The sequence below is a fragment of the Rossellomorea sp. YZS02 genome (assembly GCF_033963925.1).
Taxonomy (GTDB): domain Bacteria; phylum Bacillota; class Bacilli; order Bacillales; family Bacillaceae_B; genus Rossellomorea.
The window spans coordinates 115343-160351 of sequence record NZ_JAXBLY010000010.1 but is presented as its reverse complement, the minus strand read 5'-3'; the positions used below and the strand labels follow the sequence as shown (position 1 = coordinate 160351).

38 protein-coding genes and 1 pseudogene are annotated in these 45009 nt (G+C 36.8%); 11 read left to right on the top strand and 28 right to left on the bottom strand.

Annotated features, from left to right (window positions below; genetic code table 11):
* Positions 1-264 precede the first annotated feature (264 nt).
* Together SLH55_RS11905 and SLH55_RS11900 are read left to right on the top strand one after the other, a co-directional pair.
* Positions 265-1230, top strand: a complete 966-nt coding sequence (locus SLH55_RS11905; protein WP_320323510.1) for an MraY family glycosyltransferase — start codon at positions 265-267, stop codon at positions 1228-1230.
* A gap of 143 nt (positions 1231-1373) precedes the next feature.
* The gene (locus SLH55_RS11900) at positions 1374-2261 is read left to right on the top strand and encodes a helix-turn-helix transcriptional regulator (RefSeq protein WP_320323509.1); all 888 of its coding nucleotides are present in this window, start codon (positions 1374-1376) and stop codon (positions 2259-2261) included.
* Positions 2262-2409: 148 nt separating this feature from the next.
* On the opposite strand, the gene SLH55_RS23245 is transcribed toward SLH55_RS11900, so the two are convergent.
* The 3 genes and pseudogenes from SLH55_RS23245 to SLH55_RS11885 form a co-directional block, all read right to left on the bottom strand.
* Complete coding sequence (locus tag SLH55_RS23245) at positions 2410-2559, bottom strand: IS1096 element passenger TnpR family protein (RefSeq protein ID WP_413787091.1); 150 nt, start codon at positions 2557-2559, stop codon at positions 2410-2412.
* Between the two features lie 96 nt (positions 2560-2655).
* A pseudogene (locus SLH55_RS23240) lies at positions 2656-2954 on the bottom strand (DUF6933 domain-containing protein).
* 91 nt (positions 2955-3045) lie between these two features.
* Entirely contained in the window at positions 3046-3939 is an 894-nt protein-coding gene (locus tag SLH55_RS11885; RefSeq protein ID WP_320323506.1) for a LysR family transcriptional regulator, read from the bottom strand.
* Between the two features lie 111 nt (positions 3940-4050).
* Here SLH55_RS11885 and SLH55_RS11880 point away from each other — a divergent pair, with 111 nt between their 5' ends.
* Positions 4051-4797: an SDR family oxidoreductase gene (locus tag SLH55_RS11880; protein ID WP_320323505.1), complete on the top strand. Its 747-nt coding sequence runs from the start codon at positions 4051-4053 to the stop codon at positions 4795-4797.
* Positions 4798-4899: 102 nt separating this feature from the next.
* Here the strand turns inward: SLH55_RS11880 and SLH55_RS11875 are convergent, their stop codons facing one another.
* Positions 4900-5250, bottom strand: a complete 351-nt coding sequence (locus tag SLH55_RS11875; RefSeq protein WP_320323504.1) for a DUF3221 domain-containing protein — start codon at positions 5248-5250, stop codon at positions 4900-4902.
* A 1018-nt stretch (positions 5251-6268) separates the two neighbouring features.
* Here SLH55_RS11875 and SLH55_RS11870 point away from each other — a divergent pair.
* The 3 genes from SLH55_RS11870 (at position 6269) to SLH55_RS11860 (ending at position 11642) form a co-directional block, all read left to right on the top strand.
* Positions 6269-7030, top strand: coding sequence for an SDR family oxidoreductase (locus SLH55_RS11870; protein WP_320323503.1), 762 nt, complete (start codon positions 6269-6271; stop codon positions 7028-7030).
* 217 nt (positions 7031-7247) lie between these two features.
* A complete protein-coding gene (locus tag SLH55_RS11865; RefSeq protein ID WP_320323502.1) occupies positions 7248-10550 on the top strand; it encodes an EAL domain-containing protein in 3303 nt (1100 codons plus the stop codon).
* Between the two features lie 198 nt (positions 10551-10748).
* The gene (locus SLH55_RS11860; protein WP_320323501.1) at positions 10749-11642 is read left to right on the top strand and encodes a helix-turn-helix domain-containing protein; all 894 of its coding nucleotides are present in this window, start codon (positions 10749-10751) and stop codon (positions 11640-11642) included.
* Positions 11643-11656: 14 nt separating this feature from the next.
* On the opposite strand, the gene SLH55_RS11855 is transcribed toward SLH55_RS11860, so the two are convergent.
* Positions 11657-11815, bottom strand: coding sequence for a hypothetical protein (locus SLH55_RS11855; RefSeq protein ID WP_320323500.1), 159 nt, complete (start codon positions 11813-11815; stop codon positions 11657-11659).
* A 172-nt stretch (positions 11816-11987) separates the two neighbouring features.
* Between SLH55_RS11855 and SLH55_RS11850 the strand changes: the two genes are divergently transcribed.
* Entirely contained in the window at positions 11988-14090 is a 2103-nt protein-coding gene (locus tag SLH55_RS11850; protein ID WP_320323499.1) for a GDYXXLXY domain-containing protein, read from the top strand.
* Positions 14091-14191: 101 nt separating this feature from the next.
* On the opposite strand, the gene SLH55_RS11845 is transcribed toward SLH55_RS11850, so the two are convergent.
* The 6 genes from SLH55_RS11845 to SLH55_RS11825 all read right to left on the bottom strand — a co-directional run bounded on the left by SLH55_RS11845 (position 14192) and on the right by SLH55_RS11825 (position 20395).
* Entirely contained in the window at positions 14192-14317 is a 126-nt protein-coding gene (locus tag SLH55_RS11845) for a hypothetical protein (RefSeq protein WP_320323498.1), read from the bottom strand.
* A 151-nt stretch (positions 14318-14468) separates the two neighbouring features.
* Positions 14469-14858, bottom strand: a complete 390-nt coding sequence (locus SLH55_RS23235) for a DUF3021 family protein (RefSeq protein ID WP_413787090.1) — start codon at positions 14856-14858, stop codon at positions 14469-14471.
* An 81-nt stretch (positions 14859-14939) separates the two neighbouring features.
* Positions 14940-17600: a class III lanthionine synthetase LanKC gene (lanKC, locus tag SLH55_RS11840; RefSeq protein ID WP_320323497.1), complete on the bottom strand. Its 2661-nt coding sequence runs from the start codon at positions 17598-17600 to the stop codon at positions 14940-14942.
* A gap of 19 nt (positions 17601-17619) precedes the next feature.
* The gene (locus SLH55_RS11835; protein ID WP_320323496.1) at positions 17620-19368 is read right to left on the bottom strand and encodes an ABC transporter ATP-binding protein; all 1749 of its coding nucleotides are present in this window, start codon (positions 19366-19368) and stop codon (positions 17620-17622) included.
* Between the two features lie 342 nt (positions 19369-19710).
* Complete coding sequence (locus SLH55_RS11830) at positions 19711-19848, bottom strand: hypothetical protein (protein ID WP_320323495.1); 138 nt, start codon at positions 19846-19848, stop codon at positions 19711-19713.
* Between the two features lie 412 nt (positions 19849-20260).
* A complete protein-coding gene (locus SLH55_RS11825) occupies positions 20261-20395 on the bottom strand; it encodes a hypothetical protein (RefSeq protein ID WP_320323494.1) in 135 nt (44 codons plus the stop codon).
* A gap of 784 nt (positions 20396-21179) precedes the next feature.
* Between SLH55_RS11825 and SLH55_RS11820 the strand changes: the two genes are divergently transcribed.
* Positions 21180-21395 carry a hypothetical protein gene (locus SLH55_RS11820; RefSeq protein WP_320323493.1) on the top strand — a complete coding sequence of 72 codons (216 nt, stop codon included), beginning with the start codon at positions 21180-21182 and terminating at the stop codon, positions 21393-21395.
* 290 nt (positions 21396-21685) lie between these two features.
* Here the strand turns inward: SLH55_RS11820 and SLH55_RS11815 are convergent, their stop codons facing one another.
* Complete coding sequence (locus tag SLH55_RS11815) at positions 21686-21997, bottom strand: hypothetical protein (protein WP_320323492.1); 312 nt, start codon at positions 21995-21997, stop codon at positions 21686-21688.
* A 79-nt stretch (positions 21998-22076) separates the two neighbouring features.
* The gene (locus tag SLH55_RS11810) at positions 22077-23054 is read right to left on the bottom strand and encodes a DnaD domain protein (RefSeq protein ID WP_320323491.1); all 978 of its coding nucleotides are present in this window, start codon (positions 23052-23054) and stop codon (positions 22077-22079) included.
* Positions 23055-23393: 339 nt separating this feature from the next.
* Here SLH55_RS11810 and SLH55_RS11805 point away from each other — a divergent pair, with 339 nt between their 5' ends.
* The 3 genes from SLH55_RS11805 to SLH55_RS11795 all read left to right on the top strand — a co-directional run bounded on the left by SLH55_RS11805 (position 23394) and on the right by SLH55_RS11795 (position 26888).
* A complete protein-coding gene (locus SLH55_RS11805; RefSeq protein WP_320323490.1) occupies positions 23394-23603 on the top strand; it encodes a hypothetical protein in 210 nt (69 codons plus the stop codon).
* Positions 23604-24198: 595 nt separating this feature from the next.
* The gene (locus SLH55_RS11800; protein WP_320323489.1) at positions 24199-25995 is read left to right on the top strand and encodes an AAA family ATPase; all 1797 of its coding nucleotides are present in this window, start codon (positions 24199-24201) and stop codon (positions 25993-25995) included.
* Positions 25992-26888 (top strand): HNH endonuclease, encoded by an 897-nt coding sequence (locus SLH55_RS11795; protein ID WP_320323488.1) that lies wholly within the window; start codon positions 25992-25994, stop codon positions 26886-26888. Before SLH55_RS11800 ends, SLH55_RS11795 begins: the two co-directional genes overlap by 4 nt.
* A gap of 90 nt (positions 26889-26978) precedes the next feature.
* Here SLH55_RS11795 and glyA read toward each other — a convergent pair whose 3' ends face one another.
* The 15 genes from glyA to SLH55_RS11720 form a co-directional block, all read right to left on the bottom strand.
* Entirely contained in the window at positions 26979-28220 is a 1242-nt protein-coding gene (gene glyA, locus SLH55_RS11790) for a serine hydroxymethyltransferase (protein ID WP_320323487.1), read from the bottom strand.
* 28 nt (positions 28221-28248) lie between these two features.
* Positions 28249-29106: a bifunctional 5,10-methylenetetrahydrofolate dehydrogenase/5,10-methenyltetrahydrofolate cyclohydrolase gene (locus SLH55_RS11785; protein ID WP_320323486.1), complete on the bottom strand. Its 858-nt coding sequence runs from the start codon at positions 29104-29106 to the stop codon at positions 28249-28251.
* A 322-nt stretch (positions 29107-29428) separates the two neighbouring features.
* Entirely contained in the window at positions 29429-30595 is a 1167-nt protein-coding gene (locus SLH55_RS11780; RefSeq protein ID WP_320323485.1) for a nucleotide sugar dehydrogenase, read from the bottom strand.
* 216 nt (positions 30596-30811) lie between these two features.
* Positions 30812-32038, bottom strand: coding sequence for a nucleotide sugar dehydrogenase (locus SLH55_RS11775; RefSeq protein WP_320323484.1), 1227 nt, complete (start codon positions 32036-32038; stop codon positions 30812-30814).
* Between the two features lie 13 nt (positions 32039-32051).
* The gene (locus SLH55_RS11770) at positions 32052-33896 is read right to left on the bottom strand and encodes an alginate lyase family protein (RefSeq protein ID WP_320323483.1); all 1845 of its coding nucleotides are present in this window, start codon (positions 33894-33896) and stop codon (positions 32052-32054) included.
* 26 nt (positions 33897-33922) lie between these two features.
* The gene (locus tag SLH55_RS11765; RefSeq protein ID WP_320323482.1) at positions 33923-35095 is read right to left on the bottom strand and encodes a polysaccharide biosynthesis C-terminal domain-containing protein; all 1173 of its coding nucleotides are present in this window, start codon (positions 35093-35095) and stop codon (positions 33923-33925) included.
* A 65-nt stretch (positions 35096-35160) separates the two neighbouring features.
* Positions 35161-36453 carry a hypothetical protein gene (locus SLH55_RS11760; protein ID WP_320323481.1) on the bottom strand — a complete coding sequence of 431 codons (1293 nt, stop codon included), beginning with the start codon at positions 36451-36453 and terminating at the stop codon, positions 35161-35163.
* A gap of 24 nt (positions 36454-36477) precedes the next feature.
* On the bottom strand, positions 36478-37635 hold the full coding sequence (locus tag SLH55_RS11755; RefSeq protein ID WP_320323480.1) for a glycosyltransferase family 4 protein: 1158 nt from the start codon (positions 37633-37635) through the stop codon (positions 36478-36480).
* 38 nt (positions 37636-37673) lie between these two features.
* A complete protein-coding gene (locus SLH55_RS11750) occupies positions 37674-38588 on the bottom strand; it encodes a glycosyltransferase family 2 protein (RefSeq protein ID WP_320323479.1) in 915 nt (304 codons plus the stop codon).
* Between the two features lie 55 nt (positions 38589-38643).
* Positions 38644-39510: an NAD-dependent epimerase/dehydratase family protein gene (locus SLH55_RS11745; RefSeq protein ID WP_320323478.1), complete on the bottom strand. Its 867-nt coding sequence runs from the start codon at positions 39508-39510 to the stop codon at positions 38644-38646.
* Positions 39507-40166 (bottom strand): sugar transferase, encoded by a 660-nt coding sequence (locus SLH55_RS11740; protein ID WP_320323477.1) that lies wholly within the window; start codon positions 40164-40166, stop codon positions 39507-39509. The genes SLH55_RS11745 and SLH55_RS11740 overlap by 4 nt, the downstream gene beginning before the upstream one ends.
* Positions 40163-40990: a formyltransferase family protein gene (locus SLH55_RS11735; protein ID WP_320323476.1), complete on the bottom strand. Its 828-nt coding sequence runs from the start codon at positions 40988-40990 to the stop codon at positions 40163-40165. Before SLH55_RS11735 ends, SLH55_RS11740 begins: the two co-directional genes overlap by 4 nt.
* An 18-nt stretch (positions 40991-41008) precedes the next feature.
* A complete protein-coding gene (locus SLH55_RS11730; protein WP_320323475.1) occupies positions 41009-41689 on the bottom strand; it encodes a PIG-L deacetylase family protein in 681 nt (226 codons plus the stop codon).
* Positions 41690-41885: 196 nt separating this feature from the next.
* Positions 41886-42779 (bottom strand): UTP--glucose-1-phosphate uridylyltransferase GalU, encoded by an 894-nt coding sequence (galU, locus tag SLH55_RS11725; RefSeq protein WP_320323474.1) that lies wholly within the window; start codon positions 42777-42779, stop codon positions 41886-41888.
* Positions 42780-42791: 12 nt separating this feature from the next.
* The gene (locus SLH55_RS11720) at positions 42792-44612 is read right to left on the bottom strand and encodes a nucleoside-diphosphate sugar epimerase/dehydratase (RefSeq protein WP_320323473.1); all 1821 of its coding nucleotides are present in this window, start codon (positions 44610-44612) and stop codon (positions 42792-42794) included.
* Positions 44613-45009 lie beyond the last annotated feature (397 nt).

Sequence of the window (45009 nt, the reverse complement as noted above, 5' to 3'; positions counted from 1 at the left end):
AATTTGAGCACGCTCAAATTCACCTTTTTTTCTATTAGAGACTAGTTTTGTCCCAGCCTCTTTGTTTTGGGACGGAGGGACAGGTTCCTCGTCCCACAATTGAACGAAAGACCAGCAACCTGGGACAACGTACCTGTCCCCCTGTCCCATAAAATATATTTTGACAAAATGTAGAAAATCCTCACTCTATGTAATATACTGAATGAAAATGACCAATTGAAAGTTTACTAGAGATCCTACTTTAACAAAGGAGCACCTATCGAAATGATTACATTATCCCTGATAATCGTTCTCTTAACGTCCATCGTGACGTACATAGGGGTCAAGTTCATTATCCCCTTCGCGATCAAGATCAATTTTGTCGATAATCCCAACAACCGAAAAGTGCACAAGAAACCTCTGCCTATGCTTGCAGGGGCCGTGTTTACCGTCGTTACCCTCATCGGCATTCTGGTACTACGCTGGTTTGATTATTTACCAACGAATCTAACCATAGCCTTACTACTGGCAGTCGTGATGCTAAGTACCATCGGATTCATCGACGATTACTATAAAACAAAATCAAAAGAATTCTCTCCATTCCCAAGGCTGCTGGTCCAGATCATTGCTGCGTTCCTGATCGTTCAATTCGGGGATTACGTATCGCAGATTGATATTCCTGTAGTAGGCTATATGGAGCTTTCACCGATTCTTGGTAAGCTGTTCACCATGGTCTGGATCATCTTCATCATCAATGTCATCAACTTCATGGATGGACTGGACGGATTGGCAGGCGGAATGGCCGGAATCTTCGCCTTCACGTTCCTGATCACGTCTTTCTTAATGAACCAACCGGTTTCCGCACTTCTCTCTGCACTCATGTTAGGAGTGGCGATCGGCTACTTACCTCATAACTTTTTCCCAGCGAAAATCATTATGGGGGATACGGGATCTACACTATTTGGATTCATGATTGGAGCCATTTCCATTATCGGGGCCATGAAGACCATCACGGTCATCACCATCAACATTCCTTTGTTGATATTGGCGATACCAATATTTGATACACTGTTTGTTTTCTTAAAACGAATCCAGCAGGGCCGGTCGATCTTTCATGCGGACAAGCTCCACTTGCACCATCGACTGCTGAGCTACGGTTTGTCGCAAGTCCAGGCAGTCATGATTATCTATCTACTATGTATCACAACCAGTGCTTCTGCTATCTTCATATTGATGTCAATTCATTTTTAAGAGCAGAGGGACAGGTCAACTTATATCAAAACGAGGGTATTCTTCCCCTCGTTTTTTTCACTTTGGTGCCAAGGAACACCTGCCCCCTTGGCCCACTTGACTCATGGTAAACTATTCAATAAAGAGCATTAGGAGGTGCATCCATGGACTACTCCGTAATCGGAACCAAAATAAAGGAAATGAGAAAAGTGGTAGGGATCACACAAGGAGAACTGGCAGAAGGGATCTGTACCCAGGCTCTCATCAGCCGAATTGAAAAGGGAGACATTTATCCAAGTGCCACCGCTCTTTATCAAATTGCCGTTAAGCTTGGGGTCGACATCAATTATTTCTTTGAAATCGGGACAACGCCCAGGCTGGACTATATTCGGGAAGTCGAGAGGCAATTGAAATACTTCAGAAACACATGGGATTATAAAGGAATGATGGAAGTAGTGAAAATGGAGGAAAAAAATCCTCTTTTCTATAAAGATAATGAGAAGCTTCAGTTACTCTACTGGCATAAAGCGATCTACCTACATGAAGAGAAAAAGGAATTCGAATCGGCCATTACCCTTTTACACAAAGCGTATCATCTGACCGCCAACACTAAGAAGGCCATGTCCGAAATAGAAATGCAAATCCTTTCATCTACTGGTACCATTCATGCTGTGCACGAGCAATATGACGAAGCACTCGATTATTATCACCAGGTAGAGAACGCCATGAAAACAACAGTACAATTACATGACAAGGTGATCAAAACAAAATTATTTTATATGATATCCAGGGTCTTGACTCGCTGTGGAAGGTTTGAAGAATCTATTGATTATTGCCTGAAAGCGATCAAGTGGTGTTTTGCAGAAGAACTTTTATGGGGAATCGGTGAGCTTCATTATCAAATCGGCTATAACTATGAACTGATGAATGACGTGGAAAATGCCCTTTTCTATATGCAACGGGCCTTTCATATGTTTGAACTTCGGAATCATACAGTGCATAGAGACATTGTTGGGAAGAAGATAGATGAGATGAGACGTCAGAAAGCATAGTTCGTTTTTTGTTGCCATATGAAAAGGAAATATTCCTAAAGTGGGACAGAGGGACAGGTTCCTTGTCCCACAAACATAAAAGAGACGAGGAGGAAATCCCCCCTCGTCTTTTTCATTTTTGGGACAGTGTACCTGTCCCCCCGTCCCTCTACAGCATCTTCAGCCGCCAATTGATCTCTTTGATATCTAATTCCTCGTACCCTTGCATTTCTCCCCATTCTTTCATTTCCGAATGTTCAGGATGTGAGGGGGCTTGGATGATGGAGAGGAATTGATCGAATCCCGGTTCTGCCCCCACATCTTCAGGTCCGGCATTCCCTTCCCTTCTATACAGATGGAGTAATTGGCAGTGGAGTCGTAGAGGAATTGATCGAGTTCGATGGGATGCACCCAATTATCGCCCAGAAGACGACTCCAGATAGTCTTCAATGATTTCTTCTTTGATAGATTCCGATCGAAACACTTCGCGAATGGCTTTCACAAACAGATCATCAATCTTCTTCCTATCCTTGGCTTTCACCCGTAAAGGACAGGGGAGTAACGGTTCTGATCGTTTACCAGCACCGTGAACGTATTCCTGTCGACTTTTAAAACATTGCCATGCCATGCTGCTTCCGGATTCCGTTCTCCAACCTCATTGACCGGAGCACCCTTCCATTCGTCAAGAAGCTTATTGGCACACCTGATCAGCATTGGAACTATCTTTTAATATTGTTGTTTTCTATAATCTTCTCATGAAATCGATAGACAGGGCCTTTGATCGCTGATGGCAAGTATCCTCCCACTATAACTCCCTCCGAACCCTCTTCATAAACTCCTTCACCCTTCGCGAAGGAACACTATCCTTCCTCCGGATCAATGCAAGATGAAGAGAATCTTTCCCTCCCCCTTCAATCTCAATTGGAATAATCGGTTGCGTTGCATACGGCGCACTGGCCCTGAACGAATAATCCATCCCCAGCGTCACCGCCACCCCACTTTGGACTGCCCTTTTAATGGCTTCTATATTATTGGTAGTAAAAAGGATATCAAGAGGCCCATAAGGTGATAACGTATCAAACGCAAATTGTTTAATATAGTCATCATTGTACAAGACCAGCGTTTCATTGATGATCTGCTGGGGTGTAAGCTGGTCGTATGAAGCTAGAGGAGAATGTTCGTGAACACCCACCACCATCTTTCCTTCCATGAGCTCCTCCGCAACCAGTTCATGATGCTGAACATCGAATGTCTCTGAGGTTAAAATCAAGCCAATGTCCAGCTCGTTGTTCTCTACTCCTTCAATAATCTTCACCGGCCCTATCTCATGAATCTCTACTTTCACGTTCGGATTATCCTTCTTATACGCAGACACCACATCAATCAGAAGGTTGATGGGACCGGGGATGATGCCAATCTTCAACTCCCCGCCAAGGGTATCCGTGCACCGGTTCGCTTCTTCCTTCAGTTCCCCAATGGCAGCCAAGACATTGTCCACTTTCTTCATAATATTCTTTCCATCAGCAGTCAACGCAGTCCCCTGACGATTACGGGTAAAGATCTGGACGCCCAGCTCCTGCTCAAGCTTACTGATGGACTGGCTCACGGCCGACGCACTCACATGCAAATGCTCCGCGGCCTTCGTGAGCGCCCCTGCCCTTGTCACCTCTGCCACATGCTCCAACTGTTCGATATTCAAGGTCCGTCCCTCCTTAAGCTACACTTAACTAAATGTTAGTTTTATTAAATTATAATAAATTTATGTGAATGATAAAATGAATTTAGATGTAAAAATAAGGAGGAAATACACATGACGAAAAGAGTAGCGGTCATTACAGGTGGAGCAAGCGGAATCGGGAGAGAAACTTCTCTGAAGTTTGCTAAAAAAGGAGACCGGGTTGTCGTTGCGGACTTCAATGAGGAGTTAGGAAATGAGGCGGTGGAGATGATCCATTCCAACGGCGGCGAAGCCATCTTCATTAAAACGGATGTTTCCAACCACGAAGACGTTACCAGCTTAGTCGAAAAAACAGTCGAAGAATTCGGAAGAATCGATATCATGTTCAACAATGCCGGAATCGGGTCACCTACACCTGTTCTAGACATGAACATGGACGCTTATCATAAAATCATCGATATCAACCAGCACGGCGTCGCGTACGGGATCTTCGCTGCAGCTAAAAAGATGAAGGAACTGAATATCAAAGGAGTCATAATCAATACGACTTCTGTATTCGGCGTCCTCGCATCACCGAACACGTTTGCCTACCATGCCACTAAAGGAGCCGTGAACATGATGACGAAATCAGCGGCATTGGAACTGGCACCTTACGGAATCCGAGTAGTCGGCATCGCACCTGGGGTCGTGGACACACCGATTATCCAGGGCTATAAAGACCACGGGATCATTGATTCGATGAAGGCGAAAGTGATGGGGAATAAACTGACTCAGCCTGAGCAACTGGCTAATGCCGTATACCTTCTTTCCTTGGAAGAAGCGGATGCGATCAATGGTAGTGTGGTGATGGCGGACGAAGGGTATGCTTCGTTTAAATAGAGAAACCACGGGTACAGGTCCCTTGGCCAAAATACCAAGTGGGACAAAAACAGGCACGGTCATACCGGAAAAGGAGCCAAGAGACCTGTCCCTCTGGCTCTTTTATTTCAATACCTTAATATCCTTTGCACCCATTATAGGAGGATCAGAAGCTGCAGTATCACTATTTTCCGAATACTCAACTTTAACTTCATCACCTATATTCAGGTTTTCGTATGTTTCCTTTTGAACTCCAAACCATATACCATCATGTTCTTGAGCTATTTTAATGATTTCTCCAATTTCTTTATCTTCTATCAAGCCATTAGAGACATTTTGTATGACTAATACCCTATGAAATTCATCATTCTTAGCCCCAATCACTCCATCATAGTGTGAATTGAAACAGCCTGACAATAAAAGTGTTACGATAGAAAGCAACAATACAAATAATGACTTTGATTTGTAGCTCATTGAACTCCTCCTATGTCCCTTGAGAAAATTAATCCATCTGCTAGTAGCTTCGAATATCCAAAGCCCATTGAATCTCTTAATCAGAGCTTCTAAATTTCATTATACCCGATTAACTAATTGAGATAGGTCGATCTAATTAGAATTGAGCCATTTAATTATTGGCAATGCAACAACCACGTAGATAAAGCTTGGGCACGAAACGTATGCAAAAATGCCCCAACTTATATCCAGATTAGGAATAAAACAAGTGATCGATATACTATAGAAAAATACTAAGATTATTAACTTACTGAACACATATTCAAAGTTCTTTTGCCTTACCATTATTATTGTTAGATAAACTGCAACCATAAATGTTATTAGTCCAAATATTTGAGTCGGAACGTAATTAATTAATGTGTACAAATACTTACTCCAATCAATTTTAAGGTCGGGGGCTGACCCAATGTAAAAAATCTTTCTACAGTAACAGGTGAAACTAGTGAATACTGATTAAGCTAATGATTATGGTAATCCTTACTTAAAACCCACAATTAGAATCTATCATTCTTATGGAAGGAAATGTACTCAAATTAACAAAATGAAGCTTTAGGTAGCGTGGGAGATTTATGATATAACTTTAATAATATCACTTATGAGTATCCTAATGATAAATAGGTTACAGGGTACAAAATTAGTAGCAAAGCTGAGCGGGGTCTGTCTCCAAAAATATCTCGAAAGAAGATGATTGGAAATGCTTCTTCATCTATTAGAATCCATTACTATAGCTATTTCTTTATATGTCATCATTGAAAAAAAGAGTAAAGGAAATGAGAAAATACTCTTTTACTTGATCATCGCCATTATGTTATTTCTCCTGACCCGAGGTTAGTTGAGACCCCCCTTCTTATATTAAAGGAGGGGGGATTTTTCTTTTTAAGAAAAGGTTAGTATCATCCATCAATAGGTCATTCCTATTCAAAAGGTCTTGCATTTGTCATAATGGACTTGTAATAAGATGGGAGAAGGAGAGATACATATGACACTAAACTTATTTGATCTTACTGGAAAAGTAGCGGCCATAACAGGCGCAACGCGGGGTATCGGCAAATCAATGGCATTAGCCCTCGCAGAAGCCGGAGCCGATATCGCCTTACTTCAACGGAATCCGGAACAGACTGGTGTAAAGGAAGAAATCGAACAGCTTGGTAGAAAATGTTCCATTATTCCTTGTGACCTTGAAAAGGTAGAAGAGGTCAAAGCAGCGATACCCCATGTAATTTCATCGTATGGAAAGATTGATATTTTAGTAAACAACGCAGGTATTCAACGTCGGTCTCCTTCCGTCGATTTCCCAGAATCCGATTGGGATGACGTGCTGAATATCAATCTAAAGGTGGTCTGGCTATTATGTCAGGAAGCAGGTCGTCACATGGTGGCGCAAGGAGGAGGTAAAATCATCAATACCGCCTCCCTTCTCTCTTACCAAGGAGGATTAACCGTCCCGGCTTATGCTGCAGCAAAGGGTGGAGTGGCACAACTCACGAAAGCCCTCTCCAATGAATGGGCAAAAGAGGGTGTGAATGTGAACGCAATTGTCCCAGGCTATATTGCTACAGATATGAATACCGCTCTCATTGAAGATCCGGTCAGAAGTAAACAGATTCTTGATCGAATTCCAGCCGATCGATGGGGTGAGCCGGATGATTTCAAGGGAACCGTCGTTTACTTGGCTTCCGCAGCTTCGAATTATGTTCATGGACATTTAGCTGCCGTTGATGGGGGATGGCTTGGGAGATAGTTTCATGATTCTAACGAGAACCTATAGAATGGTCACTGAAAGGTGATCATCCAATAGGTTTTTTTATTCATTCGAACAATACAAGACATCAGAACAGTCCCTATGCTTTCATAGACATACCATACTAAATTTCCCAGTGATTTTTTATCTTTAAAGTTATATTATGGTATTTTAGTAAACGGACGGTATCGTTCAATATTCAATTGAGGTGATGGACTTGAACCCTATTAAATCATTATTAAAGAAAGACAGGAGCAACGCGCTGCTTGATACGCTTGATATGAATAAAGACTATCTTCATGATGTGTTCATGGCGAATATAGATGCTACATTTCTATTAGATACTGAAGGGAATTTTTTAGCCGTAAACAAATCCGGTGAAAAATTATTAGGGGTGAAAGAAGAGGAGGTTCTACATAAATCCTTTATTCCCTATATTGATGAGGCATATTTAGAAGAAATGATGAAAAAATTCAATCAAACAACAAAAGGGAAGCATCAGGTCACAACCCTTTCATTGTTAAATAAGAAATCCCAAACCTTTAAGCTATACGTAACCGCCTCACCGTGTTTGGTTGAAAAGAAGGTTTGCGGTATTTTAGTCATTGCGAAAGACATGACGAATGAAGAGAAACTGAAAGAATCGATTAAATCTAAAAAGGAATTGTATAATCGTTATCCTGATGGGGTCTTTACGTTGTCATCCAATAGAGAGATCGTGGAAGCGAATGAGTCATTCATTACCTTAACCGGATATAAAGAAAAGGGATATGATTTCCCTTATGACCTCGTCCCTGAAGGATTTGCAGATGATTTCACCTCAAAACTGGATGCTGCTTTTTCGGGGGATCTGGTTCAATTCAATTCATTCATTTATAACGAAGACGGCATTCAAATCAAAGCTTTTGTTACGTTAATACCGAATGTATCTGAAGAAGACGTGGATAGTGTAACCATCATTCTTAAAGATATAACATTGTTGGAGAAATACGAGGATAGCATCCAACATGTTCAAAGAAGCTTCAATGAAGCACAGGAAATAGCGAATATCGGGAGCTGGGAATACAATTTAATAGAAGATGAAGGATTCTGGTCCAAGCAGTTGTTTCGAATATTTGGAATGGATGAAGAAACGGCAACCGCCCCTTCTTTTGAGGAATATCTGGAGCTGTTGCATCCGGAAGATGTGGAGGAATGTGTCGGTGCGATGACGAATACGATCGAGAACGGGAAGAACTTTTCCCACTTCTCCCGCATCTTTCGAATGGACGGAGAACAACGTATCGTTCAAATTACGGGAAAGCCGGTGTTTGGTGAAACTCAGCAGGTAGAGCGGATCATTGGAACGTTTTACGACGTCACCAATCTCTTTGAAGCGAAAGAAAAGCTGGCTCAAAAAGAGAAGCAAATTGAAACCATCTATAACAACCTTGAAGAAGTTATTTGGTCCATTGATGTCACGTCCAGAAACGTTTTATTCTGTTCGACAGGTTTTGAAGAGATCTATGGGTATACCCTGGATTTCGTCATCAACCATAAGGGATACTGGGAGAAACTGCTCTATCCTGAAGATCGAAACGAAGTCATTCAAGCCATCCAAGGTTTATTTAAGGGTAAGAAAGCCTTTATCCAACATCGGTTTGTCCACAGTTCTGGTGAAGTGCGCTGGGCTGACACGAAATGCTTCCCTGTTATAAACAAGGAGGGACAATTAATAAGAATTGACGGAATCATGTGGGATATCACCGAAGAAAAGAACGCCGAATGTCGAATTCAGCACCTAGCCTACCATGATTACCTAACAGACTTACCGAACAGAAGACAGTTCGACGTAAAAGTTCAACAGTTGATAAATCAGCAGGATTCTGATTTGAAATTCGCCATTTTGCTATTGGACCTTGATCGCTTCAAACATATAAACGACATGCTCGGCCATGACATTGGGGATGAATTATTGATCGCTGTTTCTAAGAGATTGAAAGAATGCATCCCCGATCAACACCTTGTTGCCAGAATGGGTGGAGATGAGTTCGCGATTATTTTATATGATGTAACGGTCGAGGAAGCCATCCGACTTTCAGATCTCATCACATCCAGAGTAAGAAATGTGTACAGTATCGGAGAATTTGAACTTCATGTCACCACCAGTATCGGAATAAGCATGTATCCTTTTGAGGAGAACGCTGACGTGAGCACCAAGTCTGTATTAAAAAATGCGGATACGGCATTATATAACGCAAAACACCTGGGACGGGATACATTTAAAATCTATACTCCTTCCATGAATATCAATTCGTATAAGGTGTATCATCTTGAAAAAGATATGAGACAGGCATTGACGAATAATGAATTTTATATCGAATACCAATCCAAGGTAGCGGCCGGTACTGGAGAAGTGATCGGAGCCGAAGCGTTAATCAGATGGCAGCATCCTGAGTGGGGAAAGGTGTCTCCCGGGGAATTTATTCCGATCGCCGAGGAAAGCGAGCTGATTTGTGAAATCGGTGAATGGCTCATTCATAAAGTATGCATTCAGATTCAAGAATGGAAATCACAAGGGGTAGCACCTGTACCGATATCCATCAACATTTCTCCCAAACAGTTATTGAAGAGAAATCTTATCGAAGTGATCGATTCTTCACTACAAGCCTATGGAATACAACCGGAACTTATTGAATTCGAGCTAACAGAAACATCTCTCATTCAATCATCAGACACCGTATTCTCGACAATCGATCTAATAAGAGCTAAAGGTATCAAAATCGCCCTCGATGACTTTGGTGTTGGATATTCATCTATCACTCATTTGAAAAAGTTTGATTTAAATACGATCAAAATAGACAAATCATTCATTGATCATATTATGGAAGATTCAGAGGATCAAATCATCATTTCAAGCTTAATTCAAATGGCCCACGGATTAGGACTCACCATCGTGGCAGAAGGTGTGGAGACACTGGAACAATTACAGTTCCTGAAACAAAAGGATTGCGATTTCATTCAGGGATATCTCTTCAGTAAGCCAGTTTCCCCTCAAGCATTTGTCGCATTGCTGAAAAAGAGGGTCATTGTACCGAGCCCATCAACCAAACAGAGTATCACTAAGAATAGAAGAAAATACTTCAGATTGAATTTCAAACAGCCACTGGAAGCGGATATGACCATATCCGAATTTAACGGGAAGAAAGTGAACCTCGGCAAGACAGAGATTCTAATAGAAGATATGAGCCTTGGAGGAATAAGGTTTTTATCACAGATTCATCTACCTGTCAGAAATGATGTAGTGATCAATATTGAAACAGACGTACTGGGTCACTCCCTGCTCTTCCATGGGCATGTCGTCTGGAAAAATGAATACACAAGCAATGTACATCAATATGGATTGCAGTTTACGATATCAGAACAAGAGACTCTCAAACTATCAAAAATCATGAATCAGTTACAATTAGAGCTCAAGGATAAGAATTCCGTTTCAGAAGGCAGATTCTTATCGGTTAGTCCTAAAGAGTATTTCAGATAAGTTGCCGGCGGACAGAGGGGGAAAGGCTTCCACCTCTGCCCGCTATCTTTTTAGAGCATCCTCAAGAACGCGCTCCCCCCTTCAGAAACAGCTTTATCCCAAAAAATAAGGTGTAAGCACAATGCCGTACTTTACTGGACATGCCCACAGTTTATGATTGATTCTGTTAAAATATAAAAATACCCAGGAGGTGACCCCATGGATTATTCAGTAATCGGAACAAAGATCAGAGAATTAAGGAAGGTTGTCGGTATCACTCAAGGAGATCTGGCAGAAGGAATCTGCACTCAGGCGCTGATCAGCCGAATAGAAAAAGGGGACATCTATCCAAGTGCCACCGCTTTATACCAAATCTCGGTCAAATTGGGAGTGGACGTCAACTATTTCTTTGAAATCGGGACCACGCCTCGTCTGGATTACATTATGGAAGTGGAGAAACAACTGAGGTATTTGAGAGTGTATCGAAAATATGAAGAGATGATGGAATTAGTCAGGATAGAAGAGAAAAATCCCCTTTTTTATAAAGACAATGATCTTCTCCAGCTTCTTTATTGGCACAAAGGAATCTTTCAGTTTGAGGTCAAGCGGGATGCCGAAGCCGCCTTTTCCCTCTTCGATCAAGCCTACCGACTGACCGCCAATCAGAAAAAGGCCATGTCCGAAAGAGAAATGGAAATCCTTTCAAGCAATGGAGCCATTCTTTACAATATGCAGCAATATGAAGAGGCTCTTACTTACTATAAAAAAGTCATAGCCGCCATGAATACAACCGGACAACTGCAGGATAAATCGATCAAAACCAAAATATATTACAGTACAGCCAGAGTCCTTACACGTTTAGGAGAACTTGAAGAGTCAACAGACTACTGTCTCAAAGCCATTAAATGGTGCTTTGAAGAAGAGCTTCTTTGGGGACTCGGTGAGCTTCATTATCAAATCGGCTACAACTTCGAGTTGAAAAAGGAATATGCGCAGGCACTTCCTTACTTTCGACATGCCCTGCATATGTTTGAAATACGAAAAGATGAGCCTTACGTTTCCTTTCTCATACCCAAAATTGAGGAAATAGCCAAGCAAATAGACCCTGCCTGATTCCATACCATTGCCTATTCTTCTTCAACAAAAAAGCTGATGGTGAGGGCAGCCTGAGTGAAAAAACAGACCCCTAAAGCTATACCAGCTATATCAGATTCTTCAAACAGAAAAAAAATAGCTGCACATAAAATGATGATGACACTACACGTATAAGTAAAATTCTTTTTCATTACTTCCACTCTTTCAGGATGAATTTTAACTGATGGGACATAGGGACAGGTACCCTGTCCCAGACAACCAAGAATGTGGGACAGGGTACCTGTCCCCGTGTCCCATCTCATATGCCTATATCCCTCTCGACCCTCATATAATAAAATATAAACTAAAAAAGGGGTGAAATATATGAAAAAAGTGATTTCACTGACGTATTTATTCGGGGTTGTGTTTGTACTGGCAAGTGCACTTTATTTTTTTGCTTCTAATTGGCAGGTGTTTTCCCGGCTTGAGAAGGTGGCTTTGGCGGGGATGTTGATTGTGTTGTTTTATGGGGCTGCTTTTGTGGTGGACCGTGTGGTAAAGGATGCCCATTTCTTATCGAACTGGCTCTTGGTTAGCGGGGTGATTTCCTTCGGCTTGTCCGTTGCGTTACTCGGACAGCTGTACAATTCCCATGCGGACAGTTATCTGCTATTTCTTGTCTGGTCCATTCCGGCATTCCTCTTTAGCTTGTACACAAGGTACAGTGGGTTCTACGCATTAACACATATCCTCCTCCATTTGACGATTTATTTCTACCTCTTCCCTTCAACTCCCTTTGGGCACTGGACACTCGCCCACACGTGGATGGCGTTTGGCGTAGGAATCGTGAACACTCTCTTATTTATCATCGTTAAAAAAGGCTACATCGCATCCAAGACGCTCCTGTACCTGAGCCTGATTTCAGCCAACCTTCTTTTCATGGTCACAGCATTTGATAACGAATATGCCGTTTTCTTCAGCCTGTTTTATATTGTCATTCTAGCAATGGGATTGTACAGATACTTTCATAAAGACACATCCATCTTCATCCTTCTTTCCATGTTCGGAACAGGCTTCATCATCATCAAAATGTTCGAACTGATGGCCCGGTATGTATCCAGCCTTTTCTTTGTCGGACTCCTGTTTGCCGCTGTTCTTTTGTTAACGGGGAGTGTTTTCCTAGTGAACTATTTACGTAAGCATGCCTCATCCCGTCACTGGACGAAGACTATCTTGGTCGCAAGCGTCACAACCATCGCCTCTGTTTTCATCGTGGCGTCCGTTTTCGGTCTGCTTTCTCTCTTAATGGTTGATGTCTCGATGGTCGGGTTATTCCTATTCGCCACGGTCCTGCTTGTTATTCCAAGTACGCTCACGAGCTGGCCGTCCCCCGCCAAGTATTCCCTCATGATGACCGGCATCGTCATCGGGATGATCGCCAGTAGCGTTGATGACTTTTCGTTTGTGATGTTCTTCGTTCTGGCCTTTGTGTTTTATTTGGAGAAGCGAGCCGCTGCGAAGCTTGTATTCTATGTTCTATTTCAATGTAACGTGGGGATCTTTCTTGGCGGGACGATGGAACTTAGCTTACATCCTCTTCTTTTGGTGATGGTACTCTTGAACACGACCGTGTACCTTGGTACTTATCAAAAGCATGTCCTCCAATATGGAGCATTCCTTATTGGGTTCCTTACGTTCTTCTGGCTAACGGCTATCGATCTTTCGACCATGCTTCATGTCGTCTATAATTCTCTGTTTTTCCTGATCACAACGGGGGCAGTCTACCTATTCAAAAAACAGGACCGTACCTTCTACTGGATTTCGTCCCTGATCTTCTGGTTCCTGCTACTCGTCCAGCTGTATTACGACCTGGCATGGAAGCTCGTCCACAAATCCCTACTCATGGCCGTATTGGGTGTCCTATTCCTTGCGGTGGCTGTTTACCTGGACAGAAAGACCGGACCTGAACAGTCCTCACACTCCATTCTTGCAGGAAAGAAGCTTAGGATCCTCCTCATCGTATTCCTTCAAGGGGGATGGATCGGGTATCAGGTCTATTCAAACGAATCTCTTTTGCAAAACGGGGAAACAATCATACTGGATCTTCAACCTGTCGATCCGAGATCTCTTCTGCAGGGTGACTATGTCGAGTTAAACTACGCGATTTCTCAGCTTGAAGACACGTCCATTGATGACAATGGGCCAATCACCATCGTGTTACGTAAAAATGAACAGGGTACCCATGAATATGCAGGTGTTTACCGATTTAACGGAAAATGGCATACGCCATATGAAACAAAATCCGGGGATGTCCTCCTGAACGGAAAAGTAACAAGCTCCTGGGACAATCACGTTCAGATCACCTATGGAATCGAACACTTCTTCATCCCTGAAGGAACGGGAATGGATGTGGAAGGGAAGTTAAAGGCTGCAGTGGTGAAGGTGAGTGATAAGGGGGATGGATTTTTTGTAAGGTTGCTGGATTAGAGCACAAGGGTAGAATGGGAAAGTTCCTATTCTACCCTTTTAATATCATTCCAATATAAAATTAAGAAGTTGAATGATACCCGGCCCCATGCTTCACTTTCTTAATCAAAACTTCCCTTTGCATGCTGTAATAATAACTCTATCACCTTATTACTACTTTGAGTATTATCTTTTTTTTCTGTTACTATCTCTTTTTCAGGAAACTCTTCCTTTTTATTTGAATGCATAACATTCCCTACCTTTCTACAAATATTTAAAATTCAGAAAAATCAATCTCTATTAAATGATGTTCAAAAAATGGGAAAGTAGATTAGATACATACTATTTAGATACACAACGATCCACTCTGTAGTATGAAAGGTGGCTTCCATGTTCGCGTTATTTAGATACTCTCATATAATATATTTTTTCACGCAATTTAAAAATGAGAAATGTTGAAAGAAACAAGAAAATTCCTGCTTCATTAAAGTTGAAATATACTTTTATTACATCTCCAAAGGAATTTAGTTGATAAAAACCACTTAATAATAAAATGGGAAAGACAGTAAAAAGCATTACAATATAATGAACAAATATTCGCTTTAAAAAACTCAATTGACTTATTTCATATACTACGCTTGATACACCTAAGAAAAACGCTATTAAACTATAAAAGAAAAAAATGTTTGAATATTCTACTACCCCATAGAACCTATTCCATAACGAAATTAATATTAAGATAGCAAATAGTATTATCCCTCTAATTAACCCTTTTAGAAAAAGATTCATTTAAATGCTCCCTTCATATCAGATACTGTCATTAATTTATCTAATTTCTATTAAAGTTTTATTCATAAATATATTAACGAGTTAAGCATTAAACATTTCCATACCTGTATATGGAAGTGGTAGCCAAGAACCCCAAACACCTTTTTTTACATCACTTAGAATTAATAATGCACCTGCTGCCCCTCCTGAAATATCCATTGAACATTTAAATCCATAGTCCCCTGGTAAAAGTATTTCATCCTTTCCTTTTCTAACAAAATAATTATTCAAATTATTTAAAAGGGATTTAATCATATTATTATCTCCAGATGAATGGCTTACAGCATTCGCTAATGGCAATAAACCCACATACCCATTCATAAATCCACCGTTTGCTGAGCAAAATAAAGAATTACTATCAATAAATCTATCTAGAATTTTTTTTCTGGAATCATTTAAATAGCTTTCATCTTCCTTTTGAAATTCTAACATAGTTAACGCTATACCACTCGACCCATTGCCGATATAGGGTATTAGCCTTTCAAAACCACGACTTTCATCAATAATAAATAAGTCATCGCTATTATGTTCATTTTCTATGGCAGGCTCAAAAGATTCATCCAATAGTTCAAATGCAATACTTCTTCCATTCCCTTCATCCAAAACCAAACTAGATTTAACTAAAAATAATGCTGCTCCAGACCAGCCTGTTAAAAGTCCAAAATCAGCTACAGACTTTACATCCTCTTTATTATTGCTATAAATAGATATTATCTTATTATAAATTAATCTAATACTTTTTAATAAAGTATTATTATCATCTAGAATTTTATAAAAAGATAGATAGAGTAAACCAATTCCTGACAATCCAGATAAGATTGAAATATCATCCATGGCATCAATTTTATCTTCATTGAAGTTCGTTAAGATATTCTCCAGTACTAACAATGCGCTCTCTTTATACCCTAGCTCGTAAAGAACTGTTATTATTCCAGAAAAACCATGAAAAAGACCAGGGTTGATTTCAGGATCTTCAGACTCCTTTTCAATATAGGGAATAATTAAATCAAACCAATCACTCAAATGTAATTTAATTGCTTCATTGAAATTTTCCCCAGAACGTATTAGAGATAGTATCACTCCAAATGAACCATATGCGATATTATATTTATTAATTGAATTATTATATTGTTCAATGTTACCTTTAATGAGTGAAATGGAATCAATTTCTAAATTATTTAAAATACCCTTTTGTAATCCGCTTATGAAATAATCAATATTATCAATACTAAGCTCTTTAGCTGGTGCACTTAATTTTTGATTCAAGAATGGAGATTGTGGTCGTAAGTTCGTATACTTTGATACTTTATTTTCAATTTGTTTCAAAAGTGTTATTATCTTTTCACCAAATTTGGCTTTGATTTGATTGTCATGAATGTGGATGATCTGTGGTGCGATGTCATGCACCGGGACAATAGGTAAAAAGAGCATTCTGGCTATTCGATAAACAGCAAACCAATCAGCTTCCATAAAGTTGTTGGCTTCACTAGAAATAAAACCAGGAGTAGCGATTGTTGGTATAAAGTTTCTTCCAAGTGATGTAGCGACTTCAAAATCTATTAATGTTACTTTCAAATCGTCTTCTGATAACATAATATTATTTAGGGAAAGATCTCCCATAGCAATACCCTTCTCATGTATCTCTTCAATTACCTTTTCTAATTGTTTAATAATATCAATACATTTATCTGCATATTCCATGGTCCTTTCCTTAGATTTAGTAAAAGGGAACTCTCGGGCTATAAATTCTCTTAAACTACCGCCTTCATGAAAATCCTCCGTAAAATAATTATGACGCCAAGCCGTAAAGTATTCGTGGGCATTTATCACTCCTTCTACACTTTCAAGGCGTTTTAAGTTATAATATTCATTTTTGTTTCTCTCAAACGCACATTTCCCATTCCCATCAGTACCAGCATTATGCCTTCCTTCTTTAAGAATAACCTTCTTCCCTTTAAATTCTGCTATATACACTCCACCGGCATTACTATGATGAATGACTTCAATAATATTAAAATCTTTTAATTTGTTAAATAAATCCTGTGAAGGAAATGTATTATTTTCCTTAAGAAAATCAGGTTCTTCCACGAAATCTGGTAAGTGATAATAAGGTAATCTCTCATCTGGAATATATGTGCCATCTGGTCTCTTAATAGCTAATACTTTTTCACCATTTAACTCAGTTGTTACTCTTTTTAACCCTCCGTACCTAAAAAATACATTACTCCCCTGCCACTGCTGATCATTTAGAATATAAGGGCCTAACTTATAAGATTCAGTTACTATTTTTAGATCATTCAAAAGTTTGTAGAATACCTCATTGTTTTCTGGATAGACTGTTATAAATTTACCTGAAGCGCCCCTATTAGCATATTTAACATTTTTACTACTTAGAGCTCTAAAATTAGGGACATACTTAAATGAAATTTCTTCTCTGAATAAATATTCAGCGACATCATACAACAAACGTGATGCTTCTTCCAGATCAGCTGTAATATGTATTTTCCATCCTTGATCAGGAAAATCTTTCTCTTTAAACATAAAATAGGACCAGTAGTCATCAGAATAAACCGCCCATTTCACTTTGTCAAACTTTGGAATTTCAAAGGGTTTTCTGGATTCTGTATTTTCAAGAGATTTAGAGTAAAATAATGATTCTTTATTAGCTGAATATCTAAGGTACTCTGTCATTTCATTTAACAATTTTTTCACCCTATTCGTTTTATATTATTTTGTGTCTGGTTCCATTTTCTAGACTAGTTTCTGTTTTTATTATTTGTTCTTCTACAAATTCCTTATATTTTGGAACTCTTTGTAGTAGTTCAAAATGAGTTCCAAAATCCTTAATTTTATTATTCTCTAAAAAATAAATTCTATCAGCGTCAACTATTGTGGAGAGTCGATGTGCTATTGAAATTAACGTTTTATTACCCAAGTAGTTTTTCAAGTTATCTGATATTATTTTTTCTGAATAAGAATCTAGACTAGAAGTTGCCTCATCTAAAATTAAAAAAGCAGCATCTTTTAAATATGCACGCGCAATTTGAAGTCTTTGTCTTTGCCCACCCGAAAGTTTCAATCCTCTTTCACCTATTAATGTTTGTACACCATTTGGTAAATTTGCAATATCTTCATATAGGTTTGCAACAGTTAGTGCTTCTTGAATTTTTTCTTCTGTAGGTAAATAATTCAAACCAAAAGTTAAATTATCCAAAATACTTCCAGTGAAAATTGTATTCTCTTGAGATACGACACCAAATAAACTTCTCCAATTATCTAATTTTATTTCTGTTGCATCTTGTTGATTTAAATCAAGCATTCCCTTTTTCAATGGATATAATCTAGTAATCAAATTTATAATGGTACTCTTCCCTGACCCAGTTGCCCCGACAATGGCTATTTTTTCTCCGGCATTAAAGGACATGTTTACATTTTTTAAAATTTCACGATCATTATATGCAAAGTTTGCATTCTTCAAGGACAAACTATATGGCTTTAAGATGGATTGTATTTTTAAGCTTGCTTTTTCATCATTTTCTACTCTTGTGTTAATAATCGAGAAAATCTTTTCAGTGGAGCCTTTTGCCTGCTTATAGTTATTATAAAAATCTGCTACACTATTTATTGGCCCAATAAGTTGAAACAAAAAAATCATAAAAGAGATTAGTGTTCCTGCTGTCAATGTCCCTTGACTAACTCTAAAACCTCCATAAAGAATTACTACTATTATTAGGGCAATAGCGAAAATTCTCTGAATAGGCTGAGTAATAGCAAAAACTCTGTCTGCCTTTACAGACAAGCTATATAAATTATTAATTTCTAATTTGAATTTATAATAAACACCCTTTTCGGCGTTATTTAATTTAATTGTTCTAATATTACTAAGGTTCTCTGATGTGTAACCTATTAATTTACTTATACTACCTTGTGTACGGTTTGCAATTTTTTCATTAATCTTTCCTATAGGGATTGCTATTAAAGCATGTAAAGGAAAAATCAAACATAATAAAATTGCCAGTTTCCAATCCAATAACATCAATATAATAAACGAAACAGATATTGTAATTACTCCGTTGACCATTTGAGGAATATGTAAAGTTAAAAAGCTTCTTAGAGAAGTGGTATCATTTATTACCCTACTTGAAATTTCGCCACTTTTAATATTGTCAAAAAAACTGGTTGGCAATTCTAAAAGATGTTCTTTTATTTTCAATCTAATATCTGCAATTTGCTTATCACCTTCCCGTGTGATCATAAACGTACCAATTGAAGTGAAAATTGCTTGCAATAATAGTAAAATGAAAATTATATATGACCAATTTAAATCTATATTTCCTTTAGAATTTTGGTCTATAAAGTTTTTAACTGCAAGCGGCACTAATGTATTGAAAACTATTCCTAAAATGTTAATACAAATTCCAAATATTATCTTAGAATTAATGGTGATTAAATCAAAAAGTTTATTCTTCATAATATTTTTATTTTCCCTTTTAATTTTTATTTAGATACTATTTTTATCCTATGTAATTAGCTCCCAAATAAATAATTTGGGGTGAATAAAATCTTTTAATAAGAAATTCACCCCAAAACTTTTGAAATTTTATAGTGATTACGTTAAAAACTAAATAATTTAGCCACTACATAAAATACTGAAACTGCTATGCTCTATACCAGAACTACTACTACCGCTACTGCTGCTAGTAGGAGGGCCACTCTTCGATTCCTTAATGGATAAACTTTGCAAATCAAGTGCAGGGTTTCTCATTTTCCCCCAGCCTCCTTTACGTTAAAAAGTCTTCAGAATTCCCAGATCTTAACCACATAAAATGCTTAAACTACTATTAACAAAACCAGAAGAACTACTACTACTGCTGCTGCTGCCGCCAGTAGGAGGGCCACTCTTTGCTTCCTTTATGGTTAAACTTTGCAAATCAAGTGCAGGGTTTCTCATTTTATCCAGCCTCCTTTACTCTATATGTCTCTCGAATTTGCAGATCTTATCCACATAGAATACTTAAACTGCTATTTTGAAAACCAGAAGAACTACTACTGCTGCTACTGCTGCCGCCAGTAGGCGGGCCACTCTTTGCTTCCTTTATGGTTAAACTTTGCAAATCAAGTGCAGGGTTTCTCATTTTATCCAGCCTCCTTTACTCTATATGTCTCTCGAATTTGCAGATCTTATCCACATAGAATACTTAAACTGCTATTTTGAAAACCAGAAGAACTACTGCTGCTGCTACTGCTGCCGCCAGTAGGCGGGCCACTCTTTGCTTCCTTAATAGTTAAACTTTGCAAATCAAGTGCGGGGTTTCTCATTTTAACCAGTCTCCTTTACTATATATATCTGGAATTTACAGATCTCATCCACATAGAATACTTAAACTACTATTAACAAAACCAGAAGAACTACTACTACTACTGCTGCCGCCAGTAGGGGGGCCGCTCTTCGCTTCCTTAATGGTTAAACTTTGTAAATCAAGTGCAGGGTTTTTCATTTTATCCAGCCTCCTTTTACTTAATATGTATTTTTGATCCAAGGCCTTGTTCAACGAAATAGTATCATAATTTAGAATTTACAAAAAATGGAGAATATTAGGATATAATACCTAATGAAGCAAATACTATGTCGAAAGAACTGTTTTACTGTAAAAATCTTCAAAATATATTCTTTTAAGCATATTTTTTATCATTTAGATGGGGTACAGAGGTAGGGATCAATTATTTGGTACTTCAAGGACCTAGGAAGAAGGTTATTAACATGCTTACACCTGTGGTAAACAAATCGATAATTCCAAGCAATTTTTATTAACGCAACATTCCCTTTTTTCAAAGGATGTTCTTCTATTGATTAATATATTAGCTTTTGACAATGATGAATAACTGTCAACAATGAAGGCGTTCTACTTTATTATGGATTTGGACAGGTTCTTTATATCGATTATTATGAAAAGAAGGAGAGAATGATGAAAAAAGGGTTAAAATTATTCCTTAGTCTTATTTTATTCGCGGGGTTATTCAGTGGATTTGCAGGATAAAAGGGTAGTCCTAAATAAGAGGGCTTTAAAAGGAACAACTTCTTAATAACCTGAATAAAAGCTTTGAACCTCTCATTTAGAACAGGTCATTACTGCCTAATGAATTACCACTTATTTTTCGTATTATATATATTTTATTCATTTAGCTAGAATCATATGGTAGAATTTAACTAGGGCTTGGAGGCCCACCTATAGGTAGGTCGTTTGTACCAGCTTACTACTTACTAAATAGGGGGAATTTGCGATGACAAATTTCAATGGGAAAATGATGTTAGGTTTCGGAATTTTAGTATTATGGGCTTTACTTTTCTTACTGCGGGGTTACATAACCTTAGTGTTTCACATCGATGTCGACTTTAACTTTCCGCAGGATTATGGCTTTGCCATGGCAGAGAATGTACTCGTTAGTGCTTCTTGGGGATTCCTTTTAGCGCTCGTGTTGAAGGGTTTCGGTCGCTGATGCGCCGAGACCCCAATCAGGGTACTATATTTTTTAAAATTATATATTCAATTTCCAAATGGAAGGAGGGCAACTGTTTATAAATGAAAAGAAATTGTTGAAAAAATCGCGATGTTTAATTTGAACTTAGATGTAATCACTTCTAGTAAATGATCAAATAACCATTGAAAGTAAAGCAAAGCATGCCCCCTAGTAAGTAGGGCCACCCTGAATGGGTGGCTTTTTTTACTTATATGAAACTAGGTACATAAATAATTTTGTCATTAACTAGACAAATTACAAACGTTTACTTAACTCCCAGGAGGTCCTTCCCCATCCCGATACGTCACCACAACCCCATCCTCAATATTCCGTATCAACCCATACCCCTCCAACCTCACGAGACAATCCCTGATCCACTCCCTCGAATACCAATCCAGCTTCTTCCCATTGTAATACCAAAGCGACTCACTCATGTCATGTAACATCCTGCTACTTCCGTGAATATACGTACCATCCTGTCCTGCATGAAGCAGAATCCACACATACACCCTTAAGTCCGCCGGGTTTCGATACACCTCATGATCCACCATATCTTCCTTTATCCACACTGTTTGATCCATGTTCATCTCCTCCTTCACCCCTTATATACAGAAATCTGGTTCAGGAGGACACCATCGAATACATTTTTTTCATTTATTTTCATTTCACATCACCCGATTCAGAATCAAGGGATGCTTCAAACTCGTCCCACCATCTTTCAAGCTCATCATTAGGACTTTTCTGTAATGGCTTTACTCTCTCTTCTGTAAACCATTTCCGTCTTGAACTTTTCTCAGCCATGAGCCGACTTTCTTTCTCCCTCGCATCCTGTACATCCTGTACGTGCAGCATTTCCCACTTCACAAGAATCGCTTCACAATAGCTCCAGTAATGCTTCCCCCGCTCTACCGCACGCTTCATGGCTTCGACCACAAGACTGTCGGAAAGCCTTTCACACCAGAATCTGATTTTCTCCTTCATATAAGACCCCGGCCTGCCGAATTCATTCTCTTTGAAAAAAGTGAAAGGACATTCGCCAGCGCCTTGTTCCTCTTCCTGATTTTCTGAAGAATTCTTTGAAGTACTCTCTGTATACGTCCCCACTCCCACCTCAGGAGACCCTTCCTCTTGAGGTGACAGACCTTCCATTGAAGTGGATGACGTGGTACGTTCCGGCGTAACAGATGGGCAAATGGAAACGAGGTCCGACACGTTACACCGTTGCTCCATCACCCGTTTCACATTCCCGGCGATCGGCTTCACATACATCACATTGTTTAAAATAAGGCTCGAAGACGAGATCGTTCGGAACTCCCGGACCAGCAAATGATGCTCCACCAGAAAGTCAATGGCATCCTTCACCTGACGTTTCGTGAATCCATATGTATCTGCAAACGCCTGATAGCTCTTCTGCAGCATATCCCCCTTGAATTTCGTCCTGGCCCCAACGATCATCCCGCTGTCATCCCTGATCATCGTCGGTCTGTACCAATACACGATATCTGCGAGTAACGTAATCGCCACAAAATGGGCTTTCCCGCTTGAAAACGTAATATTCTTGTACCATAGATGAGGAACGATATTCCCCACGATATCCATTTCCCCGATTTGATCCACTACCTGACATCCTGATTTCATCTTCTCTTCCACCCTTCTGATCTATTCATGGTTTATATAGGGAGTAAGTGTGAAATGGGACACCCTGGGAAGGGAATTCTTTTTAAAATAGTTACTCAATGAAAATTATTCGGGGGTCTGACCCCCAATGCCAGTGAAAAGTGTCTTCTGTGACTAGGAAGAAATTGATATAAATAATGGTGTTGTGGGGTTATAGGAAGGTGATAAACAAGAAGCTGAGAAGTTTAAAAAGGGTAGATTCATTCCACTGTACTTTCATTAAGAATGGAAACGACTTGTTACAAAATATCTACAAAAATGGTAATCTTATAGGTAATGATCAAAAAGGATGGTGTGATTATGTGGCTAATAGGTGTACTTGGTTTCTTTGGATTTGTGATCTACGCTATTATGTCTTTAGTATCGGCAATCAGAAAAACAGGTAAGTGGAAAAAGTACTTACTATTTTCTGGAGCTTCACTCTTAGTTATGTTTATTGTGGCAGCTATCGATGGTACTAATGATGTTCAAGCTGCGACAAAAAACGTTATGTTCCTATACCTTAAATGAGGAACGATATTCTCCACGATCTCCATTTCCCCGATGGGATCCACTTCCAGACACCTTGAGAAGAAAATTATTCTTAAAAGGTTACTTCATGAAAACAATCCCTTCAAAAAAAAATGCCATTGCTCTAACCCTTACTTTGTCATCAAGCTCGGTCCAATAAATTTGTACTCTTAGCTAGTCCAATAATTTTTTATTTCATTCTTATCGCTTCCTTCTCTGTCTCTGTGTAACTGATTGGGATCCAAACCAGGTTTCCAGCCTAAGTGATGATTTTCAACTCATTACCCACATACACAATATTTATAAAGAATACCCTTAAAATCTATAAGAAGCCAACCATCCCTGGGATTATAGTTATGTTATCCATGATAAGCATTTAAACAGCTCCCAGTATAAGGAATTATCATGCAAGGAGGCATTTTACGCCCGCATGCTTCCCATGCTTTTCAAGCATCTGTAAGTTCAATATAATAAGTAGCTAAGTGTCAATTATTAATATTAATCCTGTGTAAATTTACCAATACATTGATAATATAGTACTATAGAATAATCGTTTACTACCCTTAATTATAAATGTTAGAAAGGTTGAAACAGAATGAAGTTAATATATTGTTATATTGAAAATTTCAGAGGAATAAACAACTTAAAATTAAATTTATCTAGTACGCACGATGTGACTATTGAAGTTGTTAATGGGAAGATACACTTTCTTATTACAAAACAGCCCAAATGTGTTGTAATTCTTCCAGATTATATATCTGATGTTTCTTTGTTGATAGGAAAGAATGGGACAGGTAAAACGAGAATTTTGGACCTACTATCCATTAATAGAAAAAGCTTAGACGACGAAGATGAACGAAAATCTTCGTATTTTATGATCTATCATGTTGAAGATGATACATACTATATAGAAGGAAATAGCGAAGCATTAATGAATAAAGTGAACTTATTAGGAGATTTTGAAACAAGTGTGCAGCATGAGGATATTTATCTATCCTGTTTCTTTGAGAGAAATGGAAAAGATAACAAGCTATTATCGAATCGACCAAAAGAGGCATCCGAAACATCCATCATCTACTTAAAAAACACTTTTTATTCTAGCGCAATGGATTATGAGCAACCGAGTAATATTTTGGTGTCTAGAAAAATTGTTAATATCAACCGAATTGGTTACTACCATAAATATTCACTTATTAAATACCTAAAAAAGAGGGAAGGAGAGAGTAATAAACTATTTAATAATATCGAGAAAACTATGTTTTCCATACAAGATAACCTTGGATTTACAAAAGTATTTAAGGATCTGAGGCAAATTGTAGAGTTCCTACAGAATCCCAACATGATAAAAAGGATAGGAATTAAATATACATACTTAATTGGATATGTATTAAAAGTCTTGATTTTATATATTACAAGGGCATCCAATGAAAATAAGAGCTATAGGCAAACAAATACTAAGGAGAATAGCGGCCATTTCCTCTTGGAACATAAGGTGAAAAACATAGATACAAGCTTGTCTGGTGAAGAAATTTTGAGGTCATTAGTCGAACTTTTCAGGGAGTTATTTGTAGAACTTGATGTAGGAAAGAAGCTTAGTCTTTCTTCGAATTTCTTAGAAAAGTTTAACCATTATATATCTAATCTCATTACATTGAATGAAGAGTATTTCACTATGAAAGGAATAGAAATACCCATGTTTGCAGAAAACAAACCGTTCTCTTCATTTCTTCAATGGTTAGATAAACTTAACTCTAATTTTATAGATGACTTTAAAATAAGTATATCCACTGGACATCTGAGTGCAGGTGAAGAAACATTTTTAAATCTTTTTACATCCATTTATTCTACACAAGCAGATAGCGGGGATATGATCATTTTATTAGATGAACCGGATTCTTTTATGCATCCTGAATGGTGCAGGAGGCTCATGAATGAATTATTTCACTTTATAGAAGAGGTAACCCTGAACAAGAATCAACGTTATCAAATCATATTATCTACACACTCGCCTTTCTTATCATCAGACTTACCCAGTAAAAATGTCATTCCTTTGGATTACCACAATGGGGACATCATTGTAAAGGAAAATGGTGAGGAAACCTTCGCCAATAATATCCACAAACTTCTATTCAATAAATTCTTTTTAGAGTCAACCATTGGTGAATTCGCTTCTGAAATTATTGATAATAGGATTATTGAGAAACTTAATGGTGATAAGTTGGAGGAGCAGGAGATAAACGAAACTCTACATATAATTGAACTTATCGGCGAACCGGTCTTAAGGAAAAAATTACATGATATGTTAATACCACATTTAACAGAAGATCCGATAGAACAAGAAATATTGCGTTACGAAAAAAAATTAAAGGAGCTGAAAAAAAGAAGAAAATGATATCAATCAAAAATGAGGATTTAGACTCCATAGCCCATAAACATTACGAGGCAGTTAAAGAACACCTTAATAAAAAATACAAAGGAATAAATTATTATAAAGAAATTGATAATTGGTTTAAGAAAAACCATTTTAACATTAGCTTTAAAACAGTGTTATTAGCAGATGTTCCAACATTGAGAAAGATTAAGAATAAATACAAACAAAAAAAGTATCCTGATTTCTTATACAAGTTGGTACGAGTTTATAAAAACAATTTTTCACCTAAAGATAGCTACCTAGGGAGTAACCACTACAATTCTTTAGAATTAGCCAAAATTCTCGGGGTAAATACCTGTCCCTATTGTAATCGTAACTATATCAATTCAATTACATATGGAAGTAAAGGCCATCGTCGAACTTGTCAATTCGATCATTTTTTCCCGAAAGACAAATATCCTTTCTTAGCTCTATCTTTTTATAACCTTATACCCGTTTGTTATAGTTGTAATCATATAAAACATAATCAGGGCATTTCTGTATCGCCCTACGAAAATGATATAGATAATATGATAAAGTTTGAATATAAACTAAAGGCAGCACAAGGGATTTTTGATCCTGAATTTCTGGAAATCAATCTAAAGCCCCTGGATAAAAGAATGGAGAGGAATATTGATGTACTGAGATTAGATGATAAATATTCTTTTCACACTAAGGATGCACAAGATATACTATTAAAAGCCATCATGTTTAATGACAGTCAAATTGACGAGTACTTAGATAAATATGGAGATTTATTTAATAAAAATGAAATGATTGATTTAATTTACGGGACAGATCTCAACACAGGAAATTTTTCAGAAAAACCTATCTCAAAATTAAGAACAGATATTTTCTCTCAAAGAAGTTGGTGAATTTTTTATCGTTTTAAATCAATCAACTATGTATTGGGTATAATTAAATTCCCCCACTAGGAAGATAAATTCCTAGTGGGGAAGTCCTCACTATCTTTTAGGATATAATTCAAATTTACTTGTTAAATCCAACACACGCTTGCGTGCTTCCTCTAATTTCGCTTCATCTTCGTGGTTCTTAAGAGTCAACGCCATGATCGAAGCAATTTCGTTCATGTCCTCTAATCCGAATCCTCTGGAGGTCACAGCAGCTGTTCCGATACGAACTCCACTTGTAACAAATGGGCTTTCCGGATCGAATGGAGTCGTATTTTTATTAACGGTGATCCCGATTTCATCAAGGACTTTCTCCGCCACTTTACCAGTCAAGCCAAGTGAACGAGTGTCGATCAGTAATAGGTGGTTATCAGAACCTCCGGATACTAGGTCGATCCCTTCCTTCACAAGACCTTCTCCCAAGCGCTTCGCATTGTCGATGATGTTCTGAGCGTACTCTTTGAAGGAATCCTGCAGAGCTTCACCGAATGACACAGCTTTAGCTGAAATGACGTGCATGAGTGGCCCACCTTGAAGACCAGGGAAAATAGACTTGTCTATTTTCTTCGCAAATTCTTCTTTACAAAGAATCATACCGCCACGTGGTCCGCGGAGTGTTTTGTGTGTCGTTGTCGTCACGAAATCTGCGTAAGGAACCGGGTTTTGATGAAGACCAGCCGCTACGAGACCAGCGATGTGAGCCATGTCTACCATTAGGTATGCTCCCACTTCGTCAGCAATTTCACGGAATTTCGCGAAATCGATCGCTCTTGGATACGCACTTGCTCCCGCTACGATCAGCTTAGGTTTGTGCTCTAACGCTTTTTGTCTAACATCTTCGTAATTGATCAGGTGCTTTTCTTCATCCACACCATACTCTACGAAATTATATTGAATACCGCTGAAGTTGACCGCACTTCCGTGAGTCAGATGTCCCCCATGAGATAAGTTCATTCCAAGAACCGTGTCGCCCTGTTCAAGGATGGTGAAGTAGACTGCCATATTGGCTTGTGCTCCTGAGTGAGGCTGAACGTTGACGTGTTCTGCTCCAAACAGTTCTTTCGCACGGTCGCGGGCCAGATTTTCGGCTACGTCCACATGCTCACAGCCACCATAATAGCGACGACCTGGGTACCCCTCTGCATACTTATTTGTCAAAACGGAGCCTTGTGCTTCCATAACGGCTTCACTGACAAAGTTTTCAGACGCAATTAACTCGATCTTTGTTCGTTGACGCTCTAATTCATCTTGAATCGCTGCATAAATTTCCGGATCTTGTTGTATTATTTTGTTCATAGATGTCTCCTTCAATAAAATGTATAGATTAGTGGCTAACTACTTTAAGAGATTGCTTTTCTGCCGCCTCAACCGTGTGCTTAAGCAACATAGCAATTGTGACAGGTCCTACTCCTCCTGGAACAGGAGTAATCGCTTTGACTATCCCATCACAAGATTCAAAGTCTACATCCCCAATATTACCTTTGTTATAGCCGGCATCGATAACAATGGCATCTTTCTTTAACCAATCACCCTTAATAAAATTCGGCTTACCAACTGCTGCGATGACGATGTCAGCTTGTTTTAATATGCCTTCTAAATTATTTGTGTAAGAGTGACACGTGGTGACAGTAGCATTTCTATTTAATAGTAAACTGGAAACAGGCTTACCTAATATAGGACTCCTTCCAACCACTACCGCGTGTTTACCTTCTACATCTAAGTTATAATGGTTTATTAATTCCATAATAGCTGCTGGAGTACAGGAGGGATAGGTTTCAACTTCTAATGCAGCTCTTCCAAATCCACTACTTGTCACCCCATCGACATCTTTCTTAATATTTATTGAATCAAATGCCGCCCTTTCATCTATTTGTGAAGGGACAGGATGTTGTAGCAGTATGCCATGTATATTTTGGTCAGCATTTAACCTACCTATTAGATCAATTAATTCTTCTGTTGTTGATTCTTCTGGAAGATGATATTTATGCGATTTTATACCTATCTTCCTACAAGCATTACTTTTCATCTTGATGTAAGTTTCAGATGAGGGGTTATCCCCGACTAGGATAGTAGCTAGGCAAGGAGTTATCCCTTTACCAGTAAGTTCTTTTAATCTTGCTTCTACCCCTTTTTTAATTTCCCCAGAAACAACTCTTCCATTTATTATATAATTTTCTTTCATTATAAAACTTCCTTTTTTATTTGTTAAGTGATATATTGATTCTTTAACAATGTGTATTATGGTATTGAAGATAAGAAGCTTTCGAGCTCTGCTCTAATATGGTTACTGAGACTTGTTTGTTTTTAAGAACATAACAAAGTTAACACCATATTTAAAATTTTTGGTGTGTAAACACCGATAAGTCTGACTCCCATATTTGAAAATATTAGGAACAATAACGTGTTTGCAATCAATAGAGTTACCTTTGTAACTTAAAACAAGGTTATTATTTATAATAAATAAAATAAGCCCGCTAAGCCATAAGCATAGCGGGCTTATTTTATTAATCCCTACTAAACAAATCTCTTGTATAAACCTTATTCTCTACTTCACGTAAGTCTTTAGATAATCGATTTGCAACAATCACATCTGATGCCCTCTTGAATTCCTCAAAATCATTAATCACTCTTGAATTATAGAATGTTTCTTCTTGAAGGGCTGGCTCATACACAACGACCTCAATCCCCTTGGCTTTCAGACGTTTCATTACACCTTGTATTGCTGACTGCCTAAAATTATCAGAATCCATTTTCATGGTAAGACGGTAAATACCCACAACTTTAGGTTCCCTGCTTATAATCATTTCAGCAACATGATCTTTCCTTGTTCGGTTTGCATCTACTATTGCTGCCATGATATTATTCGGAACATCTTCATAATTAGCCAGTAGTTGTTTTGTATCTTTAGGAAGGCAATAACCGCCGTATCCAAATGAAGGATTATTATAATGTGTACCTATTCGTGGATCTAGACCAACACCATCGATAATCTGTTTCGTATCTAATCCTCTTACTTCTGCATAGGAGTCAAGCTCATTAAAAAATGCTACCCTCATAGCTAAGTAAGTATTTGCAAATAGTTTAATAGCTTCAGCTTCTGTTGAATTGGTAAATAGGACATCAATATCTTCTTTAACCGCACCTTCTGCTAGCAAATCAGCAAAAACTTTTGCTCTATCAGACTGTTCACCAACTATAATTCTTGAAGGGTACAAGTTATCATATAATGCTTTCCCTTCTCTTAAAAACTCAGGTGAAAAAATAATATTATCTGTCTCAAATTTTTCTCTCACTGCTTCTGTATAGCCTACCGGAACCGTTGATTTAATAACCATCACTGCATTAGGGTTAATAGATAAAACATTGGCAATAACCGCTTCAACAGTTCTCGTATTAAAGTAATTCTTATCAGGGTCATAATTGGTAGGTGTAGAAACAATTACATATTCGGCATCTTTAAATGCTTTATAATTGTCCGTGGTTGCAGTCAAGTTCAGTTCTTTTGTTGCTAGGAATTCTTCAATCTCATTATCTATTATTGGAGACCTTTTATTATTAATCATATCTACTTTTTCTTGAATAATATCTAATGCAATTACCTCGTTATGTTTAGCCAGTAAAACGGCATTTGATAAGCCTACATAACCTGTTCCAGCTATTGTAATTTTCATTCTGAGTACTTCCTTTTCAATTTATAGACTAAACATAAAGCTATGGAAAACAATAATCCCTCTAACAAATCCAGATGCAAAAATAACAAATTGAAATTTGTTGGGTAAAATAGAGATACATTTCCACTCAAATTTAACTTTTCTCCTAATCCCAATGGGAAGTTTATAATAGCATTAGAAATGTTCTAAATTGCATCAATTTTCATACCCTAATATTTACAATGTATATGAACCATGAAAAGTACAGATATTCTTAGTATCTAAGACTAGTTTATCTTTAATTAAATCCATATTACTTTTAAGATGGTCATGTCCAACCATAACAACAAGAATTTGTATTTCATCTAAAAAGTCATTAAAATTTAGAAACTGGTCATTTACTATCCTCTCTTTTACAAACGGGTCAAAAACTTTCACCCCAAAAGCTAGGTGCTCGTCCATTCTATTTAATAATTGAAGCGTGGGACTTTCTCTAGTATCGTCAACATTTTCTTTATATGCTAATCCATACAAACCAACCTTAGATATATCTCTAATGTTATGTTCTCTCATGATATCTCTGATTCTTCCTAGCACATGTCTCGGCATTGAATCATTTATTTTTCTGGCTGTCAGAATAAGGTTTGTTAAATCTGGATAATCTCCAACTAAAAACCAAGGGTCAACTGATATACAATGGCCTCCAACTCCTGGACCTGGCTGTAATATATTTACTCGTGGATGCTTATTTGCAATTTTAATTATTTCGTATACGTCCATGTTATCAGTACGACAAATTTTTGCTAATTCATTAGCAAATGCAATGTTTATATCTCGATAAGTGTTCTCAACCACTTTCGACATCTCTGCAGATCTAATATCAGTTACAACGATTTCCGCCTTACAAAACTTTGAATACAACCCATTTATTTTTCCACCAATTTCGCTATTATCAGCACCAATTGTTCTGGAATTATGTTCAAGTTCGTAGATCATATTTCCTGGGATAATTCTTTCTGGAGCATGTAATATATGAATATCTTCTCCAATTACAAACCCTCTGCTCTCAATTTCCGGGCGGATATATCTATCTGTTGTTCCGGGTGAAATAGTGGATTCAATTATTAGAGATGATCCTTTTTCACAAACATCAAGTACGCTATTGACAGCAGAAATTACATATTTAGGATCTAGCTTCTTACTGTCTTTTAAGTAAGGAGTTGGTACTGCAATAATGTAAGTATCTGATTTCTTATACTCAGTTGTAAATTCTATTCCATTATCTAAAGCTTCTTGGAATAATTGTTCTAATCCTTCTTCTTCAAAAGGGGGTTTACCTTCCGATAAAGTATTTACTAGTTTTATGTTAAGATCAGTGCCTACTACTTTCAAACCACTTTTTGCTAACATTAAAGCTGTAGGCAAGCCAATATAACCAAGACCTATCACATTAATAACTCTCATCAATTTCATCCTCTCACTTCATTTTAATTACTGTTTCTAAACATTCGCTATTCATAGTTATTTTTACTTTTTTTCCTATTTTAACCTCACCATATGACTTGGATATATATTGGTCTATTACCTTAATTGTCCCATTTTTAATAGATAAGATTATGTTTATTTCATTTTTCTTAATTTCAACATTTTTTTCATCTATTTTAGTTAAAGTGGCAGTTTCATCAAATATAAAATTAATAAAAGACTCTTCTAATAACTTACTAATATTATCTACTATTACAACATGATCGTTGTAAATGTTAATCTTTCTTGTATATTCAATTCCAAGTGAATCAAGATAACCGAAATGCCTTCCTTCGAATGAATCTTTGTTTACATGTATGACTTTTGATTTGGTCATCTCTTCCATTTTAAACATATCTATATCAATATCGTTTTGCTCATAATTACTAATAGATAATGTATTATGTGAATCTGTCGAGCGTAATAAACGTCTCAAATCATAATCTCCACTATAGTAGCCAGTGCCAGGATCTACTATAATCTGTTCTCCAAAAATATTTAGAACTAAGCTCAGTTGATCATTATGAGCGTGACCACCAAGCCCATTCATCCCTATTTTCCCACATTTTACAATAATATCGAATACATCATTAAAGATGCGGTATATACCACTGGCTTTTAACCCAATAGGAGATATTATTTCTTTATCTTCATTTAATAAACTCATTTCTTTGGCGATCATAATTAAATAGCTAAAATCAGTTTTGTCGTTAATGGATAAAACATCACATATAATTAATCTTCCATTATCCACATCACCTATTAATGGGATATGCTTATGATTAATCATAAGTTTCTGTAATGCTTTAACCATCTTGATTGCAATTTTCTCAATTGCAATAGGGTACTTGATATTATTTTTTTCAAAAATATTAATCGTTAATATTATCATTTCTGTATTTAAGCCATGATATGAAATAGAATCCTCATAACTAAAACCATCATCATATATTTGGTAATGCAGCTCATTGAGCAATTGTTCAATTGAGAAGTCTAAATATCTTTTAGACATATGTGACAAGTATGTACTTTTAGCACCTTTGAAATAAAGTCCTATCCAACTTAAACCAACTAAATTTGAGAGGTAATGGTTATTTGTATTCAAACCCTTCTCAAGATTATTCCATATATACACACCATGTAAGTATATTACTTCATTTAATTTTGCTCTAATTTTTATATTAAGTCTTTTTGATTGTTTCAATAAAGCAATTGCTTGAATTAAATTAACTACCCGTATAGAAACTTCCATTGAGACAGTCCAATTTACCGAATGGTTAATTGGGTTTTGCTCAATCCATGTAAAAACATCATCAATAATTTTATCAACATATTTTTCGTTAGCAGTAAGTTGGTACGCTTGAGCTAATATTACCAAGTGATAAAACCTAGAAAGTTCCCAAACATGTTTTATGTCCGTAGATACTTCTTTATCTTTTAAGGTGTATTTTGAGTAATGCTTCAATTCCCATTCATAGTTAAAAATATAATCTTTATTCCAATCTATCTTATCACCCACATTAACAGTATTTCCCGAAATGTCTCGGTATAAATTGTCCAAAACATTATCAGCATAATTTATAATTGCGTACTTATAGTCACTACTAAATGATTGTATAGTTTGCTCGGAAAAGAAAAACTGACTATTAGTAAAACCGTCATATTCTTTTGGTTTTACTCTAGAGTTTTTACTTGTTTTTGTATTTTTGACATACTTCTTTTTCCTAAGCCTATATATTATAATTCTTAATTTTTCAAGTTTACTTTTGTCAGAAGTCAAAAGATTTTTTAATATCATAAATTCTCCTTCTAAATAGACGCAAGTTAACTTCTATTTATATATTTTTTATATTGATATATAAACATAATATTGTTTACTATTAGTGCTAATATAGTGGCAATTATTGCTCCTAAAACTCCATAAATAGGTATAAATATAAAGTTAAAGGCCACATTACATGTTGCAAGAACAAGGGCATTAATAAATTTTTGTTTCCCTAAACCCTTAGCACTAAAAAAATGATTTATAGGAACATATATGGAACTTAATACTGCCAGAATCGGTAGTAAATAAATGTATTTCAGAATTTCATAATAAGCTTTGTCATAAAAGGAAATAATTAATATGTACCCCAATATTGATAATGCAATGGAAAATAAAAAGCTAATTACAAGATTTAGTATAAATATTTCTTTTTTAATTTTTGTCTGTTTTGCAAAATCCTTAAAAAGCATTTCAGAAATAGAGATGCTAAATAATTTCACTGGCATTATAAAAGTTAATGCCAAATTATATATCCCTACACTTGTAAAACCTAAAAAATGTTTGAGCATAAGTTTATCAAGATCATAAGTTCCCATTGCTATAAATTGTGAAAAATGAACTTTAATTCCATACCCTTTAATATTTTCTAATAAGTATTTTAAATTATTAGTTAAGTTTGAGAAGGTCGGTTTCAACCTAAAAATAAAGAATAAAGAAACTCCCAACATGCTTGACGAGTAGATATATATACTATCGTAAACATTATGAGCAAATATAATGATCAACAAGAAAGTAAGTAAATACATAAAAAATTCAAAATAATACATCGAAAATCTTTCATGAAGACCTACACTTATTTTTTTGACAAATAAATTTAACATGTATCCACATGACACAATACCTATTAGACCGTAATGTTTAAAATCATAATAATAAAGTGCAAGTGTTAACACTAATGAAAATAATATACTTATAAAAAATGTTAAAACAAACGTCGTACCACATAACTCTTTGTTGTTATCCCTTGATATAAGATACATTCCTGTATCAATCACACCAAACCCTACAAATAAATAAGCAAAATTTAAAATTATTAAAAATAAGCTAAACATACCAAATTCAGTTGGGTTTAAAAGTTGACTACTTAAGTACAGTATCAATAGATATTTAAGACCCATACTGATTATTTTAATATTAAAGAGCTTTATGATGTTTTTATATTTATTCTTCACTTTTATTTTACTCACCTGTCTTTTAATAAAATGAGCTATAATAATAATCAAAAATCACATATTAATTAATACTCTATCCGCTTAGTTTGAGACAATATTATGAATGCAATTAGTATGCCCCCTGTTAACAGTGCGGTTAAAATAGCTGTATTCCACAAAGCATAAATAGGCGTTAATAATGTTATTAGTACTATTTCATTACCCAACCTACCCGAAAACCTATCGAAGCTCTTAAAAAGTAAAATAATGATGAAGGTGGCTAACAATATTCCAATAAAGCCACCATTCATATATTCACTACCTAAATATCCCGTCACAGCATTAGTATTGACATCATTAAAGTATTCCCTTCCTATTATAAATGAAGGTACTACATTAAAGTCAGTACTCACTCCTAAAATCCTTCCGAACATGGTATAACTCCAATATTGAAAGCCTTCTACACTAAAATATTCATAATAATAGTAGCTTAACAATGCAGGTAGATATATAACTCTCCGGATAAAAATATCAATTATATAGCTGTTGTATAGTAATGTTGCTTCTAAGAAACTAATAATAAAAGTAAATGTTAACCCTTGTGTGAAAAATAAGTGTAAATTTCTTAGTTTACTAGAAAATTTGAAAATAATCAGAACTACAATTAATGTGAATAGAACCATTTTATTTCCAGTTAATATAAATAGCCATAACTGGAAACCAATATAAAACCACATCATACCCCGCTTATTATTTATATGACTCAAAGCAATCATGTAAGGATTTATTACTTTGGTTTGCCAGCTAAACAAATAATTCATACCCCAATTATAGGATATTAATTCTCTTACATCATAAACATTTACTAAACTAATTACTGCCCCAAAATTTAGATGGCCAATATTTTGTACGGTCATAGCAAAAAGAGTGTATATAGAAATAATAAAAATAATTGGATACCCTTTAAAGTATAGATTTTCATTAACAAGAATCAAACTTTTTTTCTGTTTACTATCTATATATAAAATAAAAAAAATAATAAATATGAATGATATACTAGCCATTACAAAGAAAGCCGTACTCTTATCCATTAATCCGTAAATCGAGCCTATCGGCATATATATAGTGAAAAAAATTACAATTGTTAAGAAATGCGAAAACTTCTCCCTATTATAATTCGTTAACAAAAAAAGCATAATTAATAAGGTTAAATACGAAAAAGATAATTTGTAATGGTTTATATCCAAAATGAAACCCTGATAGCCCCATTTAGTAGAAATGTATCTAATTAATATAACATCCATCAAAATCCTAATACTAATAGGTAGAAACAAAAAAATTAACTTATCTTTCGCTATTGTACCTTTAATTTTCTCCACCTACTTCTTTTTTAAGTTACGCCATTATATCTCATTATATATTTTAATTAATTTATCTTTCATCGTACTCCAAGAATATAACTTAAAAACTTCTTTTGATCTTTCTCCCATCTCATTTACTATTTGAGGGTTTCTAAGAAGATAATCTAAAGATTCTTTAAAATCTTTTTCCGAATAATTAATAGATATCCCAATCTTTTCTGATTGAACTATCTTGTCTATTCCAGTGCCCTTAGCCACTATTATTGGCTTCCCTAACATCATTGATTCATACACCTTATTAGGAGCTGAAAACTTATGATTAGGTATAGATGGATCATATATTGCAAACATTGCATCACACGTTGTATAGAGATCTAATGCCCTATTATAATCAACTTTCCCATGAAAATTCACATTAGAATATTGGTTAGAGGCTTCACTTACATAGTTCTCTAAATTACCCACTCCAGCTATTTCTAATTGAATTCTTTGATCCTGAGAAACAACATTAATTAGCGATTTAATAAACCTTTTTTCTTCAAGACTCCCAACATAACATAATCTGAAGCTTTCTGTGTGATTTAATTTTGTGTTCAGCTTGTTAGATCTAGCAGTTTCGGTTTCCTCTGGTCCAATATTAACCGGGGTATTATGAATTACCTCTAATTTTTTTGGGCTACTTCCTTTAATTTGATTTATTCTTTCTTCAGTACAAATAATTGTGACATTTGCTGAAGATATTATTTTATACTCTAATTTACGAATCCAACTTTTGATTTTTCGGGGAATACCTGGCCTACTATCTACATAAAAGTCTGCTATATGATAAACCAAAGGTTTTTTAAACAGTTTTGTAACTATTAATGAGGGTATACCTGCATCTAAATCAAATGCATGAATACTATCAAACTTTTTATTATTAGACAATAGCCAACAAAATACAATGAGTTGATAGACTAGCAGTTGGGAAATATTTGAGACTCCCCTACCAGTTTTACTTGGTATTTGAAATTCATAATTTTCAACCAACTTATCTTTAACATCATATTTGCTTTCCAATATCTTTCTTTCGCCCTTCTTTTGAGACCTATTCCTTGATAAAAAAAAAGGTTCGTACCCCCCATCTGTTAAGGCATCAACTACTCTCAACATACCTGCATTTGTTTTTGCTTCAGCATTTCTAATAATACATACTTTCACTATTTTCTCTCCTTATTAAATGCATTGACTCTTTTAAATTATTTCTGAAGCCTATATTTTTGGATTTTTTTGATATGGTTAAGTGTCTCTGCTATACAATCTATTGGAGATGCTAATAAAGATAGTATAAAGTGTTTAAACATAATCATTCTCTTATTACTTCTTTTCCCTACTATCATCATTACGGCATGATGTCTAAACTTTACATATCTTTGTTCCCTAGGAGTGAAATAGGAGAAATATTCCTTCTTTAAATTGAAGAGTTCTACCTCTTTAATAATTTTATTCTCACCTATTGATATTCGTTCTCCATCATGTATGTATTGAATTACGTATGCTCCTGGACTATACCCTATTCTTAAATCTTGTTGAATAGCTTTCAGCATTAGCATAAACTCTTGACCCATCTTAACATCGTCAAATCCACCTATGTTTAGAAGGGCTACCCTTTTAAACATATAAGTTGCAGTTGGTGTTAAATGATGCATTATGTGTAGCTTTAAAAGTTCTTCATTTGAATTTTCTTTCACATAATGATGATCTCTATAGTCCACTAATACATTTTCATTATTATGGAACCTTACATCAGTAAATGATAAATCAAATTGTTTTTCTAACATAAAATTAACTTGTAATAATACTTTTTCAGGAAGATAAATATCGTCGTCATCAAGAAAAGTAACAAAATCACCAGTAGATTGAAAGATACCTTCATTTCTTGCAAGCGCCCCACCTAAGTTTTTTTGATTCATAATGTATTTAACTTTATAATTTAAGCGGTATTTCTCCATTTTCCTCGCTGTTTCTATCCTGTAATTTGACTTTGGATCATTATCATCTACAACAATTATTTCAATATTTTCGTATGTTTGTTTTAATACTGATTCAATAGCTCTTTCCAAATATTCACTTCTCTTATATGTAGGAATAATTACACTCACTTTTTCATTCATTTCTTTATCTCAACACCTTATATTTTCATTAATAAACCATGCTACTGATGATTTTTTATTTCTCTGTAATTTTTACTGTCTCAATAAAGGGTTTTGTCTCATAATCAATAACTTCACAACTCATAATTGTTCCCTGACTCCCTTCCATTTCTTTGGAATAAACAAAAGAGCCAAAAACCTTCCTAAATGTATCAGAATATTTTAGTACCCAAGAAATAGCCCAACCTAATCCGCTCATAATTTTCACTTTCTTACCATGGACACTTGAAATAATTTTCACTAAGTCTGTTGTATTCACATAATCCTTATTTTGAGGAAAATACAAACCACTTTCGCACTCATTAATTAACAAACGAATGAATTCAGATAAATTATCAATGTATATCATACTACGTTGATTCTCTACATCAGGGAATAATGGTAGCTTCAAGGCCAATGAAGCAAGTCTACTATAATTACCCGGACAATCTTTTCCATACACAATTGGTGGCCTTAAAGTCGCAACACGAAAATCTTTACTACTTAGCTCAGTAATCAGCTGTTCAGCTTCATATTTCGAAAGTGCATAAGGTGTCTTCGGTGCAGGTATAGTTTCTTTTGTAATTACTTCGGTAGCTGTACCATAAACACCCATAGTACTTAAAAAAACAAATTGCTTTACACCTTCTTTTTTTGCTTTTCTAGCGACATCTACAGTGAGATCTCTATTCACTTTAAAGTATTGATCTCTATCTCGGTTATTGACATGAACAATAGCAGCAGTATGAAACACAACATCATAACTTTTAAAAGAATGATCCCTCCAAGATTCATCCCTCAAACTGATTATTTCAACTAAATATTTATCAGGGAATTGTGAAATCCAATCCTTGAAGGATTTTCCTATATAACTATTAGATCCCGTTATAAGTATCTTTTTCACTTTGAAACAGTCCCTTCTTTTGTAGCACCCGCTTCATTAATTCCTTTTTTAACTTCCACTAACCTTTTATCGACGTACCTGTCTTCACCAAATAAGACAACTCCTACAGTCCTAAAGATAATTTTCAAATCCAGAAAAAAGCTGAAATTCTCCACGTAATATACATCAAACCTATATCTATCCTGTAAAGAAAGATAAATGTTCCCGCTCACTTGAGCTAATCCCGTCAATCCAGGCTTCATATTCAGTCTTTTAGAAATTTCTCCTGTATAGTCTGCTAGGGATGAAACCCGTTCAGGTCTTGGTCCTACTAAACTCATTTCTCCTTTTAACACATTCAATACTTGAGGAATTTCATCTACTTTACTTCTCCTTAGAAATTTACCAATAGCCGTTATTCGATCATCATCTTTCATCACTTCTTGGCCTTTGACCATGTTTTCCGAGCCCGGTTTCATCGTTCTGAATTTGTACACTTGGAATATCTTTTTGTTAAGACCTGGTCTCTCTTGTAAAAACATTATGGGTCCTTTTGAAGTAACCTTGATTAAAAATGCAATGAATAGCCATAAAGGAAAGAAAGGAATAAGTACAATTAGCGACACCGCAATGTCTAATAGGCGTTTAAGTGTGTATTGAATTTTTTTATCCTTCATGACTTTTCCTCTACCTCATAATCAATAGGAGTTAGATATCCATCTTTCAGTACTATCTCACCGTTAGTTGCACTTGTTTTGGCTGACCAAATTCTTAATGTGTTTTCTTCAGAGTGATAAAAAGATCCTGGGTAAGGATGAGTGACAGCCCTGATTAATTTATCCGCTTCATCCATTGTCATGCTACTTAATATTTCACCGTCTTCAGGCTTTCTTCCAGGCCATTCAGTGGCATCCGCTTCATTCTGTTTTGTTAGGGTGATGTTGTTATTAACTATGCTGTTCCAGTACTTTTCAATCAGAGTGATATGCATCTGGTCTACTTTTTTATAAAGCTCCGTGGCAGTTGAATGTGTATTCAGGCTAATACTATCTTGACCAATAATATCACCGGTATCTACACCTTCATCAAGCTTAAACATCGTTACGCCTGTTTCTTGTAACCCTTTAATAATCGCCCATGGTATGGCGGCCCTTCCTCTACCCACTGGTAATAAGGTTGGATGCATACCTATACAACCATGGGTCGGTGCTTCCAGAACTTGTTTCCGTGCAATTTGGGACCATCCAATAATGAACAACCAATCTATTTGATGCTCTCTTAACGCATCAAGAACTTCCTGGTCGTTGATATTATCTATCTTTAATAAAGGGACTCTATGTTCATTTGCAATATCATCAAGATAAATTCTTCCTGACTTCTTCTTTGCTTTGTCGTCTTTAAGGGTAATAAGGAGATTCAAATTACCGCCGATTCGGTATATCTCTTCAATGCAACTTAAGCCCAATTGAACACAGGTTGCAAATGCTATCTTCTTTTTCACTTTTATCCGACCTCTCTATTAGAATCCACGTCTAAAGACACTTTCAAATGCTTCCGCATATACCATGCCGGCTTGTCCTCCACGGTAAGCAGCTAATCCTTTAATTGCTTCTTTACTTCTAGGGTGAGGATAATCTCTCATTACTCCACGATACTGAGCTAGAGCCTCAATCTTTTTATCCACGCTCTTTTCTCCAACTTCAATGAAAGTATTAGGAGAAAACTGATTCATCGTTTTATTCAATCCCCATTCAGTAGAAGATGGAACTTCCATAAAGAGCAGTTCTTTCAGAGGCTTCACATCACTTCTTCTTTGAAATAATCTAACAGCAGCTTGGCAAGCAAGTGATGTATGCAGATGATCATTATTTAAATCTGCTGGATGATGAGTAAATACCACATCAGCATTTGTTTCTATAATTGCCTTTTCAATGAACTGAACAAGCTTTAAATGTGGCACCATGTTAAATTCAATGTTAGGGAAATCCCCAGTAATGACTCTATCAACACCTATGATATTCAAAGAATTTGCTACATCTTCATTCAACTCTTCAGTGGTTGGTCTGAAATTCCTTGCGTTGACATCACCTGAAAGAATACAGACATTTACTGAGTGACCTTCCTGAGCAAGCTTGTACATGGTAGCTCCTGCTCCTAGTATTTCATCATCTGGGTGTGCTATTACGACTAAGTATGACATTTCTTTTACCTCACTTCTCTTTCTCTCTATGTTGTACTCTTTAGTAATTTAGTACTTAATTGAAAACTTAATTCTATTAACTACTAATGCACTAAATTGTTTGGTAGAAAATATTCATTATACTGATACAACAGCCAAGCCATGAAAGACATTAAATTAGGTACTGAACATAATAATTCAGCACCTAATAGTAGAATTACTGGGCAATCTTATTTTCATTTATTGTATCGTTTAAATACTTAAGAACTTGCTCTCTCAAATCCTCACGCTCCAAAGCAAATTCCACAGTAGCCTTTATAAATCCAAACTTATCCCCAACATCATGCCGTTCACCTTCAAACTCATATCCAACCACCATCTGTTGCTCATTCAACTTCTTTATCGCATCTGTCAGTTGGATTTCATTCCCCGCTCCCGGTGTCTGGTTTTCCAAAACCTCAAAAATTTCAGGACGCAACACATAACGCCCCATAATGGCATAATTAGATGGCGCCTCTTCCACCTTTGGCTTCTCAACCAAATCATTAATATGAAAAACACCATTATCCATCTCATGATTATTAATAGAAATGACACCATATTTAGAAACTTCCTGTTCAGGCACTTCTTGAACACCAATAACGGAAGAGTTATAGCTCTCGTAAACATCAATCAGTTGTTTCAAGCATGGTTTTTCAGGAGAGTGTACAATATCATCCCCAAGGAGAACGGCAAACGGCTCATCCCCAATAAACCGACTAGCACAAGAAATCGCATGCCCAAGTCCAAGCGGCTCCTTCTGACGGATATAATGAATATTAGCCAACTTCGAAATCCCCTGAACCTCTTCCAGAATGTCGTACTTTTCTTTCTTCGCCAGAGTCTCCTCCAACTCATACGACTTATCAAAATGATCCTCAATCGCTCTTTTCCCGCGACCCGTTACAATAATAATATCCTCAATCCCTGAAGCAACGGCTTCTTCAATGATGTACTGAATCGTAGGCTTGTCCACAATCGGTAGCATTTCCTTCGGCTGTGCCTTCGTCGCTGGAAGGAATCGTGTTCCAAGTCCTGCTGCCGGAATAATCGCTTTTCTCACTTTTTGCATTTCTTCTACCCCTTAGTTGGCATTTTGCACCAATACTTTCTCTTTCTTATTTGCTAACCCCAATACATAGTCAGCCAAATACTGAGGATCAAACTCCGTATGATTTTCAATCAAATTTGAAACCCTATCATATTCAAAATCCACCGTCTTTCCAATAAAAATCTTAGGGAAGATCGCGTCATTATGAACCTCATTCTCCCCAAGCAGTTCCTCATACATCTTCTCACCAGGACGAATCCCTGCAAATTTAATCCCGATTTCTTCTATAGTATAACCCGATAAGGTAATCAAGTTCTTCGCAAGATCCACGATTTTCACTGGCTCACCCATATCTAGGACGAAGATTTCTCCACCACGCGCCAACGCACCCGCCTGCATGACAAGTCGTGATGCTTCCGGTATGGTCATGAAGTATCGCGTCATATCAGGATGAGTGACCGTCACCGGACCTCCAGCCTGAATCTGCTGTTTGAATAATGGAATGACACTTCCACGACTGCCGAGTACGTTACCGAAACGGACGGCCACGAAGTTCGTCTGGCTGTGCTTATCCAGATTCTGAATCACCATTTCGGCAATCCTCTTCGTCGATCCCATCACGTTCGTCGGGTTCACGGCTTTATCCGTCGAAACAAGGACGAACGTTTTGACGCTAAATGTATCGGCGGCTTCCGCTACGTTCTTGGTCCCGATGACGTTGTTCTTCACCGCTTCTTTCGGGTTGTATTCCATCAGCGGCACATGCTTATGCGCTGCGGCATGATACACCACATCCGGCTTGTGCGTCTCCATCACTTCGAAGATACGGGAACGGTCCTGTACATCCGCAATGATCGGAACAATCTCAAACTCTGTTTTATATTTATTTCGAAGATACATATCAATTCCGTAAATGGAGTTTTCTCCGTGTCCCAATAAGAGAAGCTTTTTCGGTTTAAACTTACTCACCTGGCGGCAGATCTCGGATCCGATCGATCCCCCTGCACCCGTTACAAGAATCGTTTTCCCTGTCACTTTTTCCGAAATCGATTTCGTATCGAGTTCCACTGGGTCTCTTCCAAGCAAGTCTTCCACCTGTACGTCGCGGAACTGATTGACCGACACCTTACCTGAGACAATGTCTTCAAGCATAGGCATGATCTGAGTCTTGGCGTTGGTCTTGCTACATTCTTGATACACTTTTTGGATTTCCGTCTTACTCATGGATGGAATCGCAATGATGATGGTTTCCACGTTCAGTTTCTCCACAAGCTTTGGTATATCTTTTGTTCTGCCAACTACAGTGACACCATAAATTTGGAGCCTTTGTTTCTTTGGATCGTCATCGACGAATCCTACAGGCAGGATATCTGCATCATGGTTTTTCATGAACTGTCGAACCAGCATGGAACCGGCTGCCCCTGCCCCAATGATAAGGGCACGTGCCTTTTCCTGTTTCGTTTTTATGTAATAGTCTCTGTACATCCTCCAGGAGAAGCGTGATCCTCCGATCAGGATGACGTGAAGCATCCAGGTGATGCCGAGTACACGGACATAGACGTTTCCATTCACAAGGAATTGAATGACTGCCGCAGTCGCGATCGACCAGGTAACGGCACGCACGATGGCGAGCATCTCTCCCACACTCGCGTATTCCCATGCCTTGTGATACAGACGGTAAATGAAAGCAAATAGATGGTGACTGACCAGTAACGCGATGGAGCTCACGATGAGGGTGGGTAGAGTATAAATGCTGAAGTATGGATTAAGAGTATAATATCCAATATAAATAGCGGTTAACACAATGATTGAATCCAGTAGCATCAGCAGTGATACTCTCTTTGAATAGCTCATATAGTTTCCTCCTTTTTCATATGATTGAGTCTGAATCTCATGCTCTTTCTATTTTTGACAAAATAAATACCTAAGGGAAACATATAGTGGTATATCCTTTCCTTAGGGATTTATCTATCCTCGTATTCTATTCTCTTAAACAGTTGATAAATAATAGGTTTCTTTAAAATCTCTTCCAACAGAAGAAGGAATCACATAAAGCGTTTTCATTGTTTCACGTTACTTCTACCTATTAAAATAGTAAATGCGGGCATCTAACCCTCCCTCACATCCCACCACTGACGACGAGCGTCTAAGGCGAAGTCTCCTTCCCCCACGGCGTGACCGAGTGCCTCCATGGATAATGGCAAGGAGACATTCCCAAAATTCTACTGTTGTCTTTGTGCATCTTTTCATT

What these genes read in the sequence shown, in the direction of transcription:
- SLH55_RS11905 (WP_320323510.1), top strand. Translation starts at nt 265, where the DNA reads ATGATTACATTATCCCTGATAATCGTTCTCTTAACGTCCATCGTGACG.
- SLH55_RS11900 (WP_320323509.1), top strand. Translation starts at nt 1,374, where the DNA reads ATGGACTACTCCGTAATCGGAACCAAAATAAAGGAAATGAGAAAAGTG.
- SLH55_RS11880 (WP_320323505.1), top strand. Translation starts at nt 4,051, where the DNA reads ATGACGAAAAGAGTAGCGGTCATTACAGGTGGAGCAAGCGGAATCGGG.
- SLH55_RS11875 (WP_320323504.1), bottom strand. Translation starts at nt 5,250, where the DNA reads ATGAGCTACAAATCAAAGTCATTATTTGTATTGTTGCTTTCTATCGTA.
- SLH55_RS11870 (WP_320323503.1), top strand. Translation starts at nt 6,269, where the DNA reads ATGACACTAAACTTATTTGATCTTACTGGAAAAGTAGCGGCCATAACA.
- SLH55_RS11860 (WP_320323501.1), top strand. Translation starts at nt 10,749, where the DNA reads ATGGATTATTCAGTAATCGGAACAAAGATCAGAGAATTAAGGAAGGTT.
- SLH55_RS11855 (WP_320323500.1), bottom strand. Translation starts at nt 11,815, where the DNA reads ATGAAAAAGAATTTTACTTATACGTGTAGTGTCATCATCATTTTATGT.
- SLH55_RS11850 (WP_320323499.1), top strand. Translation starts at nt 11,988, where the DNA reads ATGAAAAAAGTGATTTCACTGACGTATTTATTCGGGGTTGTGTTTGTA.
- SLH55_RS11845 (WP_320323498.1), bottom strand. Translation starts at nt 14,317, where the DNA reads ATGCATTCAAATAAAAAGGAAGAGTTTCCTGAAAAAGAGATAGTAACA.
- SLH55_RS23235 (WP_413787090.1), bottom strand. Translation starts at nt 14,858, where the DNA reads ATGAATCTTTTTCTAAAAGGGTTAATTAGAGGGATAATACTATTTGCT.
- SLH55_RS11835 (WP_320323496.1), bottom strand. Translation starts at nt 19,368, where the DNA reads ATGAAGAATAAACTTTTTGATTTAATCACCATTAATTCTAAGATAATA.
- SLH55_RS11830 (WP_320323495.1), bottom strand. Translation starts at nt 19,848, where the DNA reads ATGAGAAACCCTGCACTTGATTTGCAAAGTTTAACCATAAAGGAAGCA.
- SLH55_RS11825 (WP_320323494.1), bottom strand. Translation starts at nt 20,395, where the DNA reads ATGAAAAACCCTGCACTTGATTTACAAAGTTTAACCATTAAGGAAGCG.
- SLH55_RS11820 (WP_320323493.1), top strand. Translation starts at nt 21,180, where the DNA reads ATGACAAATTTCAATGGGAAAATGATGTTAGGTTTCGGAATTTTAGTA.
- SLH55_RS11815 (WP_320323492.1), bottom strand. Translation starts at nt 21,997, where the DNA reads ATGGATCAAACAGTGTGGATAAAGGAAGATATGGTGGATCATGAGGTG.
- SLH55_RS11810 (WP_320323491.1), bottom strand. Translation starts at nt 23,054, where the DNA reads ATGAAATCAGGATGTCAGGTAGTGGATCAAATCGGGGAAATGGATATC.
- SLH55_RS11805 (WP_320323490.1), top strand. Translation starts at nt 23,394, where the DNA reads ATGTGGCTAATAGGTGTACTTGGTTTCTTTGGATTTGTGATCTACGCT.
- SLH55_RS11800 (WP_320323489.1), top strand. Translation starts at nt 24,199, where the DNA reads ATGAAGTTAATATATTGTTATATTGAAAATTTCAGAGGAATAAACAAC.
- SLH55_RS11795 (WP_320323488.1), top strand. Translation starts at nt 25,992, where the DNA reads ATGATATCAATCAAAAATGAGGATTTAGACTCCATAGCCCATAAACAT.
- glyA (WP_320323487.1), bottom strand. Translation starts at nt 28,220, where the DNA reads ATGAACAAAATAATACAACAAGATCCGGAAATTTATGCAGCGATTCAA.
- SLH55_RS11785 (WP_320323486.1), bottom strand. Translation starts at nt 29,106, where the DNA reads ATGAAAGAAAATTATATAATAAATGGAAGAGTTGTTTCTGGGGAAATT.
- SLH55_RS11780 (WP_320323485.1), bottom strand. Translation starts at nt 30,595, where the DNA reads ATGAAAATTACAATAGCTGGAACAGGTTATGTAGGCTTATCAAATGCC.
- SLH55_RS11775 (WP_320323484.1), bottom strand. Translation starts at nt 32,038, where the DNA reads ATGAGAGTTATTAATGTGATAGGTCTTGGTTATATTGGCTTGCCTACA.
- SLH55_RS11770 (WP_320323483.1), bottom strand. Translation starts at nt 33,896, where the DNA reads ATGATATTAAAAAATCTTTTGACTTCTGACAAAAGTAAACTTGAAAAA.
- SLH55_RS11750 (WP_320323479.1), bottom strand. Translation starts at nt 38,588, where the DNA reads ATGAATGAAAAAGTGAGTGTAATTATTCCTACATATAAGAGAAGTGAA.
- SLH55_RS11740 (WP_320323477.1), bottom strand. Translation starts at nt 40,166, where the DNA reads ATGAAGGATAAAAAAATTCAATACACACTTAAACGCCTATTAGACATT.
- SLH55_RS11730 (WP_320323475.1), bottom strand. Translation starts at nt 41,689, where the DNA reads ATGTCATACTTAGTCGTAATAGCACACCCAGATGATGAAATACTAGGA.
- galU (WP_320323474.1), bottom strand. Translation starts at nt 42,779, where the DNA reads ATGCAAAAAGTGAGAAAAGCGATTATTCCGGCAGCAGGACTTGGAACA.
- SLH55_RS11720 (WP_320323473.1), bottom strand. Translation starts at nt 44,612, where the DNA reads ATGAGCTATTCAAAGAGAGTATCACTGCTGATGCTACTGGATTCAATC.